This is a genomic window from Nocardia paucivorans NBRC 100373 (genome assembly GCF_000308675.1).
Lineage (GTDB): Bacteria > Actinomycetota > Actinomycetes > Mycobacteriales > Mycobacteriaceae > Nocardia > Nocardia paucivorans.
On the sequence record NZ_BAGE01000044.1, the window covers coordinates 173,015 to 230,685 of the forward strand.

Annotated in this window: 54 protein-coding genes and 2 pseudogenes (2 of these 56 running past the window's edge); 31 read left to right on the forward strand and 25 right to left on the reverse strand. The window is 66.4% G+C overall.

The annotated features are described in order from the left end of the window. The 4 genes from ON32_RS15165 to ON32_RS30535 all read right to left on the reverse strand — a co-directional run. Positions 1–341: the beginning of an alkaline phosphatase D family protein gene (locus tag ON32_RS15165; protein WP_040791538.1), read on the reverse strand. 1,351 nt of this gene lie to the left of the window's left edge; the window shows 341 of its 1,692 coding nt (coding positions 1–341); it begins with the start codon at positions 339–341; its stop codon lies off the left edge, out of view. A gap of 121 nt (positions 342–462) precedes the next feature. After that, positions 463–1,173: an LppU/SCO3897 family protein gene (locus tag ON32_RS28515; protein ID WP_051133271.1), complete on the reverse strand. Its 711-nt coding sequence runs from the start codon at positions 1,171–1,173 to the stop codon at positions 463–465. Further along, on the reverse strand, positions 1,170–1,799 hold the full coding sequence (locus ON32_RS15175) for a DUF8020 domain-containing protein (protein ID WP_040791539.1): 630 nt from the start codon (positions 1,797–1,799) through the stop codon (positions 1,170–1,172). Before ON32_RS15175 ends, ON32_RS28515 begins: the two co-directional genes overlap by 4 nt. 799 nt (positions 1,800–2,598) lie before the next feature. Next, positions 2,599–3,213, reverse strand: coding sequence for a TetR/AcrR family transcriptional regulator (locus ON32_RS30535; protein ID WP_051133299.1), 615 nt, complete (start codon positions 3,211–3,213; stop codon positions 2,599–2,601). 98 nt (positions 3,214–3,311) lie between these two features. Between ON32_RS30535 and ON32_RS15185 the strand changes: the two genes are divergently transcribed. From ON32_RS15185 to ON32_RS15195, 3 genes are all read left to right on the forward strand, one after another. Next, positions 3,312–4,205: a metal-dependent hydrolase gene (locus ON32_RS15185; RefSeq protein WP_040791541.1), complete on the forward strand. Its 894-nt coding sequence runs from the start codon at positions 3,312–3,314 to the stop codon at positions 4,203–4,205. 9 nt (positions 4,206–4,214) lie between these two features. After that, on the forward strand, positions 4,215–5,261 hold the full coding sequence (locus ON32_RS15190; RefSeq protein ID WP_040791542.1) for a PDR/VanB family oxidoreductase: 1,047 nt from the start codon (positions 4,215–4,217) through the stop codon (positions 5,259–5,261). A gap of 61 nt (positions 5,262–5,322) precedes the next feature. Next, a complete protein-coding gene (locus tag ON32_RS15195) occupies positions 5,323–6,786 on the forward strand; it encodes a flavin-containing monooxygenase (RefSeq protein WP_040791627.1) in 1,464 nt (487 codons plus the stop codon). Between the two features lie 49 nt (positions 6,787–6,835). On the opposite strand, the gene gdhA is transcribed toward ON32_RS15195, so the two are convergent. Next, complete coding sequence (gdhA, locus tag ON32_RS15200) at positions 6,836–8,185, reverse strand: NADP-specific glutamate dehydrogenase (protein ID WP_040791543.1); 1,350 nt, start codon at positions 8,183–8,185, stop codon at positions 6,836–6,838. A 404-nt stretch (positions 8,186–8,589) separates the two neighbouring features. Between gdhA and ON32_RS27115 the strand changes: the two genes are divergently transcribed. Next, a complete protein-coding gene (locus tag ON32_RS27115; RefSeq protein WP_051133273.1) occupies positions 8,590–10,476 on the forward strand; it encodes an aminotransferase class I/II-fold pyridoxal phosphate-dependent enzyme in 1,887 nt (628 codons plus the stop codon). On the opposite strand, the pseudogene ON32_RS15210 reads toward ON32_RS27115, so the two are convergent. The 6 genes and pseudogenes from ON32_RS15210 to ON32_RS15235 all read right to left on the reverse strand — a co-directional run bounded on the left by ON32_RS15210 (position 10,461) and on the right by ON32_RS15235 (position 16,535). Next, positions 10,461–10,879 (reverse strand): annotated as a pseudogene (locus ON32_RS15210) (pyridoxamine 5'-phosphate oxidase family protein). The gene ON32_RS27115 and the pseudogene ON32_RS15210 overlap by 16 nt on opposite strands. Positions 10,880–11,055: 176 nt before the next feature. Further along, the gene (locus tag ON32_RS15215) at positions 11,056–12,111 is read right to left on the reverse strand and encodes a Gfo/Idh/MocA family protein (protein WP_083874552.1); all 1,056 of its coding nucleotides are present in this window, start codon (positions 12,109–12,111) and stop codon (positions 11,056–11,058) included. A gap of 141 nt (positions 12,112–12,252) precedes the next feature. After that, entirely contained in the window at positions 12,253–12,936 is a 684-nt protein-coding gene (locus tag ON32_RS15220) for an NPCBM/NEW2 domain-containing protein (protein WP_040791544.1), read from the reverse strand. A gap of 175 nt (positions 12,937–13,111) precedes the next feature. Further along, a complete protein-coding gene (locus ON32_RS15225; RefSeq protein WP_051133274.1) occupies positions 13,112–13,894 on the reverse strand; it encodes a TetR/AcrR family transcriptional regulator in 783 nt (260 codons plus the stop codon). Continuing rightward, positions 13,891–15,117, reverse strand: a complete 1,227-nt coding sequence (locus ON32_RS15230; protein WP_040791631.1) for a cytochrome P450 — start codon at positions 15,115–15,117, stop codon at positions 13,891–13,893. The genes ON32_RS15225 and ON32_RS15230 overlap by 4 nt, the downstream gene beginning before the upstream one ends. A 767-nt stretch (positions 15,118–15,884) precedes the next feature. Then, complete coding sequence (locus ON32_RS15235) at positions 15,885–16,535, reverse strand: TetR/AcrR family transcriptional regulator (RefSeq protein ID WP_051133300.1); 651 nt, start codon at positions 16,533–16,535, stop codon at positions 15,885–15,887. A gap of 83 nt (positions 16,536–16,618) precedes the next feature. On the opposite strand from ON32_RS15235, the gene ON32_RS15240 reads away from it, so the two are divergent. The 4 genes from ON32_RS15240 (at position 16,619) to ON32_RS30545 (ending at position 19,020) form a co-directional block, all read left to right on the forward strand. Further along, complete coding sequence (locus ON32_RS15240; RefSeq protein WP_040791545.1) at positions 16,619–16,870, forward strand: hypothetical protein; 252 nt, start codon at positions 16,619–16,621, stop codon at positions 16,868–16,870. Then, a complete protein-coding gene (locus ON32_RS15245; RefSeq protein WP_040791546.1) occupies positions 16,863–17,822 on the forward strand; it encodes an alpha/beta hydrolase in 960 nt (319 codons plus the stop codon). The genes ON32_RS15240 and ON32_RS15245 overlap by 8 nt, the downstream gene beginning before the upstream one ends. A gap of 308 nt (positions 17,823–18,130) precedes the next feature. Beyond that, complete coding sequence (locus ON32_RS30540; RefSeq protein ID WP_051133275.1) at positions 18,131–18,685, forward strand: aminoglycoside 6-adenylyltransferase; 555 nt, start codon at positions 18,131–18,133, stop codon at positions 18,683–18,685. Next, positions 18,682–19,020 carry an aminoglycoside 6-adenylyltransferase gene (locus tag ON32_RS30545; RefSeq protein WP_051133276.1) on the forward strand — a complete coding sequence of 113 codons (339 nt, stop codon included), beginning with the start codon at positions 18,682–18,684 and terminating at the stop codon, positions 19,018–19,020. Before ON32_RS30540 ends, ON32_RS30545 begins: the two co-directional genes overlap by 4 nt. Positions 19,021–19,288: 268 nt before the next feature. Here the strand turns inward: ON32_RS30545 and ON32_RS28885 are convergent, their stop codons facing one another. Further along, the gene (locus ON32_RS28885) at positions 19,289–19,459 is read right to left on the reverse strand and encodes a hypothetical protein (RefSeq protein WP_157224204.1); all 171 of its coding nucleotides are present in this window, start codon (positions 19,457–19,459) and stop codon (positions 19,289–19,291) included. A gap of 123 nt (positions 19,460–19,582) precedes the next feature. On the opposite strand from ON32_RS28885, the gene ON32_RS15255 reads away from it, so the two are divergent. Together ON32_RS15255 and ON32_RS15260 are read left to right on the forward strand one after the other, a co-directional pair. Beyond that, the gene (locus ON32_RS15255; protein WP_245551066.1) at positions 19,583–20,524 is read left to right on the forward strand and encodes a tyrosine-type recombinase/integrase; all 942 of its coding nucleotides are present in this window, start codon (positions 19,583–19,585) and stop codon (positions 20,522–20,524) included. Between the two features lie 95 nt (positions 20,525–20,619). After that, the gene (locus ON32_RS15260) at positions 20,620–21,033 is read left to right on the forward strand and encodes a hypothetical protein (protein WP_245551068.1); all 414 of its coding nucleotides are present in this window, start codon (positions 20,620–20,622) and stop codon (positions 21,031–21,033) included. 71 nt (positions 21,034–21,104) lie between these two features. Here the strand turns inward: ON32_RS15260 and ON32_RS30090 are convergent, their stop codons facing one another. Continuing rightward, complete coding sequence (locus tag ON32_RS30090; protein ID WP_245551070.1) at positions 21,105–22,715, reverse strand: Tn3 family transposase; 1,611 nt, start codon at positions 22,713–22,715, stop codon at positions 21,105–21,107. Further along, a complete protein-coding gene (locus ON32_RS30095) occupies positions 22,625–24,145 on the reverse strand; it encodes a DUF4158 domain-containing protein (RefSeq protein WP_245551072.1) in 1,521 nt (506 codons plus the stop codon). Before ON32_RS30095 ends, ON32_RS30090 begins: the two co-directional genes overlap by 91 nt. A gap of 237 nt (positions 24,146–24,382) precedes the next feature. Here ON32_RS30095 and ON32_RS15270 point away from each other — a divergent pair, with 237 nt between their 5' ends. Then, positions 24,383–24,838, forward strand: coding sequence for an SRPBCC family protein (locus tag ON32_RS15270; protein ID WP_040791633.1), 456 nt, complete (start codon positions 24,383–24,385; stop codon positions 24,836–24,838). 111 nt (positions 24,839–24,949) lie between these two features. On the opposite strand, the gene ON32_RS15275 is transcribed toward ON32_RS15270, so the two are convergent. The 3 genes from ON32_RS15275 to ON32_RS15285 form a co-directional block, all read right to left on the reverse strand. Further along, positions 24,950–26,083, reverse strand: coding sequence for an NAD-dependent epimerase/dehydratase family protein (locus ON32_RS15275; RefSeq protein WP_051133277.1), 1,134 nt, complete (start codon positions 26,081–26,083; stop codon positions 24,950–24,952). A gap of 155 nt (positions 26,084–26,238) precedes the next feature. Next, on the reverse strand, positions 26,239–26,604 hold the full coding sequence (locus ON32_RS15280; RefSeq protein WP_040791548.1) for an ArsR/SmtB family transcription factor: 366 nt from the start codon (positions 26,602–26,604) through the stop codon (positions 26,239–26,241). A 13-nt stretch (positions 26,605–26,617) separates the two neighbouring features. Continuing rightward, positions 26,618–27,886 (reverse strand): MFS transporter, encoded by a 1,269-nt coding sequence (locus tag ON32_RS15285; protein ID WP_051133278.1) that lies wholly within the window; start codon positions 27,884–27,886, stop codon positions 26,618–26,620. Between the two features lie 280 nt (positions 27,887–28,166). On the opposite strand from ON32_RS15285, the gene ON32_RS15290 reads away from it, so the two are divergent. Then, positions 28,167–28,628, forward strand: coding sequence for a PPOX class F420-dependent oxidoreductase (locus ON32_RS15290; protein ID WP_040791635.1), 462 nt, complete (start codon positions 28,167–28,169; stop codon positions 28,626–28,628). A 29-nt stretch (positions 28,629–28,657) separates the two neighbouring features. Here the strand turns inward: ON32_RS15290 and abmR are convergent, their stop codons facing one another. Then, a complete protein-coding gene (gene abmR / locus ON32_RS15295) occupies positions 28,658–29,278 on the reverse strand; it encodes an ATP-binding transcription factor AbmR (RefSeq protein WP_040791550.1) in 621 nt (206 codons plus the stop codon). A 489-nt stretch (positions 29,279–29,767) separates the two neighbouring features. Between abmR and ON32_RS15300 the strand changes: the two genes are divergently transcribed. The 8 genes from ON32_RS15300 (at position 29,768) to ON32_RS30550 (ending at position 38,195) form a co-directional block, all read left to right on the forward strand. Further along, positions 29,768–30,436, forward strand: a complete 669-nt coding sequence (locus ON32_RS15300) for a cysteine hydrolase family protein (protein WP_040791551.1) — start codon at positions 29,768–29,770, stop codon at positions 30,434–30,436. Between the two features lie 147 nt (positions 30,437–30,583). Then, complete coding sequence (locus ON32_RS15305; RefSeq protein WP_040791552.1) at positions 30,584–31,216, forward strand: DUF6069 family protein; 633 nt, start codon at positions 30,584–30,586, stop codon at positions 31,214–31,216. A 72-nt stretch (positions 31,217–31,288) separates the two neighbouring features. After that, positions 31,289–31,870, forward strand: coding sequence for a suppressor of fused domain protein (locus ON32_RS15310; protein ID WP_040791553.1), 582 nt, complete (start codon positions 31,289–31,291; stop codon positions 31,868–31,870). Positions 31,871–32,402: 532 nt separating this feature from the next. Continuing rightward, positions 32,403–33,995, forward strand: a complete 1,593-nt coding sequence (locus ON32_RS15315) for a DEAD/DEAH box helicase (RefSeq protein WP_083874554.1) — start codon at positions 32,403–32,405, stop codon at positions 33,993–33,995. Positions 33,996–34,322: 327 nt separating this feature from the next. After that, entirely contained in the window at positions 34,323–34,763 is a 441-nt protein-coding gene (locus ON32_RS15320; protein ID WP_051133279.1) for a DUF2267 domain-containing protein, read from the forward strand. Positions 34,764–35,134: 371 nt separating this feature from the next. Beyond that, on the forward strand, positions 35,135–36,709 hold the full coding sequence (locus ON32_RS30100) for a DUF4158 domain-containing protein (protein ID WP_040791554.1): 1,575 nt from the start codon (positions 35,135–35,137) through the stop codon (positions 36,707–36,709). Further along, a complete protein-coding gene (locus ON32_RS30105) occupies positions 36,676–37,983 on the forward strand; it encodes a Tn3 family transposase (RefSeq protein ID WP_281032234.1) in 1,308 nt (435 codons plus the stop codon). The genes ON32_RS30100 and ON32_RS30105 overlap by 34 nt, the downstream gene beginning before the upstream one ends. Further along, positions 37,947–38,195: a Tn3 family transposase gene (locus ON32_RS30550; protein ID WP_281032235.1), complete on the forward strand. Its 249-nt coding sequence runs from the start codon at positions 37,947–37,949 to the stop codon at positions 38,193–38,195. Before ON32_RS30105 ends, ON32_RS30550 begins: the two co-directional genes overlap by 37 nt. Before the next feature lie 131 nt (positions 38,196–38,326). On the opposite strand, the gene ON32_RS15335 is transcribed toward ON32_RS30550, so the two are convergent. Next, a complete protein-coding gene (locus ON32_RS15335; protein WP_040791555.1) occupies positions 38,327–39,013 on the reverse strand; it encodes a TetR/AcrR family transcriptional regulator in 687 nt (228 codons plus the stop codon). 35 nt (positions 39,014–39,048) lie between these two features. Here ON32_RS15335 and ON32_RS15340 point away from each other — a divergent pair, with 35 nt between their 5' ends. The 3 genes and pseudogenes from ON32_RS15340 (at position 39,049) to ON32_RS29455 (ending at position 41,600) form a co-directional block, all read left to right on the forward strand. Beyond that, a complete protein-coding gene (locus tag ON32_RS15340; RefSeq protein WP_083874538.1) occupies positions 39,049–40,422 on the forward strand; it encodes an FAD-dependent monooxygenase in 1,374 nt (457 codons plus the stop codon). A gap of 207 nt (positions 40,423–40,629) precedes the next feature. After that, a pseudogene (locus tag ON32_RS30110) lies at positions 40,630–40,734 on the forward strand (helix-turn-helix domain-containing protein); the annotation flags it as partial. A gap of 143 nt (positions 40,735–40,877) precedes the next feature. Continuing rightward, complete coding sequence (locus ON32_RS29455) at positions 40,878–41,600, forward strand: IS630 family transposase (protein WP_245551073.1); 723 nt, start codon at positions 40,878–40,880, stop codon at positions 41,598–41,600. 89 nt (positions 41,601–41,689) lie between these two features. On the opposite strand, the gene ON32_RS15350 is transcribed toward ON32_RS29455, so the two are convergent. Next, the gene (locus tag ON32_RS15350) at positions 41,690–42,109 is read right to left on the reverse strand and encodes a tyrosine-type recombinase/integrase (protein WP_245551074.1); all 420 of its coding nucleotides are present in this window, start codon (positions 42,107–42,109) and stop codon (positions 41,690–41,692) included. A 360-nt stretch (positions 42,110–42,469) separates the two neighbouring features. Between ON32_RS15350 and ON32_RS15355 the strand changes: the two genes are divergently transcribed. The 6 genes from ON32_RS15355 to ON32_RS15380 all read left to right on the forward strand — a co-directional run bounded on the left by ON32_RS15355 (position 42,470) and on the right by ON32_RS15380 (position 48,289). Then, entirely contained in the window at positions 42,470–43,600 is a 1,131-nt protein-coding gene (locus ON32_RS15355) for an NADH:flavin oxidoreductase (protein ID WP_040791556.1), read from the forward strand. Between the two features lie 324 nt (positions 43,601–43,924). Then, a complete protein-coding gene (locus ON32_RS15360; protein WP_083874539.1) occupies positions 43,925–44,923 on the forward strand; it encodes an MlaD family protein in 999 nt (332 codons plus the stop codon). 100 nt (positions 44,924–45,023) lie between these two features. Beyond that, the gene (locus ON32_RS27130) at positions 45,024–45,575 is read left to right on the forward strand and encodes a hypothetical protein (RefSeq protein ID WP_051133281.1); all 552 of its coding nucleotides are present in this window, start codon (positions 45,024–45,026) and stop codon (positions 45,573–45,575) included. A 532-nt stretch (positions 45,576–46,107) separates the two neighbouring features. Beyond that, on the forward strand, positions 46,108–47,235 hold the full coding sequence (locus tag ON32_RS15370) for an MFS transporter (RefSeq protein ID WP_245551075.1): 1,128 nt from the start codon (positions 46,108–46,110) through the stop codon (positions 47,233–47,235). After that, complete coding sequence (locus ON32_RS15375) at positions 47,232–47,876, forward strand: HAD family hydrolase (RefSeq protein ID WP_040791558.1); 645 nt, start codon at positions 47,232–47,234, stop codon at positions 47,874–47,876. The genes ON32_RS15370 and ON32_RS15375 overlap by 4 nt, the downstream gene beginning before the upstream one ends. A 185-nt stretch (positions 47,877–48,061) precedes the next feature. Then, positions 48,062–48,289 (forward strand): hypothetical protein, encoded by a 228-nt coding sequence (locus tag ON32_RS15380; RefSeq protein WP_157224205.1) that lies wholly within the window; start codon positions 48,062–48,064, stop codon positions 48,287–48,289. A 642-nt stretch (positions 48,290–48,931) separates the two neighbouring features. On the opposite strand, the gene ON32_RS15385 is transcribed toward ON32_RS15380, so the two are convergent. Continuing rightward, positions 48,932–50,212, reverse strand: coding sequence for a lipase family protein (locus tag ON32_RS15385; protein WP_040791642.1), 1,281 nt, complete (start codon positions 50,210–50,212; stop codon positions 48,932–48,934). 678 nt (positions 50,213–50,890) lie between these two features. Here ON32_RS15385 and ON32_RS15390 point away from each other — a divergent pair. Next, a complete protein-coding gene (locus ON32_RS15390) occupies positions 50,891–51,253 on the forward strand; it encodes a hypothetical protein (RefSeq protein WP_051133284.1) in 363 nt (120 codons plus the stop codon). A 60-nt stretch (positions 51,254–51,313) separates the two neighbouring features. Here ON32_RS15390 and ON32_RS15395 read toward each other — a convergent pair whose 3' ends face one another. The 4 genes from ON32_RS15395 to ON32_RS15410 all read right to left on the reverse strand — a co-directional run bounded on the left by ON32_RS15395 (position 51,314) and on the right by ON32_RS15410 (position 56,335). Then, on the reverse strand, positions 51,314–52,288 hold the full coding sequence (locus ON32_RS15395) for a DUF2804 domain-containing protein (RefSeq protein ID WP_040791560.1): 975 nt from the start codon (positions 52,286–52,288) through the stop codon (positions 51,314–51,316). Between the two features lie 99 nt (positions 52,289–52,387). Next, positions 52,388–53,623: a vWA domain-containing protein gene (locus tag ON32_RS15400; protein ID WP_040791561.1), complete on the reverse strand. Its 1,236-nt coding sequence runs from the start codon at positions 53,621–53,623 to the stop codon at positions 52,388–52,390. Further along, positions 53,620–54,867, reverse strand: a complete 1,248-nt coding sequence (locus ON32_RS15405) for an AAA family ATPase (RefSeq protein ID WP_040791562.1) — start codon at positions 54,865–54,867, stop codon at positions 53,620–53,622. Before ON32_RS15405 ends, ON32_RS15400 begins: the two co-directional genes overlap by 4 nt. A 76-nt stretch (positions 54,868–54,943) precedes the next feature. Further along, the gene (locus tag ON32_RS15410; RefSeq protein ID WP_373284306.1) at positions 54,944–56,335 is read right to left on the reverse strand and encodes a hypothetical protein; all 1,392 of its coding nucleotides are present in this window, start codon (positions 56,333–56,335) and stop codon (positions 54,944–54,946) included. Positions 56,336–56,504: 169 nt separating this feature from the next. Here ON32_RS15410 and ON32_RS15415 point away from each other — a divergent pair, with 169 nt between their 5' ends. Beyond that, positions 56,505–57,671 carry the 5' portion of an MFS transporter gene (locus tag ON32_RS15415; RefSeq protein ID WP_040791643.1) on the forward strand. It continues 213 nt past the right edge of the window, so the window shows 1,167 of its 1,380 coding nt (coding positions 1–1,167); it begins with the start codon at positions 56,505–56,507; the stop codon falls past the right edge of the window.

A 57,671-nucleotide genomic window follows, 5' to 3' on the forward strand; every position in this document is an offset into this window, starting at 1 on the left:
ACTTCCGGATGCACACTGTGCGCGAGTTCGCGCGTCGCGACCACGCTGCCCCGGGTGACGATCCGTCGAAAGCCTTCGTCGACGGCCACCTCGTAGTCGACGGTCACCGGGGCCATGGCCATGCCGCCGAGCCCATCCGGGGCGAAGGGGTCGGGTGCGAGCCGCGTCCACAGCACCACCCCCTCGGGCGTCGGATCGCCGGAGGCGACGCCCAGGGTGAACGGATCCCCCAACCAACGAGGCGCACGATATCGGGCGCTGCCGACCGCCGTGGAGCCGACCAACAGCGCCGCCGCGAGCGCGGTACCCGAGGTCAACAGCCGCCGCCGGGACAAAGCCATATGAACAGCGTAAAACGCGCGATGACGGGTTCGGTCGATGAACCGAACCCGTCATCAGGTTTTCATCGCCGGGTCATACCGGCGTTCCGTGAGCGCGTGATGCGCGGAATCGCATCGGACCCTATTGGTCCGCGAAGCACACGACGAACTTGCGCTCGTCGTAGACGAATCCGCGATTGGCCGACGGACAGCTCTCCACCGCGACGGTATCGCGAAGCACGCTGAGCACCCGCACGGCACCCGGGGCACAGGCGGCCCGGGTGGGATGGTCACCGTCGAGGCTCATACAGCTACCGACAACCCAGTCGATATCCAGACACAGTGTCTCTTCCCCGACGCTGTGCGTGAAGTCGGTATCGCCCGGGCACTGCCCTTTGGCGACCACCTGGTAGCGCGATTCCTCGCTACCGCAGGACACCGGAGTGAGTTGCGGTCCACCGGGATTGCCGATGCACTGGCCGACCTCCAACTTCTTCTCCGGCGCCTCCTTGGCCTCCTTGTAGTCCTGGGAGGGCTCGGCGTCGGTCGTGGTGGTCGTGGTGGGCTCGGCGGAGGCCGACGACGGAGCGATCTGTACCACCGGCGGCGGCTGGGCCGGCACCGAGGTGTCGGTCGCCGCCCCGGTGGTGTCGGAGGCGGGTAGGGCATTGCGGTCGCCCGAGGAGGACTCGGTCGCGGCCAAAAGTGTCACCACGCCGATCGCCAGGATGATCGAGGTGACGACCGCTGCCGTGACCACCGCCAATCCGATCACGAGGAGACGAGAACGGCGAGCCGCGGGCGACGGTGATGCCTCCTCCGGCTCCAGGGTCTCCGGCGATGTATCGCTCACGGCTCGCCGCGGAGAACCGCCATGACGGCGTCGAGGAACGGCTGACCACCCATGACGTAGCCACCGGCGACGGCGCCGACGAGCAGCCCGATGGGCCCGGTGATGATGCTGAGGAAGCCGAGACCGATCAGCGCGCCGAGCAGACCGCCCAGCACGGCGCCGACCGCGACACCGACGACGTTCTCCTGCAACTCGTTGGTCAGCTGCGCCATGGAGCCGACCTCCCGCATCTCACCGATTTCCGCGGCGGTCGCGGTGGGGGTGAGCTCCAGTTCGTGCCCGTCGTCGCTGATCTCGTGCGCGACGGAGACCTTGCTGCCGGAGATCTCGTAGGTCAACGGCACCTCGGCGACGACCTCACCGTTGTCGGCCTTCAGAACCGCGCGCTCACCGTCGGAGGCGAGCTCGAAGCGGCCGGCCTCGACGGAGGTGGTGATGGTGCCGGTCTCCCGATCGACGGTGGTCTTGTATCCGACCCCCTTGTCGACGCCTTCGGTTCGGAGCTGCTCGGTCGACTCGGTCGACTCGGTCGTCACCGGGGCCGGATCGGCGTGCACGGTACCGGCGGTGACCCCCAGAGCAGCGATGGTCAGAAGAGTGGTGGCAGCGAAAGTGCCGAACTTCATTACCTTCAGTTCCTTACTCACATGAAACCGGCTTGCGGGGCCGGACGACGGGCAATCCTACGCCGCGCACCGACCTTACCCAGGATTGGAAAGGACTGGGCAACTCCATAATTTGAATGGATATATTTCATTGAAAATAGCGAATGAAACAATTGCGGCGCCCGGCCACGAGACCCGTGTTTGTCACGAGTCGCCGAACCTGCGTTTATCAGGAGAATGCCAATACATCCGAGTCGGCGGCCGGGGACACATCCACCATTCGGCGCCCGAACATTCCCGCCCACCCTCCGAAAATAGTGACGGCGATCACGGCGGGTAACACGCCCTCGACACAACCACCATCCCGACATCCCGTCGTCGCCGCCCGGGTGGTTCATCCGTTCATGGGTATTGCGCTCGCTCCGAGCGGATTCCGAGCGGAAAGAACACGACGACCGACACCGAAGCCCACGCTCCCCGCAACCGCCACGAACCGGGCACACCAGGGCGAGGGCTTCGTTCCGCCGAACCGCCCACCCCTCGGGACGGGCGCCCACCCGCTCCCAACCCCGGCACCGATCGGGTCGGCAGTGAGATCCGAGTGGCCGCGCCCATTCGCCGAAACCGGCTCACACCAAGCGTGTTCCGGTGGGATCCCACCCCCGGAGAAATCGGAGGAGATCCACCGACACCTCGGTTGCAGTGCAGGGAGGGCGGGCCGAAGCCGATCGGCCACCCGGCGGTTGCCCTCTTCGGGAGACCGCGGGTTCGAATCGTTCGGCTCGGGTGGCCGCGCCGCCCCTACGTCATCCGGCGGGGATCACCGCACGATGATCGGCACCAGGTAGCGCCGGGCGAATTCGTCCATTTCCGCCTCCGTTTCGAGCCGGACCGCAGCCCCTGGCGTGAGGATGAACGAGTGCACCACCCGGCAGACCACCTCCATACGCTCGGTCATATCCGGAAGCTCGGACAACAGTCCGCGTTGCACCGCACGCTCCAGTGCGATCACGGAGGTCGCAACACACATGGCGAAGACCTCCGAACCCTCGGTGGTGAGGTTCACCACGACCCGCTCGGGCTCGATCGTCAACATCCGCTGCACCAGGGGATGGTCACGCCACCGGGACAGCACGGTGACGAAGATATCGGCGACCAGGTCGGCCACGTCATCATGCCGGTCGGCCAATTGCGCCACCTCGGCCAGGACCGAGCCGACCTCGCGACTCACCACGGCCTGCACCAGGTCGTCCCGGGAGCCCACCCGCCGATAGACGGTCACCCGATCCACACCGGCCTGGCGCGCCACGTCCTCGACGGTCGTCTTCTTCACGCCGACTCGTTCGAACTGCACCAAGGCCGCGTCCAGAATGCGCGATTCGATGCTGTCGTCCCCGCCTTTCGGGTTCACTGAAGTGGTCGATGCGGCCGTCACGGTTCCCAACCTAGCAAGTCACAGGCCATCTGCAACATTCTCAAACTAAATGTTGCTACAACATTGCAATACGATTTGTTGCTTTGTATGGTCGGGTCATGGCTGAGACGGCTGACCTGACGCGGCCCACCTACCGCGACGAGGAACACGCGATCAATCCGCGGGACGTGCACTTCGATTTCGATACCGTTCCGTTGCACTACATCCCCGGTGAAGTACTCGCCACCCATGTCGTCAATGTGATGCATCTGGTCCTTCCGGAAGGCGAGCGGGCCATGGCCCACTGCCTCGCGCAGGCCCTGTCCCACATCGATGACGAGCGGCTGCGGGAGGAGGTACAAGGCTTCATCGGCCAGGAGGCCATGCACGCCGACAGCCACGAAGCCGCGCGCAAGCGTCTACAGGCACTGGGTCTGGATGTGGACTCGTATGTGTCGAAGGTGGCCTGGCTCGTCGACCGCATCCTCGGCGACCACGGTCTCACCGGCCGCGCCGAACAGGAATGGCTCAAGGAACGCCTCGGACTCTTCGCCGGAATGGAGCACTTCACCGCCGTTATCGGCGAATGGCTGCTCAATGCGGACATCCTGGAGGAGAAGGGCATGCACCCGGCCATGCTCGATCTGATCCGCTGGCACGGCGCCGAAGAGGTCGAGCACCGCAGCGTCGTCTACGACGCGTACATGTACGTCGACGGCAGTTACGCCCGCCGGGCCCGCACCGCGCTGCTCGCGACCGCCACCCTGCTACCGCTGTTCATCCTGTCCACCGCCTACCTGTACCGCAAGGATCCCTCGCCGGACAAAGGACGGTTCTGGGGCCGGCAGTTCCTCGAGGCCACCGCCCGCGGGGTGATCCCCAGTTGGACGGTGTTCTTCACCGAGATGCCGCGTTATCTGCGGCGCAACTTCCATCCTTCCCAACTCGGCCCGATGGACAAGGCGCTGCGCTACCTGGCCCATTCCCCCGCCGCCCGCGGACACCGGGACTGAGGCGAGATCATGGCGACGCCAACGGAGTTCACCCCGCCCCCGCCCCTGCGGTTCCTCGACGCGGCCATGGGCGCCTACCGCAGGCTCTTCGTAACCGGCCGCACCGCACCGCTACTATCCCGATCGAATCCGGTACGCCGCAGCGGATTCCATCTGAATCTCGTCGTGGATGACATCCACGACGAAGCCGCCGACGTACTCGGCTTCACTCTGCGCTCGGCAAGCGGCGAACCGCTACCCGCCTGGCGGCCCGGCGCGCACATCGACCTGTTCCTCCCCTCCGGTAAACAGCGGCAGTACTCGCTGTGCGGGGACCCGAAAGACCGGACACGCTATCGCATCGCGGTGCGGCGCATCCCCCACGGCGACGGCGGATCGATCGAGATGCATCGCGGAATCCGACGCGGCGATCCGCTGCACGCCCGGGGCCCGCGCAATGCGTTCACCTTCGTGGACGCACCGTCGTATCTGTTCATCGCGGGCGGTATCGGTATCACCCCGATCCTGCCCATGGTGCGAGCGGCGGGCGACCGCGGACACCTCGTCTATGTCGGCCGCAGCCGGGTGACGATGCCGTTCCTGGACGAACTCCCGGAAACCGCCGAGATCCGCCCCGACGACGAATACGGCGTCCCCGATATCCCCGACCTGCTGCGGCGCGCCCGCCCCGGCGCGGCCGTCTATGTCTGCGGTCCGCCGCCGATGCTCGACGCGGCCCGACAGGCCATGTTCGACATCAATCCGACCGGTTCACTCCACATCGAACGTTTCTCTGCGGAACCGGTGACCAACGGAACCGAATTCGATCTCACCCTGGCCCGGACCGGCCTCACCATACGGGTCGGCGCCGGCGAGACCACGCTCGCCGCGATCCAGCGGGTCATTCCCGATGCCCTCTACTCGTGTCGGCAGGGTTTCTGCGGCACCTGCAAAACCGCGGTTCTGGCCGGGGAGGTCGACCACCGCGACCGGATTCTGCCCCCCACCGAACGCACCGACCACATGTTGCCCTGTGTCTCCCGCGCGGCGGGCGACGAACTCGTCGTCGACCTGTAGAGCCGACCGGTAGCAATCCCGGAACCGCCCCGCACATCCGATGGAAGGACCCCTCCGAACCATGGCCTCATCGACCGAACACCGGCATATCGTCATTATCGGAGCCGGTTTCAGCGGGATCGGTCTCGCGGTCAAACTACGCGAGGCCGGCTTCGACGATCTGGTCGTTCTCGAGCGGGCCGAGGACCTCGGCGGCACCTGGCGCGCCAACACCTATCCCGGTTGCGCCTGCGATGTGCCGTCCCACCTGTACAGCTATTCGTTCGCCCAGAACCCGAACTGGTCGCGCACCTACGGCAAACAGGCCGAGATCCTCGACTACATACGTAAGGTGGCGGCCGAATTCGATGTGGTACGCCATATTCGCTACCGCACGGAACTACTGGACGCGCGCTGGGACGAGTCGCGCTCGCTCTGGCGGATCGAAACCAGTCGCGGCAAACTCACCGCCGATTTCCTGATCTCGGCCACCGGCCTGTTCGCCGAGGCGAAATACCCGGACCTACCGGGTCTGGACACCTTCGCCGGCACCAGCTTCCATTCGCTGCACTGGGACCACGACCACGACCTCACCGGCGAACGGGTGGCGGTCATCGGCACCGGGGCCTCGGCGGTGCAGTTCATCCCGGAGATCCAGCCGCGGGTCGGCCGGCTGGTCGTATTCCAGCGGTCGGCGCCGTGGATCGTGCCCCGGCTGGATCGTCGCACCCTGGGACTGGAGCGGTTGTTGTTGCGGCAGTTCCCGGTGGCGGGTAAGGCCATCCGCGGCAGTTGGTTCCTGGCCATCGAGAGCTTCGGCCTGGTGGGATTCGTCGACAAGCGTTTCCGGCATCCATTCGAACTGCTCGGCAGGCTGCAACTACTGCGGCAGGTGCGCGATCCGAAGCTGCGGAAGGTGCTCACCCCGGATTACATGATCGGCTGTAAACGCGCCATCTTCTCCGATGCCTATCTGCCCGCCCTCGACCAACCGAATGTCGAGGTGGTCACCGACGGTATCGCCGAGGTTCGGCCGCATTCGATCGTGACCCGCGGTGGTATCGAACACCCGGTGGACACGATCATCTACGGAACCGGTTTCTCCTCGCTGCCCAGCGCGTTCGAGCGGTTCATCGGACGGGAGGGCCGGTCGGTCGCCGATCTGTATCGCGAACAACCCCAAAGCTATCTCGGCACCACCCTGGCGGGCTTCCCGAACTTCTTCTGCACCCTCGGCCCATTCGGCGCGGCCGGGAACCAGTCCGCCATCTTCATGATCGAGTCCCAGATCGCCTATATCGTCGACGCCCTCACCACGATGCGCGCCCGCTCGGTCCGCCGGCTCGAGGTGAAACCGCGGTTCCAGCGGGCGTTCCTGGCGGAAATGGAACGCCGCAGCACCTCCACGGTGTGGGTCACCGGTGGGTGCATCAGCTACTACCAGACCCCCGACGGCCGCAATGCCGGCCTCTACCCCAATTGGAGTTTCGAATACCGGCACCGCACACGCCGCTTCGACACCGAGGCGTACGAGCTGAGCGCATGACATCCCGGGTGCGAATCGGCGCGGCGATATCCGGTCCGACGCCGACAACTCAGATGAGCCCCAGGGCGAGCATCGCATCGGCCACCCGGATAAAACCCGCGATATTCGCGCCGACCACATAGCTGCCCGGCGAACCGTACTCCTCGGCCGTGGCCAGACAGCGGTCGTGGATATTGCGCATGATCTCGGCGAGACGCTCCTCGGTGTGCTCGAAGGTCCACGAATCCCGTGAAGCGTTCTGCTGCATCTCGAGTGCGCTGGTCGCGACACCGCCGGCGTTCGCCGCCTTACCGGGCGCGAAGATCACCCCGGCATCCGCCAGTACCCGTATTGCCTCCGGTGTGCAGGGCATATTGGCCCCCTCGGCGACGATCCGGCAGCCGTTCTTCGCCAATACGGTGGCATCGCGGCCGTTCAGCTCGTTCTGGGTGGCGCAGGGCAGGGCGATATCGCACGGCACCTCCCAAACGAAGCGACCGGCCGTATAGCGGGCGCTCCCGCCGCGCTCCTCGGCATAGACCTGGATACGTTCCCGACGCGTTTCCTTGACGTCCATGAGCAGTTCCAGGTCGATACCTTCCTCGTCGTGGACATGGCCTCCCGAATCCGAGCAGGCGACCACGGTTCCACCCAGTTGCCGGACCTTCTCGATGGCGTGGAGGGCGACATTGCCCGCCCCCGACACCACGACCTTCTTCCCCTCGAAACCGTCCCCCTGCGCCCGTAGCGCCTCGTTCACGAAGTAGACGGTTCCGTACCCGGTCGCTTCCGGTCTGACCTGCGACCCGCCCCAGGTCAGACCCTTACCGGTGAGCACCCCGGATTCGTAGCGGTTGGTTATGCGCTTGTACTGGCCGAACAGATACCCGATCTCCTGGCCACCCACCCCGATATCACCGGCGGGCACATCGGTGTACTCGCCGATATGACGGTAGAGCTCGGTCATGAACGCCTGACAGAACCGCATGACCTCACCGTCGGAACACCCCTTGGGATCGAAGTCCGAGCCACCCTTACCACCACCGATCGGCATACCGGTCAGCGAGTTCTTGAAGGTCTGCTCGAAACCGAGAAATTTGACGATGCCCAGGTAGACGGTCGGGTGGAAACGCAGCCCACCCTTGAACGGGCCCAATGCCGAGTTGAACTCCACCCGGAAACCGCGGTTGATCCGCACTCGACCGGCATCGTCGACCCACGGCACCCGAAAGATGATCTGTCGTTCCGGTTCGCACAGGCGCCGTATCACCGCGGCGTCGGCATATTCGGGGTGTTTGGCCACGACCGGCCCCAGACTCCCCAGTACCTCGTAGACCGCTTGATGGAACTCGATCTCCCCGGGATTACGCTGCAGCACCTCGTCGTAGATATCGCGCAGTTTCTCGTCCAGCACGGTCATACACCTGCTCTCCTGTCCCTCGTGAGGTGACGGGTGGGCCCGGAACCGAGTCCGAAGGCCGACACATCGTCCACATCTTTCGCACCGACTACCCACGGTGCGGCATTCCTCGCGCGCTGTGACCCCATCCGCTGCCCGGTCGCGACCTCGCCGATGCGAACCGCCCCGGCCGCACCGTCCCGGGCAACCGGTCAGCACAGCTCCGCGGAGCCCGCGCTATGGGTCGCTACCTGCTCTGATGTCCGCCATCGCCGAATCCATGAACCGGTCGTGCCGGCTGTGGCAACAGGTATCCGTGGACACGGTGTCCCCGTCGTGTTTGGCTCTGGTCGAATTTCACGCCGCCGCCACACCTCGAGGTGACGAGGCTGCGGCAAGGCACGATAGTCGAACCAGGTGATCGCGTGACCCTCTCCATCGCCGATGAGTATTCGATCGGCACTTCTGCTCGTCCCTCCGCACAACTCCTCGGGCAACTCGATACCTTCATCGACGCGATGCGCGCCGAAGAGCCCTACGTCCTCGGTTTTCCCGGCAATCTCGATTTCGCGTTCGGCAGGCTGGCCGGTCTACTCGACATCTTCGTCAACAATGTCGGCGATCCGACCAGCGCGGAGAAGTCGGGGGTCGGCGCCAAGGCGATGGAACGCGCCGTGATCGACTTCATGGCCCGCCTGGCCAACGGCGAACCCTCCGATATCTACGGCTACGTCGCCGCGGGGGGCAGTGAGGCCAATCTGTTCGGTCTCGACCGGGGATGCACCCTCCTACCCGACGCCAAGATCTACTGCAGTCGCGCCGCGCATTATTCGATCCGCAAGAACGCCCGGTTGATGCGGCGGGAACTGGTGGTCGTCGACTGTGACGAGCAGGGGCGAATGGACACCGCGGCACTCGCCCGCGCCTGCGCCGCCGATCCCGGACACGGCGCCGTGGTGGTGGCGACCATCGGCACCACCATGTCCGGAGCCGTCGACGAGGTCGACGCCATCATCGATGCCGCGGCGGCGGCCGGACGGGTCTACGTCCATCTGGACGCCGCGCTCGGTGGACTGGTCGTTCCGTTCACCGACCTCGGGCCGATATGGGGATTCACCCGACCCGAGATCGGCAGTATCGCGGTGAGCATGCACAAAGGTCTGGGTATGCCGGTGCCGTGCGCGGTGGCCTTGTGCCGATCGGAGCTGGTGCACACCAAGGTCGAGGGCGAATACGTGGGCGCCACCGATGCCACCCTCGTCTGCTCGCGCAGCGGACTGGCGAGCGTACTGCTGTGGTATTCGCTGGCGACCAAGGGAAGAACCGGGCTGGAACACAATGCGCGTACCGCGCTGGCGACGGCCGCCCACGCCGTGGACCGTTTCACCGCGGCGGGGCTGAATCCGCAATGGAACGCGGACTCCATCGTGGTGGTGTTCGACCGCCCGGCCGAATGGATCTGCCGCAAATATCATCTGGCCACCGAGGGGAATCGGGCGCATATCGTCACCGTGCCGCATGTGCGTCCGGAGATGATCGACGAACTCTGCCGCGATATCACCGCGAACCCATCGGCCCGACCGGCCATCGTCGAAGACCCCGATCCTGCCCTGGCGACGACGGTGTCGACCTGGCTGCACGACTACATCGCCCGACCACACCCGAAACTGGGCCGGTCGGGCGCGATATGCCCCTTCGTGGAACCGACCATCCGGGCCGACGGCCTGGTCGTCCGGGTCGCCGAATGGGATCGGCGATACGGCCTCGAGGAGATGGAATATCTCATGGACGATGCCGTGGCCGGGTTCCACACCATCGCATGGTCACACCCGGCCCCGAACCGCCAGGCTCTGGTCATCGCGCTGCCGAACCTGCCGGAACATCAGTGGGAGTTGATCGACCGGGCGCACCGACAGGTCAAGGACCGGGTCGTGGCGCAGGGCCTGATGATCGGCGAGTTCCATCCCCGCTGCCCCACACCGGCCGCCCGCAATCCCGATTTCCCCGTCAACCGTTCACCGGTGCCGTTGTTCGCAGTGCGGCGCATGGCGTCGCACGACATTCTCTTCCTCGCCGACGAACCCCGCTGGTTCGCGGCCTACCACAACCGGTTCGGGGCCGAGTTCGCCCAGGGACGAATCCGCGACCCGCACCTGTGCGCCCGCTACGCTGCGGCGGCGGCCCGGCACGGGTATCCCGAGCACCCCGGGCCGGAGACCATCCACACCAGTGCCGCCATCCACGCCTACGAAACCGGACTCGTGGGCCGGGGGGACGATTCGGGCGACAGATGGTCTCACTCCTTGGAGTAGTCCGTGCTCAGCCAGCGTTGCGGTCGCATGCGGATGAGGATCGATCCGGGCCGAACGTTCTGCTCGGCATAGGCAGTTCCCTCCGTCTCGCCCAGATAGCGCACCGCAATGGACGTGCCGTTTCGACGGTGGCCGGTTCGATAGCGGTGACGGGCCCCTCCACCGTGACATACCGGTACGGGGGCTGCTCCACCTGGGCGGTCAGGGAGAAACGGCCCGCGGCCCGGATCAGTTTCTCCTTCACCGATCCGGTGTCGGTCCAGACGACCACCTCACCACCCGGCTCGTAGGCGTACCAGATCGGCACCGCCAGCGGGGCCCGGTCCGGCCGTTCGACGGCGATCACCCCCACGTGGAGATCGGCCAGAAACGCCTCACGCTCTTCCTTGGTCATCGTCGGCATCGGACAATCCTTTCAGGCTCGGGGGAATCGCGATCGGCAACCATCCGGGGTGTCGCCGTATTTCCGGCACCTCCCCGGGACCGCTGCCCCGCTCCATGAACGAACCGGATCGTCCGAGCATCCGGGGCGCGACGGCTCCCTTGCGTTTCGTCCGGCCCGGATATGCGGTAGGTGAGCTATCGAACAGCGATATCGGGCATCGGTATCGGGCGCGAGTTGTCGCGCAACGACCGCGCGCCGACAACGCCGACCAGCGATGCGGCGACCGCGGCACGCACGGGTACGAGCGGTGGTTCGCCGTGTTCGACGCTCGCACGAAAACCTTCGAGCACCCGAACGGTTCCTTCCACCCGCGGCTCGACGAGGGTGCCCCCCGAGAACAGTGGTTCCGGTTCCCGTTCCTCATCGCGCACGGCGCCCTCCGGGGCGCACCAGGCCTCCTTGCGCACGCGCACCCGCCACGCGCGGGGCCCACGCGCACGCACCGACTCGGCCAACCCCTCGGTACCACGCGCCGACACCCAGCTCCAATGACTGTCGGGCTCACCTTGCAGGAATCCGTGCCGGGTGATCGCCAATGCGCCACCGGTGAGACGAACCACCAGCACCACCGCCGCGCGCGGATCGGTGGAGTCGACCGAAAAAGCCGCCACCTCGGTCGGCATCTCACCGGTGATGGCGAGCACGGGCGACAGGGTGTGGGTGCAATACGCTGTCGGCTCGATGCGCCCACGCCAGTCGCTCGGATCCGCGATCAGCGCCGAAACCTCGTCGGGTGCCATCCCGTGCAGATAATCTGCCTCGATCAGGGTGACCCGGCCGATCTCCCCGGCGGCCACGGCATTGCGAATGAGCCGGACATGGGGATGGAACACGTAGTTCTCGGCGAACGAATAGGTGGCGGTGGAGCGCCGTTCGGCGTCGATGAGGGCCCGCGCCTCCCGTTCGTCCACACACGCGGCGGATTCGGAGAGCACATGCACCCCCTGGTCGAGGAATGCGATGGCAAGCGGTGCGTGCTCGTCGAAGTCGTTGGCGAGTACGACGGCGTCGAGATCGGCGTACAGCAGTTCGCGCCACTCCGCGGTCGGCACCGCCCCGGGGAGGCGGGTGGTGGCCTCGGCTCGACGCTCGGGATCCCGGTCGCATACCGCCACCACCTCCATCCCCAACCGACGGCACCATATCGCCAGGTACAGACCCATCCGCAAACCGACCACACCCACTCGCACGGATGCATCCTCGGCTGCGACCGCGCGGCAGGTCAACGGAAATTCCGAAACGAATACCCGAAACGAATACGGCGCGTGGGCCCGGAGTTCGTTCGCTCCGAGCCCACGCGCCTCTGTGATGTTCCGGTCCGGCGTTCGCTCTCACTTCGAGAGAGCGGCGTCCCCCCACACCCCGTTGCCCACCCGCGTGCACAGGCCCAGGTTCCCGTCCACGAATTGGAAGCTGAGCGTCAGGTTCTGTACCCCGGTCACCGGCACGTTCACCGCCGAGGTCTCTCCCACTTCGACATTCCCGGACGAATAGATCGGGCTACCGTCGCCGTACACCTCGAATTGGACCACCGATTGGCTGTCACCACCGTCCGCGATACCGGCCGTCGCCGAGAACTGGGACCATTCGCGGTTGAGGTTGTAGGTGTAGCTCACCTGGGTGTTGCACCCGTTGAACTGTTGATAGACCGAATGCGGGTAGGAGACCCCGTTGACGGCCACCGTGCCGGTGTACGGCGTCCCGCTGGAGGGGGTCATCTCGGCCAGATAGCTCTTGGGTTGCGGAGCAGGGGGCGCGGCCGGGGGCGGGGCCGGCGAGGACACCTCGCTCAGCGTCGCCGCGATCGGTGTCGCGGTGGTGGAATCCGCGTCTTCCGTCGCCCAACCCCCCAGGAGGGTGACGGTCAAACCGGTGAGCGCCGCCGCGACACCTATCCCCGAGACGATCAACACCCTACGTTCGGCGGTGCCGACACGCGGTCTGGGTTCGGCGCCGTTCGTCTGCGAGTAGGGGCGCGGACGAGGCCCGCGACTGGAATCGGTTGGATTGGACACGCGCACACTCTTCTTCGAAAGAACTCGACGGAACCCGGTCGGGCGCCGCAGCAGAGATATACCACGCCGCGTTGGACTATGGAATTGGAGCAATTCACTCGACCGCTCCGTCGCACACGGAATTGCCTCGCAATGACGTTACCATGCCGCCTGATTCGAAAAATCCAGCGCCCCTTTATAATTCATCGGAATCGCATCGAACGGCATCGGCGCCGGATCCGGGTGGCGCGGCCGGATCTATGGACAGGCCGACACTACGCACCAGGTCGGCGAGTACCGCCTCGAACAGTTCGTCCGGGTCGCTCACCGCCATGGGGTAATTGCCGAACACTTCCAAGGTGACATGTCCGTACAGCCGCGCCCACAGGGTCATCATCAGATATGCCACCCCCAAATCGAGTTTCTCGGCGGGGAACTTCTGCCCCGACGCGGCGAGGACGGCCAGCAGATCGGTCTGAAACCCGATCAGATCCGCCCGTAATGTCGCCGGGATCGTCCCGGTGGGCGGGGTCGCCACCTCGTAACCGGTGAGCAGTCGGCCCGCGGCCTCCAGGAAGACCAGACCGAACGACTCGTCGAATCGGCGCACCCCGCCGGGATCACCGTCGGCCGGTGAGGCGAATACCAGGGCGAACTCGTGGCGGTGGGCCAAAGCCCAGCGCCGAAATCCCCGACAGATCGCCAACAGGCGGACCACACCGTCCTCGGGCAGCTCGGCTGCCTGCGCGCCGAGTTCTTCGGCGAGATCGACGCAGATGTCCCGACGGATCGCGGCCACCAGCTCTTCCCGGGACGGGTAGTAGCGGTACAGGGCCGGCGCGGTGATGCCGAGCTCACGTGCGATGGCGCGCAGGGTCAGCGCCTCCGCCCCCTGTTCGACGATCAGCGCCCGGGCCACTCGCCGGATGTCCGCGTCGTTCACCGCGGGCATCCGGCCCCGCCGCGCGGGTGGTGTCATTCGTATGCGACCTGCCAATGTTTGATTCCGTTCAGCCAACCCGACCGTAGCCGAACCGGTTCGGCGACCTGACGCAGGTTCGGCATCACATCGGCGATGGCGTTGAAGATCAGGTCCAATTGCAGTCGCGCCAGATTGGCGCCGACGCAATAGTGGGTTCCGGTGCCACCGAACCCCACGTGCGGATTGGGATTACGGGTGATGTCCAGCCGGAACGGGTCGACGAAATGGTCTTCGTCGAAGTTGGCCGAGGAGTAGAACAGCCCCACCCTTTGGCCCTTCCGGATGGCCTGACCACCGATTTCGGTGTCCTGGGTGGCGGTGCGCTGGAAGGCGATCACAGGCGTGGCCCAACGCACGATCTCATCGGGCGCGGTGTGCGGCCGTTCGGCCTTGTACAGCTCCCACTGGTCGGGGAAATCAATGAACGCCTTCATCCCGTGGGTGGTGGCATTGCGGGTGGTCTCGTTACCGGCCACCGCCAACAGGATGACGAGCCAGGCGAATTCGTCCGAACCGAGCGCCTCGCCGTCGATATCGGCGGTGACGAGTTGGCTGACGATATCGTGGGCCGGGCATTTACGCCGCTCCTCGGCGAGATTCCAGGAATAGCCCATGATTTCCGCGGTGGCCACCTTGTGGTTGCCGTCGAACTCGGGGTCGTCGTACCCCATCATCCGATTGGACCATTCGAACAGTTTGCCACGATCGGACTGCGGCACGCCCAGGAGTTCGGCAACGGCCTGGAGCGGTAATTCGCAGGCCACCTGCTGAACGAAATCGCCACCGCCGGTCTTCTTGGCCTCGTGCACGATCCGCTCGGCCCGTTCGTGCAGCGCATCGCGCAGGCTCTGCACGGCGCGTGGGGTGAAACCGCGGGAGATGATGCGGCGCAGTTTGTCGTGCTCGGGCGGGTCGGTATTGACCAACATAGCGCGCTGGATATCGATCTCCTCCCGCGCGATATCGCCGTTGAAACGAATCACCGCGGTATTGGCGTTGCTCGAGAAGATCTCCGGATGCTTGGAGATCTCCTTGATGTGCTCGAGCTTGCTGACCACCCAGTAACCGCCGTCGTCGAACCCGCTCACCCCGTTCGGCTGGTCCACCCACCAGACAGGGGCGGTCCGGCGCAGTTCGGCCCATTCCTCGATGGGCAGGCGTTCGGCGAGCAGGTCGGGGTCGGTGAAGTCGAAGGCATGGGATAGGGACGGTGCGGTCACAGTACCTCCTTGTAGAACGCCACCATAGGGAGTGGACCACATCACATCGAATTTGTGAACAGGTATTAGTAAATACTGTTCACTTTTTTGGCTCCGGCCCGAACCGAGACAGGATCGCCATACGAACAGGGGGTTGAGGCGCATCCGGGAGGAAAGTCACGCTAAGCGGTTCTATTCGGGTGTGCTGCTCATGTGATGATCGCCCGCATGGATTACGGCCAAGACCTCTCCACGCTCGTCTCCTGGGCCGAGGCATGTCCGGCGGTGCGAGCGTTGGTTCTCGGGGTCCCGGTAGTAACCGCCGAAAATCGGGCGGATATGGATACAGTCCCTGGTCAGTAGGCTACGGCTCATCGCCTGAGCGGCCCCTGGATAACAGCCCGATATCCGGGGTAGTGCATCTGCCGAACTGCGGCTATAGCGCTCCAGCCGTGCGTGAAGCGGCCCCCTTATCTGGGCCAGGCCCCATATCCGTTGTTTTTTCGGCGGTTACTACCGCGACCCCGAGAAGGTGGCGCGGATCTACGCGGTCCGCGCCACCTTCGCTGTGTGCAGTTGGTCGGTGTAGCCGATCCGGTGGCCGGGGCTACCCCTTTCCGGACTTGTTCTTCGTCGGGTCCTGCCGGCCAAGGCGCCAGGAGAGGTTGTATCTGGCGGCGTTCGGGTCGGGATGTCGACGCCGCCAAGCACCTCTCGGCGCACGAGGGCGGCCAGCTCAGCATCGGCGCCGGCGCGGAAATATCTGGCGGAGGTGCGGCATGGCAGCGCTACTGGGCGCGAACTGGTAGGCCGGTCTCAGCGAGGGAGTGCTCTCGCGGCGCATGTGCCCAGATTTCTGCCGCGCTTCGTCGTAGTGTGAGCAGCGCTGACTCTCGAGTATGCCGCCCGGTGAGGACCTGCACAGTCAATCCGTCGGCAAGGGCGATGAGTTCTTCGGCGGTGTGCGCGGGCGCTACGTCGGGCCGGATCCGACCACATTCTTGCCCTGCGCGCAGGAGGAGTTCGAGCAGCTCGGCCAGCCCGCGATGCTGTTCTCGCTGGGCGGCCGCCACCACCGGGTCCACTGCTGCCTGCGCGATGAATGCGATCCAGACGCGCGCGTCGAGGAGTTCTGGATCATCGACGGCGAGCATGGCCGTCAGTGTCTGTTCCAGGATCGTGTCGATCGACTCCGGGTCGGGTGACGCCGCGATGAGTTCCCGGGCGCGCTCGGTCACCCGTCGATTCACATGGTCCTGGGCGAAGATCAGCATCTGCTGACGAGTGCTGAAGCACCGCTGCACGGCGCCCATCGAGACATCTGCCTCTACGGCCACCTGGCGCAGAGTCGCCGCCTCGATCCCTCTTCTGCTGATGAGGTCGCAGACCGCGTCCGCGATGCGACGACGTCGGCTCTCGTGGTCTACCTGTCGTGGCACGGTACGAGTGTACCGATGCAGTCGCATCGAATAAATGCTATCGTTCCGATGCACTTGCATCGGAACGGTTTGGAGGTTGGAACGTGTCGGGATGGCTCACCGCTGTACGAGCGCAGTCCGGATGGTGGATAGCGGGTTTGATCCTGTTCGTCCAGGGGTTCGGTTCTGCGCTGACCGAAGCACTGTGGGAGCACAGCTTCGGCGTGGCCGGACTGCTCCGTGCAGTCGGCATACCCGAGTGGGCGGACTGGGTGGTCGGCCTGCTCGGGTTCGTTCTGCTGATCATCGCCGGCCTGCGGAGCCGGGACTGGGCCGCGGAGGAGGAACGTGCCTGAACTTTCGCGCAGGACTGTTTTCCGTGCGGGTGTCGCGAGCGCCGGCGTACTGGCGAGTGGGTGCGCGGCTGGAGGAAGACCCGCCGCCGCGGACACCACGCCGACATTCGTCATCGTGCATGGCGCCAACGGGAACGGGGCCTCCTACGCCCCGCTGGTATCGGCATTGACCCAGAAGGGGAATCGAGCGCTGGCCGTCGACCTGCCCGGACATGGGCCAGGCGCACACTTTCCGATGTCGTACCAGGCCCCACAGGATGTCGAGGCGCTGGTGGCCGAGCCCTCACCACTGGCTCAGGTACGGCTGGAGGACAATGTCGCGCACGTGGTGAACATTGTGCGCTCGGTCGCGGCATACGGGCCGGTTATCCTGTTGGGCCACAGCATGGGCGGGGCGACCATCACCCGGGTAGGAAACGAGATACCGGACCATATCTCTCGACTGGTCTATCTGACCGCGTTCTGCTGCGTGCAGCTGCGGAGTGTGCTCGACTGCTTCACTGTGCCCGAAGCGGCCTCGACACTGGCAACGACGATCCCGAGTCTGGGCGATCCGGAACGGACCGGAGTAACCCGCACCAACTGGCGTTCGGCCGATCCCGCCTTTGTGGCGGCAGCAAAGGCCGCGCTGGCAGACGACTACGACGACGACTCTTTCAGGGTTGCGCTCAATGGCATGGAGCCAGACGAGTCGTGGCAGGTGGCGGTCACTGATGCGCGCGGTGCGCCGGCAACATGGGGACGGATCCCACGCAGCTACATCCGCTGCAGCCTCGACCGAATGCTCCCGCCCGCTCTGCAGGACCGGATGATCGCCGAAGCCGACGCCGCAACGCCCGGCAACGCATTCGATGTTCACACCCTCGCTGCAACCCACCTCGGTCCACAGGATCCGGGGCCGTTGGTCGACATCCTGATATCCCTTGCCCACCGGCTGCCGCACACGAGCTGATATAGCGGAAAGAAGGCATGTGGGGTCCAAACGGCCGGAATCCGGCGGTAAGCCCCTACCGCAGATAGTCTGCGGAGTCGGCTCCACCTCGGCGGGAACATTCGACCAGGTCGGCGCGAGAACTACCGCAGATAATCGGCAGTTGTCTGCGGCAACTCCTTAGCGCGACTTTTCGGGGACTTTGGGGTCGCGGTAGTAACCGCCGAAGAAACAACACATTTGGGTTTGGCCCGGATAACAGGACCGCTTCACGCGCGGGACGGAGCGACATCGCCGCAGGTCGCTGGTCCGCTACCCCGGATAATGGATTGTTATCCCGGGTCCGCCTCGGTGACGAACCGCAGCCTCGTGACCAGGGACTGTACCCATATCCGCCCGATTTTCGGCGGTTACAACCGGAACCCCTTCTCACCGGGTCGGCAGCCCAGGGAGCCGATCACCCGCTATCGGACCGTGATATCCAAGTTTTCACCACCGACATTGCGGCACTACTCGAAGACGAGTCCTGGTGGGAGCGGCTGGGCGAAGTCCTGGTGGTCGAACGTCTCGAGGACGGCGACGGCAATCCCACTCGGCTCGTGTACTACGCCGGCGGCAAGCTCGATTTCACCCTCCTTCCCGCCGACGACCTCGGAGGGCGTTTTTACGGGCGGCCGTTCAGGGTGCTGCTCGACAAGGACAGCATCGCCGGTACTGCCTCGCATCGGCCGCTGGTGGCTTCGGCACCGAAGGCTGGGGAGTTCTGGGAATCGGTGAACTGGGCGTGGGCGGCAGCGTTGATGGAGGCCAAAGCGATTGTGCGTGATGAGCCGTGGTCGGCGAAGCTACGGACCAGGACCTCAAGGCCGAACTGTTGCGCATGATCGAGTGGGATCACTGGGCCCGTTACGGCGGCGACTTCGATACCCGGTATCTGGGCACGCGCCTGCGCTCGTGGATGGACCGCGACGTGCAGGCCGAACTCGAACACTGCTGGTCCGGATTCGGTGTGAGGGAATCCGAGCGGGCTCTGCTGGCCACTGTCGGTCTGTACTGCCGGCTCGCCGAGCGGACGGCCCGGCACCTCGATTTCGCGGTCTTCGATCACGAGCGCGTCGCAGCGGAACTGCACACCATCCTCCGTTCCAGCTCACTACAGGAAGGGTCGGGGGCGGAGTCCTTGCCTGTGTGGCCAGCTGGATCTGACCTGCGTCAATAGTCTGGTTGTCCGTCGGCCGGTCGGGCGAGGCCTGCGGCCACCAGCTGCTGGCGTACGCGGCGGAATCGGTCGAGGTCTACGCCGGCGAGAGCGGCCAGGTCCTCGTCCGGGTAAGGGCCGGGTAAGGGCCGGGTCCGTGCCGATCGAGGACCAGCCTGATTGCTTCGGTGGTCTCGACGTCATGGGTGTCGCTCGCGAGCTGGTCCAGCTCGGGCAGCATCTGGTCCATCCAGGTGGTGTCCTGCCCGGCGTCGCGCCGCCGGTCTCGTTAACGGTGGAGCGTGGCGGCCAGCTGGTCGGCGTCGGCGGCGACCCGGGCAAGGATCTCCCGCCGTGCGGCGTTGTCCACGGTTTTCATCCTGCGCGTCTCGGTGAGCAGAGTCCAGACCCGTAACCTGCGGAGATCGGCGGGGGTGGTGATGTTCGGGAGAAAAGTCACGCTAAGCAGTTACCGCAGATAGCAGCATACTATGTGCGGTAATTGGTGAGCCGTCCTGGCGCGATGCCCTGTCCGAGCGGCGGCGACTCGGGAAACTATCTGCGGTAGCGATGTGGGAGGTTGGTGGTGGGTCGGGTTCGGGCGTTGCCGCGGCCGGCGGCAGGGGTGCGGTTGGCGGATGCCGTGCAGATCTATCTGGCCACGATCACGGTCCGTAATACCCGCGCGACGTATGCGGCGGCGCTGGATCGCCTCGTCGCCGATTTCGGCGCCGACGCCGACGTGGCGCAGCTGAGCGCGGAACCGGACCGGGTCAGCGGCTGGTTCACCTATGTGTGGGGTGCGAAGTCGGCGAAAACGTTCAACATCCGGTTGACCGCGCTGGTTTCGGCGTTCGGGTACTGGCGTGAGCAGGACTGGCTGTCCGGGGATCCGCTGGTGCGGTTGCGGGCCCGGCCCGCGCCGCCGGATTCGAGCAAGGCGTTGAGCCGGGAGCGGGTCACCCAGATCCTGGGGTTGCAGGCACCGCTGCGGGAGCGGGTGCTGTGGCATCTGCTCTACGAATCATCTGCCCGCACCGAGGAAGTGCTGATGCTGGATGTCGGTGATCTTGACCCGGCGAATCGGTGCGCGGTGGTAACCCGAAAGGGCGGAGCCCGTGAGGTCATCGCCTGGCAGACCGGCACCGCCCGGCTGCTGCCGCGGATGCTGGCCGGCCGCCGGTCCGGGCCGCTGTTCCTCACCGACCGTAAGGCACGGCCGACCGTGGCCATCAACGACGTCGACCCAGCCACGGGACGGGCCCGACTGTCCTACCGCCGTGCCGCGGAACTGTTCGAGGCCCACACCGCGGTCTTCGACGGTGGCCCGTACACCCTGCATCAGCTGCGGCATTCCCGGCTCACCCACGCTGCGGAGGACGGCGCTTCGACGCCGGTGTTGATGAAGCTGTCCGGGCACACCTCGGTACGCAGCCTGGCGAAATACGCGCGGGTTTCCGACGAGGGCCTGCGCCGGTATCAGGCCGACAGCGATCCGGCGGCGCGGCGGCGTTCCAGTCGCTGAACAGCGTGCGTAACCATGGCGAGCTGACTGAGGGGCCTGCTCGGTGTGGTGGGTGGCGCTGGTGTTCGGGAACGACCGGGCAGTACCGTGCTGGTATGGCGTTGATCGACATCGAGGACCTGCCCACGACCACTGCCGACGTCTTGCGGCGGCGTGCTCGTGCGGCCGGGCTGCCGGTGCGGCAGTACGTGCGTCGAGAGCTGATCACGCTCGCGGGTCGGCGGGTATCCATCGATGCGGTCGTGCAGTTCCTTGCCGATGAGCGGCCCGGGCACCCCGGTGCCGAGGTCGACGACGGGGCTCTGGCCTTGATCAGTATCTATGAGTTGCCTTCCGAGGCGTGGAGCGTATTCAATGCGCGCGCCGCAGTAGCAGGTATGCCGCTGAGTGACTATGTGCGCCATGAGCTGATCGCCTCGGCTCGGCGTCGCACTTCGACGACGCGGTACTCGAGATCCAAGAGATCGTGGACAGCACGCCGGGACTGGAACTCGATATGGACGCCGTGATCGAGTCCGTGCGCTACGCACGCGGCCTGTAACTGCATCCCCAGCCACGGCCGCATCTGCGGTGACCGACATCAGTCGTGGACGGTGTTGTCCAAGGCGTCCGGGTCGCGCAATGGGCGGTGTGTCCCTCCGAGGTCGGGCAGATGGAAACTGTAGTGCCCGTCGATGCCGATATGTGAGCGGACGAACGGCGAGAGCCGCGCCGCGTCCGCATCGAGTACCGGATATGCCTGGGCGCGCAGCGCGTCCAGGGCGCGGTCCATGTAGACGGTGTTCCACAGCACCACGCAGTTCAGCACCAGGCCGAGTGCGGAGAGCTGGTCTTCCATCCCTTCGTAGTAGACCCAGGTCATTTCGCCCTTGCGGCCGTGGAAGATCCGCCGCGCCAGGTCATGGCGACCCTCGGTGAGGTTGGCCTGGGTCTTGATCTCACGGCGATAGGGTTCGTCGTCGGCCAGCCGCAACACATGCAGAGTCTTGAAGATCCGCCCGAAATGCGCGACCGCCTGCCCGAGCGAGGTCGGTTGTCCGTCGCGGGAGATCATGCGCGTGACCTCGTGCGCGGACACTTCGCCGGTATGGATGGAGACCGCGATCCGGCACATGTCCTCCCAGTGCCGGACGATCCGCTCGACGTCGATGCGGCCGCGAGCGGCTTTGTCCAGGGGCCCGTAGTCGGCGGCCGGGTCGATACGCCACAACCGTTGATCGGGCAGGTTAGCCAGTTGCGGGCGGTATCGGCGGCCGAGCAGGTGCAGCAGCCCGAACACGATATCGCTGTAGGAACCGGTATCGGTAATGATCGCCTCCGGCACCGTCCCACCCTGCTGTCGCAGCACCACATCCACCGCGTGCAGCGAATCACGCGGAGTTCCCGACAGTACCTGGGCGGCAAGGCCGCTGGCCTGGTCGTTGATCATATTCAGCCAGGTGATCCCGCGTTTGCGGCCGAAATACTTCGCGTTCGGGCGGGCGTGGATGGTGCGCACCGGGACCACGAACCGCAGCCCGTCCACCGACGCGACGAGCCCACCGCCCCATGCCTGGGCCAGCGGGATACGGGCCTGGGCCTCGACCAACGCGGTGTTGGCGGCGGCGAGGGTGTCGAAGCGGATATAGGACTGGTCGACGTGGTGCAGCCGGTCCCGGGTCAGGGCTTCCACCCCGGGGCTGGTGACCGGACCGAATCCGACGTTCATCGCGTGCGCGCACAACACTGCCGCGACCGACAATCCGAGATCGGCGACCCGGGCGGGGTTTCCGGAGGCGTGGGTGAAGGCCTCTGTGAACCCGGGATGCCACGACATCACTTCCAGCACCAGCTCGGGCAGATCGATCCGCGGCAGCATCGCCTCCACCCGCCGCCGCAGATCGGTCAGACTCGGCGGATCCGGGACCGCCGTCAACGCAGCGGCGTGCAGCTTGCCGTCTTCGTCGACCGTGGCCGGGGTATCGCCGTCGAGCCGGGCCGCGACCTCCCGATACGCGGCATCCAATGCTTCGGCATGCTCAGCGAGCATCACCGCCGGCTCGTGCGGAAGACCCAGCGCGTTGAGCCCGGCCTCACGCGCGGTTTCCCAACTCGCGCCGCTCAGCAGGTGCGCGCGGGGATCGCGCCACTTCGACGAAGCCTCCACGAAGATGTTGCGGTGCTTGAGATGGCGGTGGAACTGCTCGAGCACACAGAACGTGTAGGCGGCGCGATCGACGGTTTCGGCCGGCCGGCCACATAGACCAGCCGGGACCACGCGCCACCGATCAGGTCGTGATCGACACGGCGCGCATCCAGCCACCGCGCCCCGGACTTGCCCGGTTTCTCCGTGATCAACTCGGCCAGAGTGCGCATCGCGGCCAGCACCGGCGCGCCCTCGGGAGTCGCGCCGAAGACCAGGCCGCGCATCAACCGGGGCAGAAACGGCCGCACGGTCGCGAACCGGCCGGCCAGTTCCTCGGCGCGCTGACCGTCGAGTTCGGCGTCCCCGGGCGGGACCAGTTCGTCGATGACCGCGACTGCTGATCGCAACACGGTGCCGGTCACCTTCGCCTCGATCAGGTCCCACACCACGCCCAGCTCGATGCCCTGATCGATCTCCACCATCTCCAGTAGCACCCGCACCGCCTCGGCTAATTTGCCGGCGTTCCGTGAGACCTGCGGATAGCGGCGTAGCTTCTCCTCTTTCGACTGCCGTTCGGCCTTGGACAGCAATTCCGTGGTCATCAGCAGGTCGAACAGCTCCAGTACGTCATCGACAGCGCGGGCGCTCAGCACAGACACCGTGGCCGCCAAAACCGCCAGCCGGTGCTCGCGGCTCATCCGGCGTAGCTGAGTCGCCTTGCCCGACAAGCCGTGTTGAGCCAAACCCAGCAGCCGCCGCGGCGGCACCGCCGACACATCCACCCCCGACGAGCCCGCCACCGCGAGATCACCGACCCGCTCCAATGCGGTCAGCATTCCTTTCGACGAGGGCCGAAACACCCCCTTCCGCAGCCGATCCAGCTCACTGACCCGCTGTCTCATGCCCGCCGGCACCTCCAGTAACCCCAACAGCACACCCGCCGACGACGGCGAGAGCTGCCCGGCAAGCTGCGCCCACAACCGCTGCTCAGCCGCCTCCCGACCCGCGGCGACCAGCTTCTCCAGCGTCGTCACACCCGGCAGCAGCACCCGCCGGGCCCGGCACCACGCCACAGCACCCTCGAAAATCGCCTTCGGACCGTCGCCGGTGATCCAAGCCTGATCAGCGACCCACGCCGCCAGTTCCGCCTCCGCCTCACCGAACCCCATCAGCCCGTATGCGGCCTCGATCTCGGCCTGATGCTCGAACCGCGTCGTACGCCGCACCATGTACTCACCCAGACACGACGGATCTTCGATCTCCAACTGCTCGGCCAGATAAGCCACCAGCTCCGCCGGCACATCGATCGGATCGGCCAGGAACATCCCCAGGTAGCGGACCGTCACCACCTGCACCGCGAACCCGAGCCGGTTGTAATCCCGGCGCCGCGTCGCGACCAACCGCCGATCCTCATCATCCAGATAGCAGAACCGCTCCAACTCCACCCGGGACAACACACCGAAACGCCCATAACCGGGCACACCCGCATCAATCACGCCGACATGAAATCACCAGCTCAACAACAGGATTCAGCCCGTCTGCTTAGCGTGACTTTTCTCCCGGATGAGCCTCAACCCCCGAACAGCCCCCGACCACGACCTTCGCCGCCGAGACAACGTTTGACCGACCCGCCACCGGGTACGGCCGTCGGAGGATGGCAGCAGTTCTCGGGACGAGTGGATACCGCGGCCGGCGGCGCCGGGCGGTTACGGGTTCGGACGATCGGAGGAGCCATGCCGGCTGAACCGAAGGTGCGCATTCCGGTGCCCGTCGAGGACGTGTTCGCGATCCTCGCCGACGGGTGGCTGTACGCGTTGTGGGTGGTCGGCGCCACCCATATCCGCGAGGTCGACCGCGAGTGGCCGAATGTGGGTGCCCGCATCCACCACAGTGTCGGGGTTTGGCCGCTGACCCGACACGATGTCACAGTGGTTCACGCCGTGGACCCGCCACACCGGCTCGAACTCGAGGCGCGGTTGTGGCCGGCGGGCTCGGCCTGGATCACATTGGAGCTCGTCGAACTCCAACCACATCTCACCGAGGTCCGCATGGCGGAGCGAGCCATCAGCGGACCCGGGCGACTGCTGCCGGGCCCCCTCCAGGACCTCGCGTTGATCCCCCGCAACAACGAATCACTCGCACGACTCGCGGCCCTGGCCGTGGGACGTTCTCGCGCCGACGCCGGCTGATCCCCGGACGACCGGCTCGCGGCGAAAGCGGGCGGATGCGCGATGAATCCGCCGTCCGAGCCCGCCCACTGTCACCTGCCGCCGGGTCCGCGGGCCGCCATGGGCACGAGGTCACCGCTCCGGGAAACCGCCCGAGTTCCCGGTCTCCCGACCCGCGGCGGATACTGCGGTGGCACCCACCTGCCGCACATCCGGATCTTGGCTCTGGTGAGTCGGTCGGCCCGGACGAAACGGAGTGTGGGTGGGGGTGAGTGGACCGCTGTCCCCCACCCGCCCGGCCCGCAGCGCGGCGACGAGTTCGTCGCAGACGGCACCGGCGTCGTAGTGCGGCACCCACCCCAGTTCCCCACGTGCCCTACCGGTATCGAGCAGGCAGGCGCGGTCGGCCAAGGTGATCCAGCCCGGATGTAGCGGTAACAGACCCGACCGCCAACCCGCCCACACGCCGGCGGCCGCCACCCGACGGGACAGGGGTACCCGGAATCCGCCGAACGAGGCGGCCAGCGCCTGCGCCGACAGCGCCGGGTCGGCGGCGAGATTGAAGGCCCCCTCCGCCTGCTGCCGCAGAATGAGCCGAATCGCCGAGGCGACATCGTCGGCGTGGACGAGCTGCAACCGCAGATCTTTCCACAGCGGCACCGGTACCCACCGTCGGCCGAGGAGCGGGCGCGGCAGCCATGATCCGAACAACCAACCGGCCAACTGGGCCGCGGCAGCACCCTGCACGATCCCGCACGGCCGGATGCGGGCGATCCGCATGGCGGGGTGTTGCCGCTCGAACGCGTCGAGTTGCTGCTCCAGCAGAGCTTTACCGAGGCTGTAGGCGCTGCCGGGCACCCCCGTGAGCGCCCAGCTCTCGTCGATGCGCCGCCACCGTTCGGCGGGGGCGTATGCCGCCGCCGAAGACGCGCACACCAGCTGCGGAACTCCGGCCGCGGCCGCCGCATACATGACATGGGCGCTACCCACGGCATTCGTCCTGGCCATCGGCGGATCCTCCCGACGCGGATGGATCGCCCAGGCCAGATGGACCACCGCGTCCGCGTCGGCGAAGGCCTCGGTCAGCACCGGTATCGCCGCGGCCTCCCCGATATCGCAGGTGACCCATCGGGTAAGTGTGTAGGGTTCCCGCGTGGTATCCGGACGCCGCCGCGCGATACCGACCGGCTCCCAATCCTCCCCGCGCATAGCGCGCAACAACGCGGTTCCCACATTGCCACCGGCACCGGTGATCGCGACCTTCATGCGTCCGGCCCCCGAATCGTCCCGTCGGGCATCATGTCCTCCTCGCCACTACCTTCCGGCTCGGCGAGTACCCCGACGGACCGCCTTCGCGCATCCCGTTCGGACCTCCGTGGTCGGCGACCGACCGTGCAGGGCGGTTCCGTCCGCCCACCGACCTATTCGTGGGGTGGTTCGCCGGTGACGATGTGGTCGGCCTGGTTGAGCCCTTCGCGGACCAACCGGGTGACGTGTCCGCCTCGCAGCCGGTAGACGATGCGGCGACCCTCCCGCCGGGTGTCGACCAGACCGGTGAAACGCAATTTGGCCAGATGCTGGCTGACGGCGGTGCGGGAGGCGCCGCAGGCCTCGACCAGGGCCGTGACATCGGCTTCGCCGTGGGTGAGCAGCCATAGGATGTGCAGACGGGTCGGATCGGCCAGCATCTGGAAGATGCCGGTGGCGGCGTCCAATCGAGCGGGGTCCGGGGGGACCGGATGCGTGAGGCTGGCGGCACCTGCGTTCCGGTCTGCGCGCTCGGTCATGTCCTCACCGCTTTCATCGGACCGCCGTGGCAAACCCCCGGTCGGTCGTCGGGCGGGGCCACAGGTATGCGGCCGTGATTGCTGCGAGTGTAGCGATCACGGCCAACACCCCGGCGGCAACGATATGTCCGGCATGAACGCCGCCCCACCCGGCGAGGGGGTAGGTGATCAGAAAACAGGCATGGGACAGCGAGAACTGGGCGGTGAACAGCGCCTGGCGCTCCCGGTCGGAGCAGTGCCGGCGCAGCACCCGCGCCGACGGGGTGTTGACGAGCGATGTCCCCGCACCGAGCACGAACCACATCGATCCGAGTACGACCCAACCGAGCGCCGGTCCGGGGTCGACGGCCAAAAGAAGTGTGGTCACGACCAGACCGGCGGGGACGACGGCACAACCGGCGAGCATCAAGGACCGGTCGGATCGATCGACGAGCAGCCGCGGCAGCACCAGAGCCACCAGCATCGAACCGGCGCCGAAGCATCCCAACGCGACGGCGACACCGGTATCGGTGCCGTCGAGCAGCTCGTGCACATAGACGACGGTATCGACCAGCACCAGCCCGGTCCCGGCGGCCACCACCAGGTTCATGGCCACCAACCCGCGCAGCGCCGGCCGCGACCCCATCATTCGGACACCGGCCGGAATCCGCGCGCTCAGTGGTTGGGATCGGTCCGGCGCCGGCGGAACCGGCAGCGCCGTGGTAACGACCAGCAGAGCCGAGCCGAGGAACCCGGCGACGGTGCCGAGGAACAGCCAGTGATAGCCGACCACGGCCAGCGCGGCGGCGGCCAGCAGCGGGGACAGCACCGCCTCCAGGTCGTAGGCAAGTCGCGACAGCGACAACGCCCGGGTGTACTCGTCCTCGTCGACCAGCACAGAGGGAATGACGGCCTGGAACGCGGGGGTGAATGTCGCCGAGGCCGCTTGGAGCACGAAGATCAGCGCATAGACCTGCCACACCTGGTCCACGAACGGCAAGGCCACCGCGGTCCCGGCCCGCACGGCATCCGCGGTGACCAATACCGTGCGGCGCGGAATCCGATCGGTCAGCGCGGCGATCACCGGTGCGACCGCGACATAGGCGACCATCTTGATGGCCAGCGCTGTGCCCAGCACCGCGCCCGCCTCGTCCCCGGCCAGATCGTAGGCCAGCAGACCCAGTGCCACGGTCAGTAATCCGGTCCCGACCAGCGCCACCACCTGGGCCACGAACAACCGGCGAAACACCGGGTCGGCCGGCACGACCGATCGCCTCGTCTCGGCACCACGAACGGAGATCATCGCTCAACTATAGGTGCGCAATTGCGCACTTGTTAACTTGGATCTGCGACGCTTCCCGATGTGCTCCCGTTCACCCGCTTGATCTCGAATCCGGCCGACACGTCACCCGATCGACCGAATCCGAATCTCGGATATTCCCGGCTCCTACCGCCCGGCCGCGGCGAGACGAACAACACCGGACGAACAGGAGCGGACACTCGGCCGCATGAGCGTGCACAATCGAACTCGCGCCGACGACGGCACGCCCGGACTCGCATACCGAGACGAAAAGGAAGCGCCCATGCCTCGTATCGCCACCGCCGAAACCGTCGACCGGTCCGCACTCTTGCAATTCCTGCGGCCGCGCCATCGCGGCGTCCTGGTCACCACCCGCGGTGATGGCAACCCGCAGATGTCGCCGGTCACCTGCGGTCTCGATACAGAGGGGCGCATCGTGATCTCGACCTATCCCGAGCGGGCCAAGGCCCGCAATATCCGTCGCAATCCCGCCGTATCGATCTGTGTGCTATCCGACGAGTTCAACGACGCCTACGTCCAGGTCGACGGACAGGCCCGGGTAATCGATATGCCACAGGCGCTCGACGGCCTGGTGGAGTACTACCGAGGCATCGCCGGGGAGCACCCCGATTGGGACGAATACCGGGAGGCGATGACCCGGCAGAACAAGTCGCTGATCCGCATCGATATCACCCGCTGGGGGCCGATCGCCACCGGCGGCTTCCCACCGCGACTCGCCCGATAGTCCGCACCGCGAGGCCGGGCGCGGCACTCTCACAGCCCCCGCGGGCCTTCCGAACGCAGGTCCTCGACCTTGCGCATGGCCTCACGCAGCTCTTCGAGCCACGATTCCGCGTGTTCGCCCACCAGTTTCACCGCCCACGCCAGCGCATCGGACCGAGACCGGGCGACACCGGCATCGACGAGCGTGTCGAGCACCTTGCGTTCCGGTTGGCGTAGCCGGGTCATCACCGGTACCGCCAAATGGGTGAACAGAATGCGCTCCCCCTCCACCGAAACACCCCAAGCGACACTGCGACCGTAACGTCGCTGCGCCTCGTCGGCGATCTGCATACGCGCCGCGCGGGTGGATTCGCGAAAACGAGCGACCGCTCCCTCTTTCGTTGCCTCCGGAACCTTGCGCGATGTCGCGTCGGACTTCTCCGCCACGGAGGTCTCTCCCACATCGGATTCCGACTCGTCCGGCCGCGGCAGCGGGAGCTCGCCGATCACCACGATTTCATCCCGATCGATCTCGATGACGGGCTTGCCGATGAACCAGCCACTCGGCAGTCGCCCCGCGAACCAATCCGGCGCATCCGTGGCATCGGGCAGATCGGCCTGCTGCCAACCGCCGGGCCGACCGAAGCCTCTCCCCCGGTGTCCGTGCCTCATGTCTTTCACCTTCTCACCATTAAGAACAATTACTTGATTACAAGATTACGCCGCAAAAGCAGCTTCGGTTCCGCTCAGAGTGAAAATGCCGAACGATAGGCGTCGAAGCATGCGCCAATAAAGTCACGTGACACATATCGAGCTCGGCATGCCCGGCGGCAGCCACCGGCACCTTGGTCCTGCCGATTCGGTTATCGCGTGATTCCGGAGCACCCTTCGCCGATGAGAAGACCCGCTCGCGAGGAAACCGAGGGGCCCGATCGGGGCGTCCGGATGTCGACACCGCGCGGTGCGGCGTATCTCCCGGGGATAGCTCGCGGCGATCGAGATCGACCGGGTGAGCGGACCGAATATCGAGGACGGCACGAACCGGTGCACAGAACACCGGGGTGCCCGACCTGGCCCGTAGCCCATACCGTTCGGCTCATACTGTTCGAGGACAACGCTGGTGGCGGACCGAAATGGGCGTCGATTCGGGGAGGTACGGCTATGGCGTCGGTGGGGTTGCTGATGATCGATATGCAGAACAGCTACCTGACTCAGGACGTGCGCGATGCCTATGGTTGGCCCCCGATATGGCGGCTGTCGGAGGTGGTCGACGAATGCCGGGCGCTACTCGAGGCCGCCCGGTCGACGGGAATTCCGGTGATCTACTCCCGGCAGGTCAGCTGCCCCGCACTCACCCCACGATCGGCCCGGCACCGCCGCAGCCGGGCCGATCGTGTTCCGCGACTGTCGGATGCCGAACGATTGTGGCGGTCGCAGATCATGGATGCCGTCGCCCCCGAGCCCGGCGATCTGGTGCTGCACAAAACCCGACACAGCTTCTTCACCTACACCGAGCTCGATCCCGTCCTGCGCGGCCTCGGGCTCGATCGCCTCATCGTGGCCGGTTTACAGACCAATGTGTGCGTCGAAGCGACGGTGCGCAGCGCGCTGGAACGGAACTTCGAGGTGGCGGTCGCCGAGGACGCCGTGACCACGGACGGTCCCGCACTGCATCACGGTTCGCTCAATGCCATGCGAGTGATGTATGTCGAGGTCGCCCCGTGGCGGGAACTCATCGCCCCCGACGCGCCGTGGGATCGCGCCTACACCACACCCGACTACGGGCGCGATACCGGCTATTGGACCGACCCCCTCTATACGCCGAGGTGAGATCTCGAGGGGTATCGCGGGGATGCGAGGCCGGGCCGAGCGAGTAAGAGGGGGCGCTGCGTCGGATGGGCGGGCGGCCTGCGTGGTCCGGCTCTACACTCGACGCACACGCCTGTTCTCGACGGAGGTGATCGGCGGTTGAATCCCATGGATCCGCGCGACCAGCACACCGCACGCTACGAAGCCGGTTACCAACCGAGGAATTATCGCGACCCCGAATACGGTCGAGCCTCCGGATATGGACAGGACCCGGGTTACGGTCAGGACCCCGGCTACGGTCAGGACCCCGGCTACGGCCAGGAGACGTACGGCGCGTATCAGCAGTCCGATTACCCGGATCGACCGTCGCGACCGCAAGTCCCGGAGGTCAATGTGGGCATGTTCACCGGCGGTGTTCTCGCGGCGGCGGTGGTAACTGCGCTGGCTGCCTGGTTGTGCGCTTGGATCATCGAGATCATCGCCACCCGGGTGACCGAGAGCGGCAAGTTCGGGGTGTGGAACCCGATGGCCCAGGACGCGTACTGGTTCGCGGTGGTGGCCTTCATCTGCACCCTGTTGGCCGGGGTGCTCTGGTATCTGCTGCGGCTGGGCACTCCGTCACCGGAATTGTTCTTCACCTGGATCGTCGGGATCCTCACGGCCGCGGCGGTGATCATTCCCCTGGCCCTGTCCAGCAACCTCTGGGTCGGTATCTCCACCGGAGTCGAACATCTGGTGATCGGGCTCCCGATCCTCAGCATGGTGCGGATGGTGGGTGCCAAGAGCATCGTCTACCCCTGATATCGCGGGCCGGCCGCTCCGGGACGGAGGCTGCGCGATACGGCTCGGGTAAGGCCCGCATAAAGTTTCGGGGTGCGGAATTTCGATGCCGACCCGAATCGGTATGCGGGTCTATTGGCCCACACCGAGCATTACCTCGGTTCGGTCACCCCCGACGCGGAACCTAAAACGGGCGGACGCAACCGAGGATTCACCATCGGTTTCCACACGCACCCGAGGTTCGGCATGGTGTCCGCGGTGACCACGGGAGTGCGATTTCGGAACCTCACCACCGACCTTCCTCAGGAATTCGTCGTCTCGGCCCTCCCCGAACAACGCGACGAGGCCGCCTATCTGCTGCATGTGGTTGCCGATCGCGTGGTGGTCGGTGGGCGGGGCTACGAGTACGGAGGCGGATACATCAATATCGAGCCCCTGATCCCTGGAAGCGGTATCGAATTCCTGCTCGCCTGGACTCACCCGTACACCGACGACGGATTCGACCTGTATCGAGACGAGCACGACGAACCGGCCTTGCGATACATCACCCTCATCCCCGCCACCCGCGCCGAATTCGAATTCGCCCGTGACCGGGACGATCCGCTGCCCCTACTCGAACTCTGGGAATCCCACGAGACCCTCCTGCTCGATATCTACCGCCCGTCGGCGATTTGAACACGGTCGGCCCCTACCGCACGGCAGGGACCATGGGAACGAGTCCGAGATCGGCGAGCTCGTGCGGAAGGCGACCTCTCGAGGACACCCCGGGCGCGGGCGGGGCGACGCAGATGACGACGCCCCGCCCGACCTGGTCCGGGCCGGGCGTTCCAACCGAAGAGTCCGGTATTCACCCATGCCCGTCCTCGAGGGTGAATCGAGTAGCAGACCGCGAAGATGCGCATATCGATATATCTATCGTTCTGCTCGAAATCGACGAGCAGGCACGCTGGTCCCCCTCTCGACCACGAGTGAATCCGGCCGCATCCGAAGAAGGCCCGCGACGTTTCCGCGGGGGCACCAGCCGGACAACCGCGGGATCACGTGGGTCATGGGGTAGAGTGTCGGTAATGCCTGGGCCCGATCCGGGCCAGTCCCCTTCGGCGCGAATTCCGAATTCCGCGCCGGGAACCGCAACTCCGCCTGCACGGGTGCACGATCCGACCGGACGTCGCGGTCACCTCCGATGCCGAAAGGCGCCACTATCTTCATGCCTACCACCGCTGCCGCCGCGCGCCCCCTGGCCGATCTCGGCGTACGCACCGATATCGTCGATGCACTCGCGGCCGACGGAATCATCAATCCATTCCCCATCCAGGCCGCCACCCTGCCCGATTCGCTCGCCGGTCGTGATGTGCTCGGCCGCGGCAAAACCGGCAGTGGGAAAACCCTCGCCTTCGGCATTCCGGTTGTCGCGCGGCTCGCCGGAGCGGTCCGGACGCCGGATCGGCCCACGGGCCTGATCCTGGCCCCCACCCGGGAACTCGCGACCCAGATCGCCGCCACCGTCACACCGCTGGCCGAGATCTGCGGACTACGGGTGACCACCATATTCGGTGGTGTTCCGGCCAACCGCCAGATCAGGGCGCTGAAACAGGGCGTCGATATCGTCGTCGCCTGCCCCGGGCGGCTCGAGGACCTGCTCCGGCAGCGCGCGCTCACCCTGGACGGGGTGCGCATCACCGCGCTGGACGAGGCCGACCACATGGCCGACCTCGGATTCCTGCCCGCGGTGACCCGAATCCTCACGGCCACTCCCCCGGACGGACAACGCCTGCTGTTCTCGGCCACCCTGGACAACGGGGTGGGAAAGCTGGTCGACCGTTTCCTGCGCACACCGGTCTCGCATTCGGTGGACGAGGCGGCGGCCCCGGTGCCGACCATGCAGCATCACGTCTTCGAGGTCGACGGTGCCGACGCCAAGAAGGAACTCGTCCACGCGCTGGCGGCCGGAGGCGGACGCCGCATCCTGTTCATGCGCACCAAACATCACGCCCGCCGCCTCGCCGGCCAACTCACCAAATCGGGTATCCCGGCGGTCGACCTGCACGGCAACCTCTCCCAACCGGCGCGCGACCGCAATCTCGCCGCCTTCGCCGCGGGTACCGCCCGGGTGATGGTCGCGACGGATATCGCCGCGCGTGGTATCCACATCGATGACCTGGAGCTGGTCGTGCACGTCGACCCGCCCGCCGAGCACAAGGCCTACCTGCACCGCTCGGGCCGTACCGCCCGCGCCGGCACGACGGGAACCGTGGTCACCCTGGTACTGCCCGAGCAGCGCAAGGATGTGGCGGCACTGCTGCGCAAGGCGGGTATCGATGCCCGGCCACGCCCGGTGACCGCTCGTTCCCCGATCGTCACCGCCTTGACCGGAACCTCGGCTCCCACCGAATCCGCACCCGCCGAAGACCTGTCGTCGACGGCGCTGCAGCCGACCACCACGGCGAAGACGGAACCCGAGAAAATCCGGCGTTCGCGCCGATCCGGCGGAACCGGCCACGCGCGGCAGACGCAGCCGTCGGCCAACCGGTCACGATCGCAGGGTGGCACGCGGGTCCACTCGGACGGCAACGACCCGTCGACCACACGCGGCCACCGCTCCAATGCAGCCGAGCACGCGGGCGCGCGCGGGACGTCCGGACTACGCGGCGGTTCCCGCGGGCGAACCGGGCACCGCACGGCCGGGCACGAGAACCGACAGTCCACCGGCACGACCCGCACCACCGATCACCATGGCACCGGCACCGCCGGGTCCGGCAAGCCGCGTGGACGCCGCCGGGCCACCCGCCCCGAAGGCTGAGTCGGACTCCGACCATTCAATGGTCCGCTTCGGATCCGGGCATACCGCGTCTCGGCTTCGTGCCGGACATATGCGCGGAGCACACCGCGAACGTCCCACTCCGCTCACGCGCGGACCAGCGCTACGAGCGGAGCTCATTCGAGTAGCCGCCGCCCGTCGCATCTGTGACCCCGACCTCGGCGGCACGGATCAACCACCGGTCGAACGGGTAGTAATCCCCGCGATGCCGTGGGGACGAAATCGAGCCCACGATTGTCACTGGTCAGCTCGTAGAATTGCGGTATCCGACCGCGCATCGGACCGGCCACTCGGAAGGCAGGTGTACCAATGACGCATCACAGTGATCCCCTTGCCGCCGGTATGCATACCGCACATGCCTGGCTGCGGGCCGTCGCCGACGACCTGGGTACCGAAGATCTCACCTTCGCGCTGCGGGCGCTGCGCGCATGGATGCACACTGTTCGGGATCGGATAGGCGTGCCCAATTCCGCACATCTCACCGCCCAACTACCCGATTACCTGCGCGGTATCTGGTATGAGGGATGGGTCCCGAGCCGAGTGCCGGGAAGTCACCGCGTCGCGGAGTTCGTCGACGAGTTCGCAGAGCGCGCCGGAATTCCTCCGAGCGATGTCGCGTTCACCGCCGGCTGTATCACCTCCGCGCTGAACCGGATGATGTCACCCGGTCAGCTGGATCACGTGTTCGCCGTATTCCCGGAGCGCCTCGGCGCGGTATTGCGTGGGGAGAAATCGATGGTCGAGGCCTGAAGCAGTAGCCGAAGCGGTGTGCCCCGGGCCGGATACCATGAGCAAGGCGCCCAGCGTGCCATCGCCGAACTTTTCCCATACCTTCGCGACCGATTACCTTCGCGACCGATTACCTTCGCGACCGATCTGCATTACGACCGTCGCGGTGATGAGCACGTCGCGACGTCGAGGGGCGATAATCGGCCGCGCGAGCTTCCACGCCTCGCCCCCTCGCACACCGCACCCGGCCGTCGCCGAGCGGTACGGCATGAGGGGTCCAGTTGAGCCGAAACTGGCGCTAGCGAAGGCTGACGACCGAGATCTGGTGCTGTAGACGTTGATTCGCTGGATTGGTGGGTGCTGGCGGGCGTGTGGTGGTTGCATGTCGGGTTGTGCGTGATGAGGGTTCCGGGTACGGCCAGTTCGGTGTGCTGTCGAGAGTCGAGTTGGAGCGTTTCTTCTATCTCGATGACGAGGACCGAAAGTTGATCCAAGCCCGGCGCCGGGATTCGAACCGCCTGGGGTTTGCTCTTCAACTGGTTACTGTCCGGTATTTGGGCATGTTCCTGCCCGATCCGCTCGATGTTCCGGGTGAGGTGCTCGATTATCTGGCTGAGCAGTTGGAGGTCGCCGATCCGTCGTGTGTGAAGTCCTATACCGACCGGGAGAAGACCCGGTTCGAACACGCGTGGGAGATCCAGCGCAGGGAGGGGCTGGTCTCGTACGCGCAGGTCGAGGCCGAGCTGTTGGCGTGGATCGCTGATCAGGCGTGGATGACCGGCGACGGCCCAAAGGCCCTCCTATCCGGCGCGGTGGACTGGTTGCGCAAACGCAACGCTCTGCTGCCCGGTATCACGACGCTCAAGCGGCTGGTCACCGACGGCAAGCAGGATGCTGACCGGCGCCTGTGGATGCAGCCGGCAGGTCAGCTGACCGGCGGGGAGGCCGGGCAGCTGCTGGGGCTGCTGGACAGCCGGGAGGAGAAGCGCCGCAGGTATGTCGAGCTGGAGCGGCTGCGCAAGGGCGTGTTCACCCCGTCGTCGACGGGCATGAAGAACGCGCTGGCGCGGGTGCGTGACGTGAGCGCGGTGATCCCGGTATCGGTGGACATCGCGGCGGTGCCGGCGCGCCGGTTGATCGCCTTGGCATCGCATGGGCTTACCGGCAAGACAGTGCACCTGCGGCGGATGAAGTCCCAGCGGGAGCGGTTGCTGGCGTTGCTGTGCGCGACGGTGTTCACCTTGCGTGCCAAGGCCATCGATGACGTGCTGGAGTTGTTCGATCTGCTGATGGTCACCGACTTGATGGCCAAGGCCGAACGTCAGTCCAAGGATGAGAAGCTGAAGCGCTATCCGCGGGTGAGCCGCAACGCTGGCAAGCTGGCTCAGGCGGTGCGGGTGCTGCTGGAGATGAGCGAGGCTGAGCCGGGGTTGTCGCTGGAGCTGGTGTGGGATCTGATCGAGAACACTGTGTCCAAGGCGGAGCTGCGGGCCGCGCTCGCATCGATCGATGAGCTTGTGCCGCAGGCGGATCCGGTGTGCGATTCGCAGCGACTCGAGGAGCTGGCCAACCGGTACGCCACGGTGCGGGCGTTTCTGCCCGCGATGATGCGCAACATCGAGTTCGGTGCCACCGCCGACGCCGCTCCGGTGTTGAAAGCCGTTGCTGGGCTGGCGGATCTGATCTCTCCGCAACGCACTGGTCGGGGCGGGTTACCGGCCCGCTGGCTCGATGCCCGCCGTGTCGATCACGACCTGGTCGGTGGCGGCTGGCAGCGCCTGGTCTACCCGCCCGAGCGGCCGGAACAGACCGTGGACCGGGCCGCCTACCCTTGTGTGTGCTCGAGCAGTTCCACCGGCATCTCAAGCACCGCAACATCTTCGCCGAACACTCCTCGAAATGGCGTGACCCGCGCGCGCACCTGCTGTCCGGTATGGCGTGGGAAGAGGCCCGCGACAGCGGCATGAATGCGCTCGGGCTGCCTGACAACCCGAGCGCGATGTTGGGTGAGCTGGGTGAAAGCCTCGACGCCACCTATCGGGAGCTGGCCGCCCGGTTGGGTGCCGACACTCCGGCGACGGTGGACGAGGACGGGAAACTGCACGTGGCCGCGTTGAACGCGGTGCCGGACCCGCCGAGCCTGGTCGATCTGCGGCGCCGCACCGCGGCGGTGATCCCGCGTGTGGACCTGCCGGAGATGGTCCTGGAGGTGATGAGCTGGCATCCGGACTTCAGTGAGTCGTTCACCCACGTGGCTGGCACCAAGGCCCGCGTCGCGGACTTGGGGGTGTCGGTAGCGGCCGTCTTGTGCGCCCAGGCCATGAATGTCGGGCTCGTTCCGGTGACCTCGCCTGGCGCGGACGCGTTGACCCGTGACCGGCTGCGCCATGTCGACCAGCACTACCTACGGGCGGAGACGATGGCCGCGGCGAACACGGTGCTGGTCAACGCCCAATCCGAGGTGGCGTTGGCGCAGTTGTGGGGCGGCGGCTGTGTCGCCAGCGTGGACGGGATGCGGTTCGTCGTCCCGGTGCGGTCGATCCACGCTCGACCCAATCGGAAATATTTCGGACCGAAACGGGGCAGTACCTGGCTGAACATGCTCAACGACCAGGCGGCCGGGCTGAATGCGATGGTGGTGTCGGGTACCCCGCGCGATTCGCTCAACGCCATCGATGTGATCCTGCGCCAACCCGAGGGCAGCAAGGTTCCCGACGACATCATTTCCGACGCTGGATCGTATTCCGACATCGTCTTCGGCCTGCTGCATTTGCTTGGCCGCAGGTATCGGCCACAGCTGAAGCATCTGCCCGATCAGCGGTTATGGCGCATCGACCCGGCCGCCGACTACGGTCCCTTGGACAAGGCCGCGCGCGGACGGATCGACGTGGACAAGATCTGCGCCCATTGGGAGGACATGTGCCGGGTGGCGGTCTCGATGAACCGCGGTGAGGTCTCCGCGCACGAGGTCACGCGCATGATCTCCCGCGACGGCAACCCCACCCACCTCGGCCAGGCCATCGCCCACTACGGCCGGATCTTCAAGACCCTGCACATCCTGCGCCTGGCCGACGACGAACCCTACCGGCGCGAAGCCAAGGCCCAGGCCAACCTTCAGGAAGGACGCCACGACCTGGGTCGCACCGTCTTCCACGCCGCAAGGGCGAACTCACCCGCGCCTACCTCGACGGTATGGAAGATCAGATGGAAGATCAGCTGGACGCGCTCGGCCTGGTTTTGAATATCACCGTGCTCTGGAATTCGGTGTACCTGAGCCGCGCCGTGGACCAGCTGCGGGAGCAGGGTTATCCGGTGCGCGAGGAGGACGCCGCGCGACTCTCGCCGTTCATCCGCCGCCATATCCGGCTCGACGGCCACTACAGCTTCCACCTGCCAGATCTGGGCGGAGGTCACCGGCCGTTGCGGGATCCGGATGCTCCCGACGACGAGTGACCGGGCGCTCAAACCGGGCCCCGACCGGCACTACGGGGGTATAGCCAAGCAACGTCAGCTGTAATACCGAATTCAGTGCATCGCATCGGTGTTTCCCCGTTCGGGCGGGATCGGCCTCGGTGTATTCGTGATCATTGTGCCGTCTGCTGAGAGTCCGCGATCCCGGTGAGGATGCGGCGCAACCCGTGCGAGAACTGTTCGGCCGGGCTCAGGTCGGCGGATTCGATCATGCGCGAAACCGAGGGATATGCGCCGCTGTCGATGACCTTGCGCATGTACGGGGCGACGGTGGCGCGCCACTGGTCCTCGGTCTGACCGGTGCGCCGCTGGGTCTGTTTCTCGGCGAGTTCGCGGATGACCGCGCCGCGCACGTAGTCCCTGATCAGCCCGACGGCCGAGGCCGCGTCGGCGATGTCGGAGGTCAGCGGGGCGGCTGCGGTGAGGGCGTGTTCCAGGCCGCGCAGCCAGTTCGGGCCTAGTGATGGCCGGGTGGCCAGCAGCGGGGCGAGCCAGGTGTGCCGCAGCCACAGTTCGCGCTCGTGGTGGGCGTACGCCTCGAGGTCGGCGCGCCAGTCTCCCGTCAGCGGCGGGTGGTCGTCCTGTACCGCGTCGGCCATGAGGTCGAGCAGGTCGTCGCGGCTGTCCACGTAGCGGTAGAGCGAGGTCGTGCCGGTCGACAGCTCGGCGGCGACGCGGCGCATCGACACTGCGTCGATCCCCTCGGCGTCGGCGATGGCGACGGACGCGTCGACGATGCGCTTCACGCTCAGGGCCTGCCTTTTCGGCCGGTACGGTTCACGCTCCCAGATCAGCGGCATGGACAGGAGTCTACATCAGTGGATACAGTGTGCCCATGTATGGGAACACTGTATCCACTGATGTTTTGATCGTCGGCGGCGGATCCGTCGGGCTGATGCTCGCGGTGCTGTTGCGCCACCACGGTGCCAAGCCACTGGTCGTCGAGGAGAAGCCGGAGCTCTCGCCCCACCCCAGGGCCACCGGCATCGGGCCGCGGTCGGTGGAGATCCTGCGCGAGGTAGGCCTGGATCACGCCGTCAACGAGGCCGCGGTCGATTTGCGGGCGGGCAAGATCAAAGGGCGCACGCTCGCCGAGGCCGACTTCGCCGAAGGCGTGGAGTGGAAGGTGAAAACCGCGGCCGAGCTCACCTACACACCGGCCCGGATCCGCGGCACGTGCGGGCAGAACCTGCTCGACCGTGTGCTGATCACCAAGGCCGGCGACGTGGAGTTCGGCGTGGCGCTCGACTCGTTCGAGCAGGACTCCGGCGGCGTCACCGCGACTCTGTCCGACGGGCGTGTCGTGCGGGCTCGCTATCTGGTGGGGGCCGATGGGGTGCGCAGCCGGGTCCGGCAGGTCCTCGGCGTCGGCCTCGCCGGTCCCGGTGTGATGGGTCGGGAGACGACGAGCGTCCTGTTCCGCGCTGATCTGCGTCCGAGCGAGCCGTTCGCCATGTGCAATATCGAGCATCCGGACGCGACCGGCCTGCTGGTGACCGTCGACGGCGAACGCGAGTGGGTGTTCCTCACCGGCCGCGACACCGAGCCGACTCCCGAACTCATCCGCACCGCGCTCGGCGACCCGTCCATCGAAGTGGAGATCCGCAGTGTGCTTCGGTTCCGGGGCCGTGGCCAGGTGGCCGATCGCCTGTCCGTCGGGCGGGTCTTCCTGGTGGGCGACGCGGCGCACGCGATCCCCCCACTGGGCGCGTTCGGGTTGAACACCGGCATCGCCGACGCCCACAACCTGGCGTGGAAACTCGCGCACGTGCTGCGCGGTGAGGCCGGACCCGAACTGCTGGAGACCTATCACGCCGAACGCCATCCGGTCGCCCTCATGACGATGGAACAGGCACGCCTGCGGTTCAACGATCCGTCCCTGCACTGGGGCAAGGACATGGCACAGGCGCGCAAGGCAGCCGGGGCGATCAACGCGCCGGTGGTGCACCTGGGCTACCGGTACGGCGGTGCGGAGCTTCCCTCCACTGAGGACGTCGCCCTCGACCTCGACGGGTCCCCAGGATCTCGCCTGCCGCACATGTGGGTGGCCGACGGGGTGTCCACGCTGGATCTCGTCGGATCGCAGTGGTGCGTATTCACGGCCGATCCCGGCGTGGAGGCCGATGTTCCGGTGCACCAGGTGGACGGCTGGCCGTACGGGACGGTGCTGGTCCGCCCCGACGGTTTCGTGAGCCGCTCGTTCAGCTAGTGCCTCGTCCAGATAGGTTGTGGCGGTAATCCGGGTGTCGGTTTGATCCTGCGCTTGCCGACGGCGATGCTGCCGGTGGAGGTGGTGTCGATGGCCCGGAAACCAGAAGTGTTCGTGCGGGAGGTGACCCCGGAAGAAGGACGCCGGTTGCAGAAGATCACCAAAACGAGCCGACAGCCGATCAGGACACGACGCGCGATCGTGGTGATGGCCTCGGCGCAGCATCAACCGGTCCCGGCGATCGCCCGGTTGATGCAAGTATCGGAAGCGTATGTGCGCCAAGTGATCCACGACTTCAACGAACGGGGGTTCGACGCGTTGGACCCAAAATGGAGCGGAGGTAGGCCGGCGAAGGTGGATCGGGCGACGCGTGAACGTATTGCCTGCATCGCCCGGTGCTGCCCCGCGACCTCGGCCGCCCGTTCTCGACCTGGAGCCTGTCGAAACTCCGAGACATGCTGGTCACCAACCGGACCGCCGACATCAGCCGCGAAACACTACGCACGATCCTGCGGGCCCAGGGCGTGTCATGGCAGGCTACGAAGACCTGGAAAGGTGGCACCGATCCCGACTTCACGACCAAGATGAACCGCATCCTCGATCTCTACGACCACCCGCCCACCGACGGGCGAGTGATCTGTGTCGACGAATTCGGGCCGTTGAACCTGCAACCCCGGCCGGGACGTGGCTGGTTCCCGACTCGCAGGCCGCGCCGGCTGCGGGCGACTTACCACCGCGATCACGGGGTGCGGCATCTACTCGGTGCGTTGGACCTGGCCACCGGTCGTATTCACTACCGGATCCGGGACCGGAAACAGTGGATCGAGTTCCTGGCATTCTTGAAGACGCTGCGGGCTCGCTGGCCCGGTGAGAAGCTCTACGTCATCGTCGACAACTTCTCCCCGCACAAGCGGGCCGAGGTTCGGGAATGGGCCGCATCCAACAACGTGGAGCTGGTGTTCCTGCCGACGTATTCGTCTTGGTTGAACTGGATCGAATCGGAATTCGCCGCGTTGCGCTACTTCGCCCTCAACGGCACCGACCACCGCGGCCACAACGAACAAGACGCTGCGATCGGTGCCTACATTCGCTGGCGAAACCAGCACGCGCGACCCAAACGAGAGTTCGCCGTCAACTCCACAATCCGGCGACCGGATTACCTACCCAACGTTGCTTGACGAGGCACTAGCGCGCCCTGTGTACTATCGCCACCCGCGTGCCTATGGAAGATCAACGGGCCGAGCGCCTTACGGCCGTAGGCTAGAGTTCATCGGCCCGGTCGCCGACGTGCGGCCGGGTCGCTGTCGGCCTGGTACCGGCGCAGCCCCTCGTCGGACACCCGAGCGTATTTGGCGAGGCTGCGGACCGAGGTATGGCCGGACAATTTCATCAGCACCGGTGTGGACGCACCGTCCTCGGCGGCATGGGTCAACCGGGAATGACGCAACTGATGCAGGACGTAAGGGCCGTCGTCATAGTGCGCGGTGTGGGTTTCGAACAGTTCGGCGGCGCGCCGGTAGGACAGCCGGGCTCGCCCGGTTTTCGGGTCGATGTCGCCTGCGGCGACCGTGGGACGGGCCTTGCGATCGGTCAGGAACAGCGGGCCGGTGCAGCGGCCTGCGAGCATGCGCGGCAGCAGCCGGGCGGTGCCGGTCTGCCATTCGATTGGAAGCTCAAACTCTGGCACGTCGACGCGAATACACCCATCGATCGCATCGCTCGATGGCTACCGGACGCCGAGTGAGGGCAGCGTCTGCCACTCGGGCACGGGTTGTCGCACTGTCCCGGACCGAACTACCGGGCCCTGAGAGATCGCTCGAACATACCGATCCGTGCGATATCACGAGACGGATCGGGTAAGGCCGATGTATTCGTCGTAGCGCGAGCGGTGGGCGATATCACGCTCGGCCATCGGTCTCTCGATAACGGGAGGCGAAAGTAGCACACTGCCGCTTTGCAAATATGCTTTGCAAATATCCAGAACGAGGCGCGTCGCAAATGTCACATAACGGAATAGTCACCGAACCGGCCGACGTTGCACCCGCTCATGACCGATACATCGCTGCTCGCGGACGCCCTGTTCGAACCGTTCGAAGTGAAATCGCTGCATCTGCGCAATCGCTTCGCGATGGCGCCGATGACTCGCATGTTCTCACCGGACGGCATCCCCACCCGTGAGGTCGCCGAATACTATCGCCGGCGCGCCGCGGGCGGAGTCGGATTGATCATTACCGAAGGCACCTACATTCCCGACCCGGCCGCCGGCCCCGACACCACGGTGCCCCGCCACTACGGGGAACAGAGTCTTGCCGGTTGGAAAGCGGTGGTCGAGGCCGTACACGGTGAAGGTGGACAGATCATCCCGCAGCTGTGGCATCTCGGTATCGCCCGCGGGAACGAACCGCAGCTCAATCCCGATATCGAGTCCGTCGGTCCCTCCGGTCTCGGTCTCGACGGCACCCCTGCCGGGCGGGCGCTGACCACCGCCGACCTCGACGCCTTACGGGACGCCTGGGTCGATGCCGCCGTCAATGCGAAGACCACCGGATTCGACGGTATCGAGCTCCACGGCGCACACGGATATCTACTCGATCAATTCCTTTGGGAACGCACCAATATCCGCTCCGACGGCTACGGCGGCACAATCGAGGCCCGTGTGCGGTTCCCCGCAGAGGTCGTCTCGGCGATTCGCGAGGCCGTCGGCCCTGATCTGGCGATCGTCTATCGGTATTCGCAGTGGAAATCCAACGACTACACCGCACGCATCGCGGCCACACCCGAGGAACTCGCCCGCGTACTCACCCCGCTCGTCGAAGCGGGTGTCGATGTTCTGCACCCGTCCACCCGCCGACACTGGGAACCGGCCTTCCCCGAATTGTCCGGCGTGGATGGCGAATTGGGTCTGGCGGGCTGGACCAGGAAGATCACCGGACTGCCGACGATCACGGTCGGCTCCGTCGGTCTCGACAAGGTATTCACCACCACTTTCGCCGGTAAGGGCGACTCGAATGTCACCGGTATCGATCGACTGCTGAAGCAGTACGAGGCCGGTGAATTCGATATCGTCGCGCTCGGTCGGGCTCTGCTCGCCGATCCGGAGTGGGTCCGAAAGCTTCGCGAGGGACGCACCGACGAGCATATCGCCTACCGGCAGGAGCACCTGAAAACGCTGACGTAGCACATCGGCACGGTGCAGCGGCGGCACCGCGCCGCCGCTGCACCGGCGAGTCGCCGCGACACGGCCCCCGAGTCGCGAATACGCCGACAAGCCGGATGCGCCAACCGATTTCGCCTCCCGAGAAATACTCGCCATGATTCTGGATCTGGGCCCGGCACCGGACACGGCATAGGGTTCGGTCGCCCTGCCCGTCATCCGGCTTCGGGACCGCCGTGCCATCACGGCATCCCCGGTCGTCGACGGGTCGGTGCGATCACTGCTCGAAATCGTCGCCGACCCCGTGCCGCATCCCGTACGGACGGCCGACGCCCCGGAAGGAGTCCGATGTCATCGGTGCGTGGCCCTGTGATCGGGTTGTCCGTTTTCGGTGTCGTCACCGCGTGTTGCGTGAGCCTGGTCCTGGGCACCGGACACGAAGCGGCCACCGATGTGGATACCGGATCCGAATACACCGCGGTCTTCACCGATGCCTCCGGGCTCACCACCGGAAGTGGCGTGCGGCTGGCCGGCGCCCGAATCGGAACCGTCACCGCCGTCGACACCACTGACGACACCGCGACCCGGGTGGAGTTCACCGTTGGTCGTGACCGGTCCGTTCTGGACACCACCCATGCCGCGATCCGCTACGAGGGGCTACTCGGGCAGTACTACCTGGAATTGTTCGAGTCCCGTCCGGGCGGGACCACGCTCGCCGCGGGGGCGACGATCCCACAAGAGCAGACCGCACCGAATTTCGACGTATCACGGTTGTTCGACGGGCTTCAACCGTTGTTCACCGCGCTCGATATCGAAGAGCTGGGGCGAGTGGCCCGGAACGTCGTCCATGTCCTACAGGGCGACGCCTCGGCCATCGGGCCGGTACTGACGGATCTGGGCACCATGCTCCAGAATGTGACGAACAAGCACGCCGCCATTGCGGTGCTGATCCACAATCTGGGCCGGATCACCGCCGAGGTGGGCGGGATGGTCGAACAGGTCGCCGAGCTGATCGAGCGGCTCGCGGGCCTGGTCGGGTTGGTCGAGGATGCCGTCGAACTGGTGCACTCGCTGTTCACGTCGGATTCGAGCCTCGAATCGGAGGGCGGGTTGCTCGCCGACTCGGAATCCCACTTCGTAAAGGCCCATCCCTCACTGCACGAGCAGTTGCGCGAACTCGCCTCCCGCCCGGACCAGCTCGTGGAAGTTCTGGCGTTGAAGCCGGAACTGATCACCGGATTGAACGCGAACCCGCCGGCGGAGAGTCCGGTCTCCGCCATGTGCTCGACCCGGCCGTTTTCCTCGACCGGTCACCCCGCAACGGCACATCGGTCGGGATGTCGATGAGGCTCGACCACCCGGCGCGGATCGACTGCGTCGCCACGCCCTTCTCGGTCGGCGGATACCGCCGCGCCACCGTCATTGTCGTAGCGAGTGAGGACCAGCAGTGAGCGGCACATCGGAACCCGGCGGGCAGCGGAAGACCGAGGAGCACACCGCGCCCGGTTCGTGGACCACTGTGGCGGCGTGGAGTCTCGCCGCGGTCGCGTTCGTCGTCCTGGCAGCACTTCTCGCCTGGCGCTGGTATTCCGCCCAGACCGAACTGGACGATCTGCACGGCCGTATCGCCGATGGCGATCGAGTGGCCGCTGTCGCGGCCGACTACACCAAACGCTCGTTGACCTACGATTTCCGCGGGCTCGACGCCTTCTTCGCCGGGGTCCGACATGGAACCACCGCCGAGCTGTCCCACCGTTACGATTCCGTCCGCGACACCCTCACCCGGATCATGACCGAGGAGCGGGTTGTGGCCCAGGGCGAAGTGGTGGGCACCGCGGTCGACGCCGAAAACGACGACAACTACATCGTCACCGTTTTCGCTACCCAGCACACCCGCAATATCCGCCACGCGGAACCGATCGCCACACCCATTCTGGTATCCGTGACCGTGCGGCGGGTCGGCGATGAATGGCTCGTCGCCGAATACCGCCCCCGATGAGCGGTCGGGTCGGCGTACGGCGCGATCGCTCGAGTCCACGGGCCAGGCCACCGATGACGATCGGTCGGCATGCGAGACGCGCTCCCATGACGCCGGGCCGACCGTCCTTGCCGCACTTCATTTTCGATAGTTTTCGCGCATATCGGCCATAGGTGGTTACTTAAGTAATTTCCCCGCGCGATACCTATCGACAACGCGCCGAAACCCTGGTCGAATTAGACCTCCTCACAACACTTTGTGGGATAGATCACCGTAAACATCTTCAAGTGGTCACTTGACCAACCGACTGATATCTTTCGGATCACCGCGCAACGGCGCGCGTAATATTCGACCACCTACTCGCGAAACATTCTCTCAACCAACAATTTACAAGCCGCTTTCCTCCGGAAAGCAGGCCGTAATTCTCTTACCTGCCTACAGCTGATTCCAGCGAACACCGGACAGCGACATCATCGGCACCACTGTTGGAGACACCATGACACGCACCATCGCGTCGACTGTGAAACACACGCGAGACCTACCCGATGCCATAGTGCAAAGTCGTGTGCTATTGACCGGATACTTCGCCGGGCTCGGTGTCGTGATGGCCGTCTGGGGAACTCGGATTCCGGCCGTTCAGGAGTCCGCCGGGCTGAGTACCGCCGGGCTGGCCGCGGTACTGCTCGCGGCCGCGGTCGGTATGGTCGGCGGACTCCAGGTGGGCGGTCGACTCGCCGATCCCGCGCGAATTCCCCAATTGCTGATCAGCGGCGCATTCGGTCTCGCCGCCGCCCTGGCATTACTCGGCTTCTGCCGAACTCCGGTCGCCCTCGTCGGGGCGGCTCTGTTCTTCGGCGTCACCCACGGTGTGCTGGATGTCGCGTTGAACGCCGCGGCGGTGCGATGTCAAGACGCCTACGGCCGCCCGATCATGTCGGGATTGCACGCGGCCTACAGTCTCGGCGCGCTGGGCGGGGCGGTGCTCGCCGCTATCGCCGCCCACTATTCGCACACATACACTTTCGGCATTACCGCGGCCGTGGCGATTATGGCCACGGCCGCGGTGATGCCGGCCACCCACCGCGTCGGTTCACCGGCCGTAGACCTCGATCCGGCGGAAACGGCGGCGCGGGAGAATGCGCCCGGGATCTCCCGATTCCGGATCTGGCTGCTGGGTTTGCTGGCCGCCGCATGCCTGCTCGGTGAAGGCGCCGCCGCCGATTGGTCGGCGGTCCACCTCGACGGGTTGCATGCCTCCGCCGCGACCAGCGCCGCGGCATACGCCGGATACAGCGCGGCCATGGCCGGCGGCCGGCTCGTCGGAGATCGACTCATCGCCCACTTCGGTGCGCCGAAAGTGGTTCGGACAGGTGCGATCCTGTCCGCGGTCGGTCTCCTCGCCGGGCTGTCGCTCGCCGATGCCCCGTTCGCCCTGGCCGGCTGGGCCGTCTTCGGCCTCGGCCTGTCGGTGACGATTCCCTCCCTGTTCAGCGCGGCCGGCGCGGGTGGCCCGCGCGCGGTCGCCACCGTGGCCGTGGCAGGTTACCTCGGTCTCCTCGCGGGCCCGGCGCTCATCGGCGCGCTGGCCACCGCGACGACCCTGCCCGCCGCCCTCATGCTGCCCGCCCTGCTCGCCGCGGGGGTGGCCGCCCTATCCCGTCAAGCCCTGGAGAACCGATGACAACCATGCTGTCTCACCGTCCCGCCGAATTCGACGCGGTCATCTTCGACTACAACGGCGTCATCGGCCTACAACCCACCGTGCCCATGTGGACCGAGCTCGCCGAACTCGCCGGATGGCCGGCGGACCGGATCGTCCCCTTCCAGAACGCTTTCTGGGGCGCCCGCGAACCCTACGATTCCGGCGAGTGCGACGACGCGGACTTCTGGACCGCCGTACTCGGCCGCAGACCCGCCCCGGAACTGCTCACCCGATTACGCGCCGTCGACACCGCGATGTGGATCCGGACCGACGACCGCGTCGTCGCACTGCTCCACCAGGCCCGACGGGCGGGTCTGCCCATGGTGCTGCTCTCCAATGCTCCCCACCCGGTGAGCGACGCCCTCGACGCCGCCGATTGGCGCACCCTGATGACCGATGCCCTGTACTCGGCTCGGCTGGGCATGAACAAGCCCCACCTCGACACCTATCGAAAAGCACTCGCCGCCACGGGAGCCCGTGACCCCGGCCGCGTTCTGTTCGTCGACGACCGTCTCGACAACTGCCAGGCCGCCGCACACCTCGGTCTGCGCGCGCTCCATTACACCGGATCACCCGCCGATATCGGCACCCTCCTTCATCTCACCACCGTCACCACCTAGGCCGACGAATTTACGGCTTTTGTCCGGAACGCAGTTCCCGAGCGCTCCGGACAGGCCGTTCACCTGCCGGCCGAAAGGTGGACATGAGCCGAAAATCATGTCCGAGAACGGATTTCGGTATTCTCACGAGCGAACAAGCTCTCTCCGCCTTCGGATCCGCATTGGGCTCCTGGTCCGACCGACAGATGCGAAAATGTCGCTACCTGATCACACTGGACATACTCACCGGCTTCGTCACGGCGATATTCTGCGCGGGCCTGCTTCTCGACGGCACGAATTTCCCCTGGCCGATTATCGTCAGGCTCTCCGGTGGGATGGTCGCGCCGGCGACCGATGCCCTCTGCTTCGCGCATCTGGAAACCGTTATCGGCCATCGGACGGTGATGAGCGCGGTCTCGACCGATGGTGGGTGAGCGCCTCGGCTCGGCCACAGGTCGCAACGCCGCCGGAATATTCCTCTGGAGGGGCGAACCTGTCCTCACCCTGGTCACGGACATTGTGACCAATGCCTCGAATGCGCTGTGCCCGGCCTCGATACGCAGCCCGGACCGCGGCCGGGTGACGAGGAGCCGGAAGAGGGACCGACCCCGATCGTCACCGAATCCGCGGATGTTCGGTGCTCGGCCGGGTCGCCCTCGACGTGCGAAGGTCGACCACCTTCGCGAGCACGATCGGGGGACTGTCGTCCCGAGTTCCGGCCGATCGGCGGGCCTCGGATGACAGATCCCGGACGGCCGCGGCGAGTCCGTGACGCCGGGGCGGCGCCGATGGCCCGCACCGTTCCGGACGCCGTCGGACCGGCGACGCGGCAGGCCTCGGCGGCCGCCGGAGCAAGGGATTCGAGAACGGCGGATTCGTCGGTGGAGTGATAGGTGGGGGATCCGATCTTCGCGCCGACGTGCTTCGGTAGGACTCGTTTCGGACGACCGACTCCTACCGGGAACCAGTATCGGCAATATGCCCGGCCGGGTCGGTCCGTGGACCGACCCGGCCGGGCATCGTTCAACCCTATGCGATCGGATCAGGACGTCGGAACAGGTCCTGTCCGCGCAAGGTCAGGGCAGAGCCGCGCAGTTCACGGGCGCAGGCAGATCGGCAAGACGATCGGTCAACCACTGCTGCGAGGTCGTCAGCGACGGGAAGAAGGCCACATCGTGGGTGCCCAGGAATCCGGCGGCGATGGGGGGCAATGCCGCGTCCGGCTCCAGTTGGACGATCGCACCGCCGCTGCACCACCGGGCGGCCATATCACGCACGGACGGATATGGCGCTCCCTCGTCGTTCCTGGCCGAGTAGATGCGCACCGGTACTGCGGGGGCGGACTTGCCGAGCCGCTGTTCCTCGAATGCCCGCTTCAGCTCCGGGGAGCCATCGATCACGGCCGTGAGCGGCTGTCCGCTGGTGGTCCATTGCGAGGTGTGCTGCGGCTGCGCGAAAGTGCTGGAAAGGCCGCCACCACATTTGCCCACCGCATCACGCAGAATCGCCTTACCGGTGTCGTTGAGCGCGGCATCGAGCACCGGACGGGTCTCCGGGTAATCGGCGGCGATACCGTTGAGCAACCAAGCTATGGCGGGGGCGACACCGGGATGGCCGTCGCTACGCGCGATGTAGTCCTGGGGAGCCACCAGCGGTCCGCCGACGTAGGCGCCGCGCAGATTCAGATCGGGGGCGTGTCCCGGCTGCAGTTCGGCCGCGGCCGCGGCGGCCATCCCCCCCTGGGAGTAGCCGTAGAGGATGACCGGCGAGTCGGGACCGAGACCGGTGTCGGGCAACCGCAATGCGGCCCGCGCGGAATCCAGGACCGCGTAGCCCTGCGTTTTACGGTTGAGGAAGTTGTGGACACCCGGCGCGTTGAAATCGTGATAGTCGGTCATCACCACCGCCATACCGCGCGACAACAGTTGATAGATCGCGATGACGTCGTATTCGAAGACCGCGTCGGCCGGAGGCTGGTATCGGATCACCTGCGACAGCATTGCCGAGGGCGCGCATTCGGGGGACTGCCCCTGGGTACCGCCCGCATACGCCACCAACGGGCGTTCGCCCGGCCCGTTCCACGGCATGGTCGGCTGGAGAAATGTTCCCACCACCGTGGTCGGCGCGTCGTGGGTATCGCTACTGGTGTATGTGAGACGGATCGACTTCGCCGGTATCGTTCCGGCCAATCCGGGGACGGATAATGCCAGATGCGACGCTTCGGCACGGAGAATATCGCCCCCGGCTGCCGGCGACCATGGCTGCGTCGATGCGGGTGGTGCGGCGAGCACCCCACCGCCGACGGTCATGAGGGCTCCTGCCAATGCTGCGACCCAGGCGCGTTTTCCGCTCTTCATATCGATCCTCCATGCGATGTTGTCCATCCAGGGCCGCTACCGAAGCGAAAGGACACGCCTACCGCGAGGCGATACGACATCGCCGGTCGGCGGATCGTGAGCGGAAAACCGTGCCGTCTCGTTCGGTAGAGCCAGATCGAATACTGCGAGTAACTCTGTCGAGCACGGAACCAGGCATATGCACTTCTCGTTGTCGAGAGTCAGCCTATGTCATGTAGTGGACACAAGCCGGGAGGCTGTCACGTCGATTCGTCCCGGGTCGGCCGCCGCTCGCCTCCGGCCGGCCGGTGGGTACGACCGGCATGTCGGCATATGACCGCTCGGATGGACCGCCTGCATTCGGCGAGTCGCGACGCCCTCGACGGACGGCACGGCGGCTCCGGGTGTCGGCCATCGCGGCCCGGGAGTTCGCGGCGCACGGACCACACGGTGCCCCGACAGCAGCGATCACGGAGGCCAGGGGTCACGCAGGCACACGTCCCCCGAATATTCGGGACGAGGAAAACCCTGTGCCCGAGCCGGCCCGGACGGTTCTCGAACGCCTCGACACCGGATGTGCGACGCGGCCGAAGGCAGAACCGGGCGGACCGGCGGGCACGGTCGAAGGCGAACCAGCGAGGTACGAAATTCTCGGTGCGGCGGGGGAATCGGTGGCAATGCTGGTCCGGGGAGCCGGCGATGCGCAGCCGTCGGGGACGTACGCGGTGGACCGCCACCCTCCCGGACGGAAGAACCCTGGTGGGTTATCGGGGACAGATCGCCTGGTGGGTGGTGTGGTGGTTGTTGTCTCCACTGTTCGCCGTCCTGGCAGTGGGCATGATCCTGGGCGGAGGCGGTGATCTACCGCGGATGCCGCGGCGAATCCGCCGGCGAGACGACGGAACCGGAACGATCCCGCTGGATTACCGCGGAGACGTGTTGCGCGTGGTCGACGGACAGTGGGATCTCCGCTTCCTCACGGGTCTCACCGCCCTACTGGGGAGTCACGCGGGGTTGATGGGATCACCGTGGGACACGGTGGATAGCCTGGCCGGACCGTAGTATGCCGGAATAGATCGACGGTGCGGCCGGGCTTCGCATAGATGTCCACGGCGCCGGATCTCACCAGCGGTTGCGTGTTTCCTCCGCCCAACCGACCACACCGTCGAGATCCAACCAACGCCCGCCATCGGTCCGGACGCGGCCGAAGAAGTTCCCGAAACACTGGTGGGTGTCATTGGCCACCACGAGCAGCTCCGTTCTCGCCACCCGGGTGTGGAACGGCCGGAACTCGACCTCGACCCGCTCGCCGGTGATATGCCAGGGCCGCAACCAATTCTCGCGATCGTAGTCCCACCGCAATTCCTCGCCGATCTTGTGGATCCGGCCGTCGACGACGAGCGCGTTCTCGGTGCTGCCGGTGCCGTCGGTCCACTTGCCGCCGAATTGGATCCCCAGCCCGGGTTTACTGCCGGCGGCCCAGTTCCAGGTGATGGCGTACGGCCATTTGCCGCGGCCGTGGTCCAGTACCGCGAAGGCATTCTCGAAGAGGTATTCCCGCTCGCCCAGGACAAGGGTCCCGGCAATCGGTCTCCCCACGTCCTTGACCGTGTACTGGAAGCGCCGCTCGCTCCAGGGCACGACCACACCCAACGATTCATGACCGGCGGGCAGTTCGGCGTGGGCCGTCAGCCGCACGCCGGGCGCGTGGGCCTCGATTCGGGTTCCGGCCTCCTCGTTCGACAATGTGATGTCGATACCGCCGCCGCGTACCGAGGCGACCCCCGCACCGCTGCGTTCGCCCAGGACCGCGCCCCGGGCGAACGGCACCACAGCGTCCCGTGTGGTCTCCTCACCGGTGCGCCGATCGAGGATGTAGATCCCGTACACCCCGGCATAGTCGAGCGAGGACGCGACGAGGCCGACAATGTGGCGCGGTGTGACGATGCCCCAGTATTCCCAACGTTTACCGCGGCCCCACCCCCGGAGGTTGGCCCGATGCAGGGGCCGCCGCGTCCATCCGACGGCGTCCGGGTCGAGTCGGCCGTCCGGGCGGCACAACTCGACGGGCACGGTGATCTCGCGTTCCGTTGTCATCCCGTCCACAGCTCCTCACCGCCCGCCGACCACACGACGGCGGACACCACTCGGTCGTACGACCGTATCGAAGCACAGCGCCGGTCGACCCCATCGCGGCTACGTCCCGATATCGACCACCCGCGCCCAGGGCGGTGTCCGTTCCGGAATGTAATAGGGATCGTGTCCGCCCTGCCGCGGGTTCTCTCGACGGAACAGTCCGACCACTGTCCGGCATGCGGGTCGGTCGGTCGGCCAGGGCGTCCGGCCGTCGGTCAGCACGACGAGCACATCCGGTCGGGGCCGACTGTGAAGCGCCTTGGCGAAGCCGGAGCGCAGATCCGTGCCCCCACCACCCACCAACGGTATCCCCTCGGCCCGGCACAACGGGTGCGCGACCCGGGCCGCCGCATCACACGACATCACGGTGACGAGATCGCGACGACCGCCCACGGCCCGGGAGATCGCGGCCACCTCGAGTAGCGCGCTGCCCAGTTCGGCATCGCTGACCGAGCCCGAGGTATCGATGATCACGGCCACCCGAGGCGGGGTGCGCCGCAGACTCGGCAGCACCACCCCGGGCAGGCCGGCCGAACGCCGCGCCGGGCGCCCGTAGGTGTAGTCCTCGCCGATACCGGGGGCGGAGGCCGCCGAACGGATGGCTGCCCCCAGCAGATCCCGCCACGGTTGCGGCGGGTGGAATACCTCCTCCGCCCACCGTCGCCACCCCTCGGGCGTATTTCCCGGGCGGCCGACAATGCCCTGCGCCACTCGGAATCGCACCGCGTCGCGTTCCTGCTCGCCGAGGCCGTTCGCGCCGTCCGGCCCCAATTCCCATTCACGGTCGAGGCCGTCGGCACCGCTACCGCAGTCGAGCCAGGACAAACCGTCCGTGTACGGCCCCAGTCGAAACTGACGCAGGTAGTCCTCCATGAGCTCACCGCCGGCCAAACCCAGGGTCGACGGCAGGACGGCCCCCTCGGGCAGAACCAGCCCATCACCGAACGCGTCGTCGTTGATCTCGGCGTCGGCAGCGATATTCATGCGCAGTCGCTCCGCCGGGTCGGTCAGGCCGTGTGCGCGAGCGAATCGGTCACTGCGACCGTGATGGTCACGTAGGAGATGCGATACCTCGTGCACCAGCACCGAGGCCAGTTCTTCCACCGGTGTGCGGTCCACGAACACCGGCGAGACATAACACCGCCAGTACCGGTCCACGCCCATTGTCGGGACCCGCCGGGACTCGACGATATGCAGCGCGTACAGGGCGGTCGCCAGATAGGGCCGGGCCCGGACGGCGTGCAGGCGGGCGGCGAAGACCTTGTCGAGACCCACCTGCGGGATGTCCGGCGTCATCGACCCACCCGCGCGGCGACACGGGACGCCGCATGGTCCGCCTCTCGGGATATCGAGACCGTTCCGGCGAGTTGTTCGATCGATGCCGGCACCGTCCAGTTGTCCCGGCGCAAGGTGGCGAGAGTGGTGGCGGGGACGACGACCAGATCCGCCGGCCCCGTTTCCACCGCTTCGACCAGAAGCGCCCAGGCCGCATCCCAGCGGGATTGCGTCGGACGACGGCGGACCGCGGCCACCACCGCATCGAGCGCCGCCTGACGTAGATCACCGCGTTCGGGCAGTTCGGCGGCGGTCGGATCGGCGAGCAGCACCTCGGGATCGGGCAGATCCATCCGATCCATACTGGTCAACAGCTCGAATCCGGGCCCGTCGCCCACGGCGCCCCGGACCAACAGGGACAGCACCTCCCGGGGAGAGCCGGCGGCGGTGGCGAAGGCGACCAACCGCAGTGTCATCTCCCAGCTGCGCGGCGACGGCCAGGCCCCACCCCGCCGGGTTTCACCGGTGGGGAGCCGGTGCACGAGGTTTGGGCGTCCCGCGAGCAGCCCACACACCGCGCGGCGAGCGAAAACCACCGCCTCCGTGAACTTCTCCGGATCGAGCCGAGGCAAGGTTGCGCGCGGCCAGGTCCCGCCGAGACCTCGGACGACCACCTCGTGGTCGTGGGTCCAGTGCAGGTGCACGAACCGGTTGGCCAGCGGTGGGCTCAGTTCCCAGCCATCGGCAGCGGAGGAACGCGGGTTGGCGGCCGCCACGAGACGCACCCCGGGTGGGAGTCGGAGGGCGCCGATCCGGCGTTCGAGAACGAGGCGCAGCAGAGCGGCCTGCACGGCCGGCGGCGCCGTCGACAGCTCGTCCAGGAACAGCAGCCCCTTACCTGCCCGGACGAGTCGCACGGCCCAGTCCGGCGGAGCCATCGGAACACCGTGTTCGGCGGGGTCGTCGCCGACGATGGGCAGACCGGAGAAGTCCGATGGCTCGTGCACACTAGCGATCACCGTGGTCAGTGGTAGGTCCAGCGATTCGGCGAGCCGAGTGAGGGCCGCGGTCTTACCTATCCCTGGCTCACCCCACAACAACACGGGTAGGTCGGCGGCCACGGCCAGTGTCAGGGCTTCCAGTTGGGTGTCGGGTCGCGGTTCGGTGGTCGTCTCGCCGAGCAGGGTCAACAATTCCCCGGCGGCGTCGAGTTGGGAGGGGTGGGTGTGGTTCGCCGTGGGGGCGCATGAGGTATGAGCAGACATGGATAGATCACCTTCGGGTCGAGAAGTGTCCGGGTCGAGAAAAGTCCGGTTGACGGATGGGAACGCGGAGCAGGTGTCAGCGGGAGGTGGCGTGGCGCGGGTGCGCGCGATGATCGCGGCGGCGACCGGGTGATATACGGGTGGGCCCGGCTCCGACCAATCCGGCCCGGAACATGCCGTAGGTGATTCGCTGTCGCGCGGCCGCCTCCAACGCGTCCCGTAACGGTCCGTCGCGCAACACGGCGTCGGGGCCGAGCAGGTCTTCGACAACGGCCAGCGCTCCGGCGATATCGCCATGGCGCAAACGCTCACGAACACCGGTCAGGCAATCCGGGTGACGATGAGCCCGATCGATGGCCTGTAGGCACGGCAGCGGTGTGCCGGTCAGGGCGGCCAGCAGCTCCTCCCGACGAATCTCGGCCGGGCCGTGATCGAGCGCGGCCAACACACCGTCGACCGGCCCGATCCGGTGTTGTTCCCCTCGACACTCCACCAGGTACACCGGGCCGGGCCGGCCCGCGGCGCGAAACGTATCGGCCGGGGGTCGGTTCGGAACCAATGCCGCGGTGACCAAGGGATGCAGCCGGTCGACCGTTATCGCACCGGCACGGATCAGTTCCAGATCGGGAAGCACCCAGGTCGCCGCATCGGGCAGGACCGGCAGCGCGGAGATCCTGCCCCGCGGATATTCCGCGATTCGCAGCGTGGGCGGATCCCCGCCGTGCGGGGCCGATTCCACGACCACCTCTCGCCGGGTCCCGAACCGCACCCGCACCGGACCGGTCGGTCGCCCCTCGGCGCGCAGCAGAATCCCCACCTCGTCCGCCCACCGGTGGAGGGCGCACCGGTCGGGCGCCCTCGTCGACAGCTCGGGGTCGATACCGCCGGTCGGGCCGGATAGATCTGCTCCGCACCGTATCCGGAGCTCATCGACCCGGCGCGCATCCCACAGGTGCCGGTGAAGATCGAGCCGAAAGCGCCGATCGGGGCGGGGATGCGGATGCGGGCCGATATCGGAGCGGGATCCGTCCCATAGGGCGAGACCGATCCGCTGACCCGCATCCGCCCAGGCGGGGGCGGTTCGCACCACCAGGAACACCGAACTCGTTGCGCCGCGGTGTCGTCCGGGCTCCGGCGGACCGTAGCGGGCCAGGGCGATGGTCAGCCCCGGTCGCAGCAATCCGTCGGGCGCCACCCGGGGCAGATGCCACCGCAACAGATCGGGAGCGAGATGGCGCAGATCGTCCCTGACTCGGTCCGCGACCTCTAGGCCGTGCTCACGGACCAGGGCGCGTAGGTCGATATCGATATCGAAACCTGCTGCGGCACATGCCCCGACCCAGTCGCCGACGGCACGCCGGGCGGTTGCGGTTTCGATCATGACGGGCGGCACGGCGAACTCGCGCACGCGCAGCCAGAGGGAAAGGCGGGAATCGTTCCCGTTCGTGATTCGAGCGCCCATCAGCACTCACCGTGCACGAACAGGACCCCCAATCTTTGATCAGAAGTTGTCAGCATCGCGTTGATCATATCGCCCCGCGACGATCCCGGCCATTCATGCTTCGATGTCTGCACTGAGTGCGGAGCGGCGCGAACCACCGCGCCCCCCGCACCTGGGTGAACGGGAGGAATCGCGAATGTCCGAGACCACTACCCCGAATCCGGCCGTCGGTGACGACGACCGGATACCGAACGCCGAACCGGTATCGTCCCGGGCGGCGACGCGGCGCGCGGCCTGGAACACGCTGCGTGGATCGTCGGGCAATCTCGTCGAGTGGTACGACGTCTACGTCTACACGGTGTTCGCCTCGTATTTCGAAGGCCACTTCTTCGATTCGGCGGACAAGAACTCCACCGTCTACGTGTATGCGATCTTCGCCGTCACCTTCCTCATGCGTCCGGTTGGTTCGTGGTTCTTCGGCCGCTACGCCGACCGGCACGGCCGGCGCGCGGCGCTCATGTTCAGTGTTTCGCTCATGGCGGTGTGTTCGCTGGTCATCGCCATCGCGCCGGGACGGGAAGTAATCGGCGGGGGCGCCGCCGTGATCCTGCTTTTGTGCAGGCTGGTGCAGGGGTTCGCCACCGGCGGCGAGTACGGCGCCTCGGCCACCTATATGTCCGAGGCCGCCACCCGGGAACGCCGCGGCTTCTTGTCGTCGTTCCAGTACGTGACCCTGGTCGGCGGGCACGTCCTGGCGCAGCTCACCCTGTTGGTGCTCCAGGTGTTTCTGGACAAGGAGGGAATCTCCGAGTTCGGTTGGCGCATCGCCTTCTTCCTCGGCGGGGTCGCCGCGATCATTGTGTTCTGGTTGCGGCGCAGCATGGACGAATCGCTCAGCGCGGAACAGCTCGAGGCGGTCCGCCGAGGTGCGGACTCCGAATCGGGTTCATTGCGGGAACTGGTGCTCAACCACTGGCGTCCGCTGCTGCTGTGTTTCTCGATCACCATGGGCGGCACCCTCGCCTTCTACACCTACAGCGTGAATGCCCCCGCCATGATCAAAACGGCATTCGAGGGTCGGGGAATGACCGCCACCTGGCTCAACCTCGCCGGGTTGGTCTTCCTCATGGTGGTGCAACCGATCGGCGGATGGATCAGCGACAGGGTGGGCCGCAAACCCGTGCTGGTGTTCTTCGGGATCGGCGGGGTCGGCTACACCTGGTTCCTCATCACCTATCTGCAGAACGCGACCTCGGTGGCGGCGACCCTATTGGTGACCTGCGTCGGCTATGTCGTGCTCACCGGCTACACATCCATCAATGCCATCGTCAAGGCCGAACTGTTCCCGTCACATATTCGGGCC

Excerpts from the sequence above, each read along its gene's own strand:
- ON32_RS15175 (WP_040791539.1), bottom strand. The coding sequence starts at position 1,799 with ATGAAGTTCGGCACTTTCGCTGCCACCACTCTTCTGACCATCGCTGCT.
- ON32_RS15185 (WP_040791541.1), top strand. The coding sequence starts at position 3,312 with ATGGCTGAGACGGCTGACCTGACGCGGCCCACCTACCGCGACGAGGAA.
- ON32_RS15190 (WP_040791542.1), top strand. The coding sequence starts at position 4,215 with ATGGCGACGCCAACGGAGTTCACCCCGCCCCCGCCCCTGCGGTTCCTC.
- ON32_RS15195 (WP_040791627.1), top strand. The coding sequence starts at position 5,323 with ATGGCCTCATCGACCGAACACCGGCATATCGTCATTATCGGAGCCGGT.
- gdhA (WP_040791543.1), bottom strand. The coding sequence starts at position 8,185 with ATGACCGTGCTGGACGAGAAACTGCGCGATATCTACGACGAGGTGCTG.
- ON32_RS15225 (WP_051133274.1), bottom strand. The coding sequence starts at position 13,894 with ATGACACCACCCGCGCGGCGGGGCCGGATGCCCGCGGTGAACGACGCG.
- ON32_RS30545 (WP_051133276.1), top strand. The coding sequence starts at position 18,682 with ATGATCGAGTGGGATCACTGGGCCCGTTACGGCGGCGACTTCGATACC.
- ON32_RS15260 (WP_245551068.1), top strand. The coding sequence starts at position 20,620 with ATGGCGTTGATCGACATCGAGGACCTGCCCACGACCACTGCCGACGTC.
- ON32_RS15270 (WP_040791633.1), top strand. The coding sequence starts at position 24,383 with ATGCCGGCTGAACCGAAGGTGCGCATTCCGGTGCCCGTCGAGGACGTG.
- ON32_RS15275 (WP_051133277.1), bottom strand. The coding sequence starts at position 26,083 with ATGAAGGTCGCGATCACCGGTGCCGGTGGCAATGTGGGAACCGCGTTG.
- ON32_RS15280 (WP_040791548.1), bottom strand. The coding sequence starts at position 26,604 with ATGACCGAGCGCGCAGACCGGAACGCAGGTGCCGCCAGCCTCACGCAT.
- ON32_RS15285 (WP_051133278.1), bottom strand. The coding sequence starts at position 27,886 with ATGATCTCCGTTCGTGGTGCCGAGACGAGGCGATCGGTCGTGCCGGCC.
- ON32_RS15290 (WP_040791635.1), top strand. The coding sequence starts at position 28,167 with ATGCCTCGTATCGCCACCGCCGAAACCGTCGACCGGTCCGCACTCTTG.
- abmR (WP_040791550.1), bottom strand. The coding sequence starts at position 29,278 with ATGAGGCACGGACACCGGGGGAGAGGCTTCGGTCGGCCCGGCGGTTGG.
- ON32_RS15300 (WP_040791551.1), top strand. The coding sequence starts at position 29,768 with ATGGCGTCGGTGGGGTTGCTGATGATCGATATGCAGAACAGCTACCTG.
- ON32_RS15305 (WP_040791552.1), top strand. The coding sequence starts at position 30,584 with ATGGATCCGCGCGACCAGCACACCGCACGCTACGAAGCCGGTTACCAA.
- ON32_RS15315 (WP_083874554.1), top strand. The coding sequence starts at position 32,403 with ATGCCTACCACCGCTGCCGCCGCGCGCCCCCTGGCCGATCTCGGCGTA.
- ON32_RS15320 (WP_051133279.1), top strand. The coding sequence starts at position 34,323 with ATGACGCATCACAGTGATCCCCTTGCCGCCGGTATGCATACCGCACAT.
- ON32_RS30105 (WP_281032234.1), top strand. The coding sequence starts at position 36,676 with ATGGCGTGGGAAGAGGCCCGCGACAGCGGCATGAATGCGCTCGGGCTG.
- ON32_RS30550 (WP_281032235.1), top strand. The coding sequence starts at position 37,947 with ATGGAAGATCAGCTGGACGCGCTCGGCCTGGTTTTGAATATCACCGTG.
- ON32_RS15335 (WP_040791555.1), bottom strand. The coding sequence starts at position 39,013 with ATGCCGCTGATCTGGGAGCGTGAACCGTACCGGCCGAAAAGGCAGGCC.
- ON32_RS15340 (WP_083874538.1), top strand. The coding sequence starts at position 39,049 with ATGTATGGGAACACTGTATCCACTGATGTTTTGATCGTCGGCGGCGGA.
- ON32_RS29455 (WP_245551073.1), top strand. The coding sequence starts at position 40,878 with ATGCTGGTCACCAACCGGACCGCCGACATCAGCCGCGAAACACTACGC.
- ON32_RS15355 (WP_040791556.1), top strand. The coding sequence starts at position 42,470 with ATGACCGATACATCGCTGCTCGCGGACGCCCTGTTCGAACCGTTCGAA.
- ON32_RS15360 (WP_083874539.1), top strand. The coding sequence starts at position 43,925 with ATGTCATCGGTGCGTGGCCCTGTGATCGGGTTGTCCGTTTTCGGTGTC.
- ON32_RS15375 (WP_040791558.1), top strand. The coding sequence starts at position 47,232 with ATGACAACCATGCTGTCTCACCGTCCCGCCGAATTCGACGCGGTCATC.
- ON32_RS15380 (WP_157224205.1), top strand. The coding sequence starts at position 48,062 with ATGCGAAAATGTCGCTACCTGATCACACTGGACATACTCACCGGCTTC.
- ON32_RS15385 (WP_040791642.1), bottom strand. The coding sequence starts at position 50,212 with ATGAAGAGCGGAAAACGCGCCTGGGTCGCAGCATTGGCAGGAGCCCTC.
- ON32_RS15390 (WP_051133284.1), top strand. The coding sequence starts at position 50,891 with ATGCGCAGCCGTCGGGGACGTACGCGGTGGACCGCCACCCTCCCGGAC.
- ON32_RS15395 (WP_040791560.1), bottom strand. The coding sequence starts at position 52,288 with ATGACAACGGAACGCGAGATCACCGTGCCCGTCGAGTTGTGCCGCCCG.
- ON32_RS15400 (WP_040791561.1), bottom strand. The coding sequence starts at position 53,623 with ATGACGCCGGACATCCCGCAGGTGGGTCTCGACAAGGTCTTCGCCGCC.
- ON32_RS15405 (WP_040791562.1), bottom strand. The coding sequence starts at position 54,867 with ATGTCTGCTCATACCTCATGCGCCCCCACGGCGAACCACACCCACCCC.